Source organism: Haloarcula amylolytica (genome assembly GCF_049705545.1).
In the GTDB taxonomy this organism is placed as follows: domain Archaea; phylum Halobacteriota; class Halobacteria; order Halobacteriales; family Haloarculaceae; genus Haloarcula; species Haloarcula amylolytica_B.
In genome coordinates this window covers 2817394-2870247 of sequence record NZ_JBNAMU010000001.1, presented here as the reverse complement: position 1 = coordinate 2870247, position 52854 = coordinate 2817394, and the positions used below count along the sequence as shown (strand labels likewise).

The window sequence follows — 52854 nt, the reverse complement described above, 5'->3', positions numbered from 1 at the left end:
GCAGAACTCCTGGAGCTACCGGGACCTGCCGGTACGGTACTTCGAGGACGGGAAGGTGTACCGCAAGGAGCAGCGCGGCGAACTCTCCGGGCTCTCCCGGACGTGGGCCTTTACCATCGACGACGGCCACCTGTTCGTCCGGCCGGACCAGATAGAGGAGGAGGTGCTGGCGACGGTCGACATCATCCTCGACACGCTCGACACGTTCAACCTCGACTACACCGTCCAGTTCGCTACCCGGCCGGAGAAGTCCGTCGGCGGCGACGAAATCTGGGAGAAAGCCGAGTCCCAGCTCGAAGCCGTCCTCGACGAGCAGGACATCGACTACGTCGTCGAGGAGGGTGACGGCGCGTTCTACGGCCCGAAGATCGACTTCGCCTTCGAGGACGCGCTCGGTCGCCACTGGGACGGCCCGACTGTCCAGCTGGATTTCAACATGCCGGAGCGGTTCGACCTCTCCTACACCGGCGAGGACAACGAGGAGCACCGCCCGGTGATGATCCACCGCGCGCTGTACGGCTCCTACGAGCGGTTCTTCATGGTGCTGACCGAGCACTACAACGGGAAGTTCCCGCCGTGGCTCGCCCCCGAACAGATCCGCTTGCTGCCGGTCAGCGACGACAACATCGCCTACTGCGAGGAGATTCAGGCCGAACTCGACGACTTCCGGGTCACCATCGAAGACCGCTCCTGGACCGTCGGCAAGAAGATTCAGCAGGCCCACGACGACCGTGTCCCTTACATGTGTGTCATCGGTGACAACGAGGAGGAAGCCGGCACCATCTCGGTGCGGGACCGCAAGGAACGCGAAGAGAAGGACATCGACATCGCCGAGTTCCGCGACCATCTCGAAACCGAAATCGAGCAGCAGCGGACCGCCGTGACGTTCCTCGCCGGCCGGTAGCCGCTGCCGTCCGATTGATTCTACCTGACGACACACCGCCTACCTGGCGCTCCTCGGGCACGCGTTTTTATGCCCGGCGGACGACCCGATCTGTATGGCAACTGACAGTGGCGAGTCGGGCGACACCATGCGGGAGCGCGCCGCCGGTGACACCCGAATTCTCTGGTTCCTTCTGGATGCGGACCGCTGGCTCGTCACTGCGCTGCTCTCGGCTGTCCTGTTCTGTGGGATTCTCGCAGTCGGGTTCCTCCACCCCACACCGGCCCTGACGTTGCTGACCCGCGGCGACCCGGTCGAAACGCTGTTCCAGGCGCTGATTACGGGGACCATAACCGCCGTTACCCTGGTCCTGACACTGAGCCAACTCGTCCTGTCACAGGAACTCGGTGCGGTCGGCGACCAGCGCGAGCGGATGGAGGGGTCGATGCAGTTCCGCGCCGACGTGGCCGACGCCGTCGACACGCCGGTCAGCCCCGCGGAGCCCTCGGCGGTTCTCCGGTCGCTGATCCGTGGGACCGCCGAACGGGCCGAAAACGCTCAGAACGCAGTCGACGAGACGGCGCTCGATGATGACCTGGCGGCGTTACTTTCGAACTATCTCGACGACGTGCTAACCAACGCCGACAGTGTCACCGACCAGCTCGAAGGCGGGACCTTCGGGGAGTTCGATGTCATCAAGGCCGCCTTGAACTACAACTACTCCTGGAAGCTGTACGCCGGTCGGCGCATCCGCGAGGCCTACGCCGACGAACTGACTGACGAGATCGACGAATCGATAGCGGAACTCGTCGAGACACTCGAACTGTTCGGCCCGGCCCGGGAACACTTCAAGACGCTGTACTTCCAGTGGGAGCTGTCCGACCTCTCCCGGACATTGCTGTACGTCGCCATCCCGGCGCTTACAGTCGCAGTCACCTCGTTGCTGTTCCTCGATGTGCAGGATTTCGTCGGCGTCACGGCCGGTGTCCCCGACGTGTTGTGGCTCCTCGCGGTGACGACGACGGCATCGGTACTCCCGTTCACGGTCCTGCTGTCGTACATCCTCCGTATCGTTACGATAACCAAACGAACGCTCGCTATCGGCCCTTTCATCCTCCGCGAGACTGACCGGAGCGTCGATGTCGACTGGGAGTGACGCCGTGCCACATCACCACGGTATAAGTGCCGGTCCGGACTCGCTAGTACCATGCAGATTGGCTCGCGTCGGTGTATCCTCAACCCCGTCAGCGGCGACGGCGAGCACGCCGACTACGTTCCGCGGCTGATGGAGGCGCGCGGGTTCGAGGTGTACGAGACCAGGGCCGCGGGCGACGCGGTCGAACTCGGCCGTGAGGCGGGCCGAGCCGAAGCCTCGGAGGTCGCCGTCTGTGGCGGCGACGGGACGGTGAACGAGGTGGTCCGTGGGCTCGACGACGCCGGCCACCTCGGCTCGGTGACGCTGAGCGTCATCCCGGCCGGAACAGCGAACCTCCTGGCCGGGAACGTCGGCGTCACGGACATCGAACACGGTGTCGAAATCGCCGACACCGGAGAGACGCGGCCGGTCGACGTGGGCGTCGCCGACGACGAGCCGTTTCTCGTCTCCTGTATCGCCGGGCTCCCCGCCGACGCCAGCGTCTCGACGCCCAGCGCTCTCAAAAAGCGGTTCGGGACGCTGGCGTTTCTCCTCACCGGGGCTCAAGAGACGCTACGCTTCGACGGGCTCGACATCGACATCGAGGCCGTCGGCGAAGACGGGCCGTTCACGTGGTCCGGGACGGCGACCTGCCTGCTGGTGGGCAACGCCCGGAAGTTCGTCGCCGAGGGCGGACAGGCCGACATGGAAGACGGCCTGCTCGACGTGGCCATCGTCGAACAGATGCCCACGGGCAACCTCGTCGCAGAGGCCATCGGACAGCGACTGCTGTCGCTCGATACCGACGGGGTGACCCACGTCCGGGCGGACGAGATTACCGTCGACGGCCACGACGAGACACTCACGTTCAGCCGGGACGGCGAACTCAGCACGCACGAGACGCTATCGCTGTCGGTGCGGGAACGCGCCCTCACGCTTCGCGTCGGAGCGGGCTACGAGCCGAACCCGGAGTGACGAGCCGGTGCGACTGGAGGGCGACGACGGCCGGGGCGAGTCGCATTCCGAAACCACTCGACGGCGCCCCGGGTGTTTTTATCGCCATCGGTCGAGTGGAGTGGTATGCCCCCGCTCTCGACGGGCGCGCTCGTCGTCTTCGCGCTCGTCGCCGCCGCGGTGACGCTGTTCGTCACCGAGTGGCTACCGCCGGACATGACGGCCATCGCTGTCCTCGTCGCGCTGGTCGTGCTGGAACCGTACACCGGCGTTCCGGCGCGGACGGCCATCGAGGGGTTCGCCAGTCCGGCGGTGGTCACCATCGTCGCGATGTACGTCCTCAGCGCTGGCGTCGAGTCGGCCGGCGTCGTCGACTGGCTGGCCGGCAAACTGGCGGCGCTGACCGGCGGCGACGAGCAGCGCCTGCTGGCCGCCATCGTGGGCACGACGGGCGTCAGTGCGGGGTTCGTCAACAACACGCCGGTGGTCGCGGTCTTCATCCCGCTGGTCACCGGGCTCTCGGAGCGATACGGCATCTCGCCGTCGAACCTCCTGTTGCCACTGTCCTTCGCCGCGATGCTCGGTGGGACGCTCACACTGGTCGGCACCACGACGAACCTCCTCGCCAGCGACCTCTCGGCGCAGTTGCTCGGCCGACCGTTCTCGATGTTCACGCTGACGCCCGTCGGCGTCGTCGTCCTCGCCGTCGGCGTGGCCTACCTGCTGACGGTCGGTCGGGCGCTCGTCCCCGAACGGATCCACCCCGCCGCCGACTTCACTGAGGAGTTCGATATGGACCGACACCTCGCACAGTTGCGGGTGCGCGAGGCGTCGCCGCTGGTCGGACTGACAGTGCAGGACGCGCTCGACGGCGGCGTCCCCGACGACGTGGTCGAGGCGGTCGCGGACGCGGTCGACACGGGTGAGTCGCTGCCGACCGAGGCCACTGTCGAACAGGTCATCGCCGCGAGCGACCCGCTCGACATCGACGTGCTCCAGATCGACCGCGACGGCGAGTCGTTCTTCGCGACGGCCACCGACCGGCCGCTCGAACCCGGCGACGTGTTGACGGTCCGGGGGAATCGCCAGGCCGTCAACCAGCTCGCCCAGACGCTCGATCTTCGTGACCTCGCCCGCAAGTCCGTCACGGCGGACCTCCTGGCAGAGAGCGGCCATCCGGGCGTTCTCGCGGAGGCCGTCATCCACAGGGAGTCGCGGCTCCGCGGGCGAACGCTCGCCGACGTGCAGCTGCGCAGCCGGTTCGACGTAACGGTCCTCGCCGTCCGGCGCGGCGACGAGATCATCCACGAGAACCTCGCGGCGGTCGAACTGTCCGCCGGCGACCTGCTCCTCATCCAGACGCCCCTCGACGAGGTGGGCCACCTCCAGGACGAGGGGTATCTGATCCTGACCGAGGGGCCGACGGAGCTGTTCGACGCGCTCGACGGCGGCCCGCCGTCGCTCGACGCCTCGGCGGCGGTCCCGCTCGTGACGCTGCTCGCCGCCATCGCGCTCGCGGCGCTGGACCTGCTGCCCATCTACATCGCCGCGCTGGGCGGCGTCGTCGCCACGGTCGCGACCGGCACACTGAGCGCGTCGAGGGCCTACGACGCGGTGAGCTGGAACGTCGTGTTCCTGCTCGCCGGACTGCTCCCGCTGGGGCAGGCGATGCAGGCCACCGGTGGGGCCGCGTTCGTCGGCGCGCTCCTCGTCGACGCCGCTGGCGTCCTCCCGCCGCTCGCGTTGCTGGCGCTGGTGTACCTCCTGACGGCCGTCCTCGCCAGCGTCATCACCCCGGCCGCGACCGTCGTGTTGATGGTCCCGATCGCCGTCGCCACCGCCGCCGAAATCGGCGTCGCCGGGTTTCCCTTCCTCGCCGTCGTGACGTTCGCGGTCGCGACGGCGTTCCTGACGCCCATCGGTTACCAGACGAACCTGATGGTGTACGGCCCCGGCGGGTACCGCTTTACAGACTTCCTGCGCGTCGGCGGCCCGCTGCAGCTCCTTCTGTGCGTCGTCACGACGCTCTCGGTGTCTGTCGTCTGGCCGCTGTAAAACCAGACCCGTCGGCTACTGCTCGTCTTCTTTCAGTTCGTCCAGCTCCGACTCGACCTCGCTCTCGTCGACGTCGACCTGCGTACTCTCGTCGGCGAGTTCCTGTTCCAGTTCGGCCTCTGAAACGTCGGCGTCGCTCGACCCGCTGTCGCCGTCCTCGGCTTTCCCCATCTCGGCTTTCAGCGTGTCGAGTTCGGCGTCGACCGACCCTTTCTGCTGGACCTCTTCGAGTTCCTGTTCCAGCGAACTCTTGTCGGAGAGCTGGTTTTCGAGGACGCCGTCCTCGCGGAGTTCGTCCATCGCCTGCGAGCGGGCCTCCATGTCCTCGGTGCGCTCCTCCGCGCGTTCGATGGCCTGGTTGATGTCCTGCATCTCGTCGCCCGCGCCGGTCATTGCCTCGTTGACGCGCGCCGACGCCTTCGCGGCTTCGTGACGGGCTTTCATCGTCTCCTTCTTCGTCCGGAACTGCTCGATCTGCTTCTGGAGCTCGTCTTTCTGCTCGACCAGCTGGTCCTGCTGGCTCTGCAGGTCCTGAATCTGGCCTTCCAGCTCCTCGATCTGGCTCATCTTCTGTTTTTTCTTCTCCAGGGCCTGGCGGGCAAGGTCCTCGCGGTCCTGCTCGACGGCCTGGCGCGCCTGTTCGTTGTGTTTCTCGACGTTCTCTTCGAGGCGGCGTTTCTGTATCTCCAGTCGCTTCTTCTGGGTCGTCAGGTCCGCAATGCCCTGCTTGACGTCCTGCAGTTCGTCACGCAACTGCTCGTAGCTGTAGTCGAGGGTCTCTGTCGGGTCCTCCGCTCGGTTCAGGACGGCGTTGAGCTTCGAGCGGATGACGTACGACGCGCGCGAGAGGATTCCCATGTATGCGCATTGGTCTCTCCAACCTTAAATTTCTTACAGCGGTGTGGCGTCTGAACACGTATGACTACCGTCGGAATACCGGGCGGGCGCGGCGTCACCGCGTCGTTCGACCGGCCCGAGTCGGCGTCGGTCGTCGTCGCGTGCCCGCCGCATCCGCAGTATGGCGGTACTCGCTCGGACAGCCGGCTGGAGGCGGTCAGCGACGCGCTCGCACCCGACATCGGCTGTCTCCGCTTCGACTACGGCACGTGGGACGAGGGCCGCGGCGAGCGGGTCGACGCCGAGAACGCCCTCGCATGGGCCGGCGAACGAGCAGACGCCGTCGGCCTGTTTGGCTACAGCTTCGGCGCGGCTGTGGCGCTCTGTGCGGCCGCCGACCGCGACGCTGTGGCCGAGCCGTCGGTCCTCTCCGTCCTCGCTCCGCCGGCCGGACTGACCGACCATCTCGATGCTGTCGCCGCGCTCGACGCCATCGACTGCCCGGTACAGATAGTGGTCGGCGAGCGCGACGACACCGTTGACTGGGGGCCAGTCGCCGACCGCGCCGCCGAGCAGGGCCACGCGGTCGAGCGTCTGCCGGCCGACCACCACTTCGTCGGCCAGTGCGGTCGTATCGGCCAGACTGTCGGCCCGTTTCTCCGGGATCACCTGTTGCCGCCGGAATCCACTGTTTAGAGTCCTCGGTCGATTTTGGCCGCCACTTCAGCGCTCGGTGCAACTCTAGGGCAGATAGCCGCGCCTGCTGGACAGTATCGAAAGACAGAGGCGCTGTCAGCCCAATTACCGACCATGAACCGCCCGCTCGCGTTCGCTGCCGTTACGTTCATCGCCACGCTGGTGGCGCTGTTGGTCCTGATGCAGACGGCGCTCGTCGCGGGTGGGCCAGCGCGGGCGCTCGTCCTCGCTTCAGTCGGAAGTCTGGGGACCTATGTCGCTATCAGATCCGGCGTGCTCAAGTCCTGATTATCGGTCAAAGTTACATTTATACTATATACTGATAAATATTGTACTATGTCAACTCGAACCAGGGTGGCGGTGTCTCACTCGACACGACACGGCGTCGTCTCGCTTCTGGGTGGGTTCGTCGCCGGCTACCTGCTGTTCATCGCCATCGGGTCCAGTCCCGGTGATGCGGTGTTCTCGGCGCTGTCACTCGCCGTTCTCGTGGCCGCGTGGCGCGTCCTTACGCAGCCGTCACTGTAGTCGCGTTGACACTGCGACGGGGTGGCGAACAGTGCGTGCTCCGAAACCGTTTAGACTACGCGGGGTTCACCGTCGGTATGCCGACCGAACCCGAAACGGACTACGACCCGGAGCTGGGTCGGAAGTTCATTTTCGTCACCGGTGGCGTGATGTCTGGCCTGGGGAAAGGCATCACTGCCGCCAGCACAGGCAGATTACTCAAAAACGCCGGGTTCGACGTTACAGCGGTCAAAATTGATCCGTATCTGAACGTCGACGCCGGTACGATGAACCCCTTCCAGCACGGCGAGGTGTACGTGCTCAAAGACGGCGGGGAGGTCGACCTCGACCTGGGGAACTACGAGCGGTTCCTTGACATCGACATGACCTTCGACCATAACGTCACCACGGGGAAGACCTACCAGCACGTCATCGAGAAGGAACGCGCCGGCGACTACCTCGGTCGCACGGTCCAGATTATCCCGCATATCACCGACGACATCAAGCGGCGTATCCGCGAGGCAGCCGAGGGCAACGACGTCTGTATCATCGAAGTCGGCGGCACGGTCGGCGACATCGAGGGGATGCCGTATCTCGAAGCGCTCCGGCAGTTCGCCCACGAGGAGGACGAGGACGATATTCTCTTTACCCACGTCACGCTCGTCCCTTACTCGAAAAACGGCGAGCAGAAGACGAAGCCGACCCAACACTCCGTGAAGGAGCTACGCTCTATCGGCCTCCAGCCGGACATTCTCGTCGGCCGCTGTTCGGACAAACTCGACATCGACACGAAGGAGAAGATCGCGCTGTTCTGTGACGTGCCGACGGAAGCCGTCTTCTCGAACCCGGACGTCGACGACATCTACCACGTCCCGCTGATGGTCGAGGAGGAGGGCCTCGACGAGTACGTGATGGAGGAACTCGACATCGCCTCGGAGGCGCTGCCCGAGGACGAGCGGGAGAACCGCTGGCGCGACCTCGTCACCCAGAACACCGAGGGGGAGGTCGAGGTCGCCCTCGTCGGCAAGTACGACCTCGAAGACGCCTACATGTCCGTCCACGAGGCGCTGAAACACGCCGGGCTGGAGAAGAACGTCGACGTGAACGTCCGGTGGGTCAACTCCGAGAAGATGGGCGACCGCCACGCCGACCGGATGCGCGAGGCCGACGCCATCGTCGTGCCGGGCGGCTTCGGTGCTCGGGGCACGGAGGGCAAAATCGAGGCCATCCGCTACGCCCGCGAGAACGACGTCCCCTTCCTCGGGCTGTGTCTCGGCTTCCAGATGGCCGTCGTCGAGTACGCGCGGAACGTGCTGGACCTCGACGACGCCCACTCCGCGGAACTGGACGAGGACACGCCACATCCCGTCATCGACATCCTCCCCGAGCAGTACGAGATCGAGGACATGGGCGGAACGATGCGGCTTGGTGCCCACGAAACCGACATCGACCTGAACACGCTCGCCGCGACGCTGTACGGCGGCGACTCCTGCACGGAACGGCACCGCCACCGGTACGAGGTCAACCCCGAGTACATCGACGATCTCGAAGCCGCCGGGCTGAAGTTCTCCGGCCGCGCCGGGAACCGTATGGAGATACTCGAACTCGCGCCCGAGGACCACCCCTACTTCATCGGGACGCAGTTCCATCCGGAGTTCCGCTCCCGACCGACCCGCGCCAGCCCGCCCTTCGTCGGCCTGCTTGAGGCCGTGCTCGGCGACGACCCCCACAGTGTAACGACCGAGGAGGTGAGCCACTGATGGTGAACGTCGACGAGTTCATCGCCGACGCGAAAGCCGAAATCGTCGACGAGATCGGCGACAAGAACGCCGTCATCGCGCTGTCGGGCGGCGTGGACTCCTCGACGGCCGCCGCGCTGGCCTACGAGGCCATCGGCGACCAGCTCACCCCCGTCTACGTCGACACCGGGCTGATGCGGAAAGGCGAGACCGACCAGATCCGCGAGACGTTCAGCTACATGGACTCGCTGCGGATCGTCGACGCCCAGGATCGGTTCCTCGACGCACTCGGCGACGAGACCGATCCCGAGGAGAAGCGCCACATCATCGGCGAGCAGTTCATCCGGGAGTTCGAGACGGTCGCCAAGGACGTCGACGCCGACTACCTCGTTCAGGGGACCATCTACCCCGACCGCATCGAGAGCGAGGGGACCATCAAGTCCCACCACAACGTCGGCGGCCTGCCGGAGGTCGTCGATTTCGATGGCATCGTCGAGCCGATGCGGGATCTCTACAAGGACGAGGTCCGCGAGGTCGCCCGCGCGCTCGACCTCGAAGAGATCATCTCCGAGCGCATGCCGTTCCCCGGCCCCGGCCTCGCCGTCCGCATCATCGGCGAAGTCACCGAGGAGAAACTGGAGGTGGCCCGCGAGGCCAACCACGTCGTCGAAGAGGAGCTAGAGGAGTACGAGCCGTGGCAGGCCCTGGCCGCCGTCATCGGCAAGGCCACCGGCGTCAAGGGCGACAACCGCGTGCACGGCTGGGTCGTCGCCGTCCGCTCCGTCGAGAGTCGAGACGGGATGACCGCCCGCGCACAGGAACTCGACTGGGACACGCTCCAGCGCATCCAGTCGCGCATCACCGGGGCGCACGAGAACGTCGCCCGCGTCGTCTACGACGTGACCCACAAACCGCCGGCGACTATCGAGTACGAATGAACGTGGTTCTCGTCGGCTCGGACCCGAACGGACTCACCGACGCTCTCGAAAGCGAGGGCCACACAGTGACGGTCGCCGACGTGGGCAACCGACCCGGGCTGGAGGAGGCCGGCATCCACGAGGCCGACGTCTACCTGCTGACCGAGATGTCCCAGGCCACCTCCATCGCTGTGGCGAAGGATCTCAACCCCGATCTCCGGGTCGTCGTCTACGCGGAGGGCTCGCTGCCGGACTTCGCCAGCCGACAGACCGACCTCGTCGTTGATCCGGACCTGCTGGACGCCGACGCGGTCGCCGAGGAACTGTAGCGTCGTCCGCCGGTTTTGACGCTCCTCTCGCTCACAGCGTCGCCGCCAGCTCGGCGAGTTTCGCCGAGCCGTTTTTCTGGAACGGAACTCCGTGGCCCGGGACAGCGATTTCAAACCTCGGTGAGCACTCAACGAAGTCACTGATGCTCCGGGCGACGGCGTCGGTGTCGTAGCTCACCAGCCACGGCGAGGGCTCGAAGCGACCGCTGTCCTCCCGGACGAGGTCGCCCAGCAGCCCCAGCGACAGCTCCTCACTGACGTAGCAGACGTGACCCGGCGTGTGTCCGGGCGTGTGATAGGCAGTGAAACTGCCGACGGTGTCGCCGTCGGTGAGGGGGACGACGCCGTTATCCGGCGCGTCCAGAAACGGCGAGACGAGGCGCTGGAACGCGCCCTTGTGATTGCCCAGCGGCGGGGTCCGCTCGCCGGTGACCAGCGGCGCGTCCCGCTCACCGACGTAGACGGTCACGTCGATACCATCGAAGGCCGTCAGTCCGCCGACGTGGTCGAAATCGAAGTGCGTGAGGAGGATGCGGTCCAAGTCCCGGAGTTCGTAGCCGGCATCGCTCAGGCCGGCGACGAGTTCGTTGCCGTGCCAGGGCAGGCCCGTGTCCACGAGCGTTAGCGCTCCGTCGTCGTCGACGAGCGTCGCGTTGACGCCCCTGAGATCGTACCACCAGATATCATCGGCGAGCGCCGTTACCATAGCGCGGGGTTGGAGCGGGGCTTCCTAAACCCTTGGTCACCGTTCCGTTTCGGCGAGCCGGCTCCGATTTTAGTCGAGTGCGACTGGTGCAGCCTGTCGCACGTCGTCCTGGAGCCGGTCGGCGTGTTCGAGCCGAATCTCGCGAGCGTCGCGAGACGTGACCGGTTCCGGCCTGTCGAACGTCGGCGCGACCGGGTCGTACGCGTCCACGTCGAACCCCATCCGGTCGAGATACGACCGCACGCTGTCGGTGCTGACCCCGTCCCGGATGGCGTCGTTCGCGTACGCAAGGACAGCATCGAACTCCGGGAGCACGATTTCGTCGTCGGTAACGCGGCCCGTCTCCCCCTCGATACGCACCTCGGTTCCCCTCAGGTGGTCCATGAGCGATGCCACGGCGTCGGCGAGTTGCAGGACCTGGCTCGGGAGCGCAGCGTCCGGTGACCGCCACTCGACGGTGCCGAACTCGGCCCGGAGCTGGACTGGTGTCCAGATGGAGCTTTCGGGCTCGAAGTTCGCCGCGACAGTCCGACGGTCGATACCGGCGTCGACAGCCGCGGTCACGAACTCGTCGTAGCGCCGTTCGAGCCGGCGGTCCCACTCTGCAGTGTCGTCGAGATACGACCACAGCCAGCCCTGGTGTGGCACCGAGTTGTACGCCATCCAGCGGTACAGTTTCGAGCGCGCACTGTCGGCCAGCCGCCGGCCGCGGAAATACGGCGAGGACGAGACGAGCGCCAGCGCGGGATCGATGGCGATCAGCGCGTTCAACTGGTCGATCTCCCGCCCCGGCTGCTGTTCGACGTGGATGTGCGTGCCGGCGCAGTGGCGGACGTACTCGAAATCGTCGCCGACGACACGGTTTTGGATCCGGGTCCGGTCGCACGGAATCTCCTGAATTTCCTCAGCGTTGACCGGGGTCGAAAGCGGTACGAGGCGTTTTCCGCGGTCGTCGGCCCGCCGCAACACGGCCCCGAGTCGGTCAAGGAGTTCCTCGCGCAGTTCTGTCGCTGTCTCGCACGGCGTCGTCTTGACCTCCAGCAGGGGCTTGACGAACTCCCGCTCCGCCCCTGGGGTTGCGTCGACGAGCGCGCCCGGTTCGACCAGCCGGCCCGCATCGTCGATGACCCAGTACTCCACTTCGATGCTCCGTCGTATCGGTTCGGATTGGTGTACTGACACAGTGGCCTCGCTGTGGATTCAGCGGTGTGTTCCCGCGCCGAAATCCAATGGTAACACACCACACGAAAGCTGCGGCCAGGTGGCTTATGATGGTTACGCGATTCGTAATATTTGCGGCAGTCAAAGCCACAACTATAGCTATAACTGCTGTATAGCTGACCGTACGTGCCGTAGATTGCTAACTTCTATCCACATGCAGGAGATTTGGGTCGATACGGAACGGCGCTGCCCCCGCTCAGAACGGCAACTGCGACCGGACGAACTGCACGCCGGTCTTGACCTTCGACGGATCCCGGATCCGCTCCATCTCCGCGTCGGTGAGCTCGAAGTCGAAGACGGCGAGGTTCGCTTCGAGGTGCTCGCGGCTGGACGCTTTCGGGATCGCTGCCACGCCCTCCTGCTGAACCAGCCACCGGAGCGCGACCTGTGCCGGGGATTTCCCGTACCGGTTGCCGATTTGGACGAGCGCCGGGTCGTCGAGGACGCCGCCGCGGGCGAGCGGGCTGTAGGCGGTCAGGAGCACGTCGTGGATGCGGCAGTAGTCCAGCAGTTTCCGCTGGTCCCAGTAGGGGTGGTACTGCACCTGGTCGGTGAAGATTGGGGTTGATGAGATGTCCCGCGCCTTGTCCAGCAGCGACGGCGAGAAGTTGCTGACGCCGATGTGGCGGACCAGCCCTTCCTCGACGAGGTCGTTCATCGCCCCGAGCGTCTCCGACAGCGGGACCATCCACGGCGTGTTCGGCCAGTGGATGAGTAGCAGATCCAGATAGTCCGTTCCCAGTTTGTTCAGGCTCTCCCGCGTCGACCGGCGTACGCTGCGCTCGTCGCGGTTCGAACCGTCGAGCTTCGTCGTCAAGAACACGTCCTCGCGGTCGACCGCAGCGGCGTCCATCCCCAGCCCGACCTGCCGCTCGTTGCCGTACGCCTGCGCGGTGTCGACGTGACGATACCCCATTTCCAGGGCCGTTTCGACAGTTTCCCGGCAGGTCTGGCCGGTCAACTGCCACGTTCCGAGGCCGAGTGCGGGGACCGACGTTCCCTGGACCTGAATGTCGTCCATACCGTTCGTTCGCGTCACGCGGGTAAAACGTCGGTGTCCGTCCATCTACCACACTATGGGGTTACAGTTCAGGTATATGCCGCGTCTACCGGCGGGAGCTATCGTCATCCTTCATGAACAATTTCTAGGTATTAATATCGCGTCCGTTCTATCTGGCACGTCTCACGAGGGACAGGAGTGAGCGTTCATGGACAGCCACCGTCCACACCGACTGCTGGTATCGGCGTATGAACAGTCCGCGGTCCGGGGGCGTCGCGCATGAGCGAGCTATCCGGGGTGTTCGTCTCGCTGACGACTGGGGCCGGAAAATACGCGGGGACCGACGACCACGTGTACCTCGGCATCTGTGGTACGGTCGGCGGCCGCGAGTTCGCGCTCAACGTCGAAAACTTCGACGACTGGGAGGAAGGGAGCGTCGTAACGTACTCTTTCGGACAGTACGCGAACTTCTACGGTGGGAAAGACCCTCGGACCGCGGAGGACCAACTCGACCGGATGACCATCTGCCTGCCGAACGTTACACACGTCTATCTCCGCAAACAGGGGGATCGGACGACGTCGGACGACGACTACTGGGAGCTAGACGAGTGTCACGTCAACCTCCATTCGCAGTCGTCGACCCGACAGTTTGTTTCGACCGGGACGGCACGCCTTGGGAACGAGTACGGACACAAAATCTGGCTTGCCGAGTCGTTCCACCAGGGGGCCTATCGGGACGCGCGCATCCCTGCAGACGGGGAGGCCGAGTGCCAGCGCGGCCGAGAGTAGCGGGTCTCGCCAGCTACTTTTCGATAATCGTTCCGCCCGAACCGACCGCGATGTCGGTGCCGCCGCGGACGATGGCCTTCAGGTTCTCGCCGGCGGGCGTCTCCTCCTGCGTCCAGTCGCCACCGCCCAGCGCGTACACCTTGCCGCCGCCACCGACCGTGTAGCCGGTGCTGTCGTCGTCGGTGACCTCGATGTCACGCAGGCCGGCGTCGCCCGTGTCGGTCGGCGTCCACTCGGACCCGTTCCAGTGGAAGATCATGCCCCCACCGCCGGAGATCCACACGTCGTCCGGACCGTCGGAGTCGACGCCGTAGAAATTGACGTTGGCGTCGGCGAGGCCGATCTTGTTCCACGTCGAGCCGTCGTCGGTGGCGAAGACGCTCTTGTTCCCGTCCACTATGTGGCCCGAGCGGACGCCGTGGAAGTCGACAGCGTTAATCGCCGACCCGGAGCCGGGTGTGGTGTAGTCCCACGTCTCGCTCGCGCCGTTCTCGAAGCTGTAGTACACCTTTCCGGAGTCGCCGGCGACGTAGACGTTCGCCTCGCCGGCGGTGCCGGTCACAGACACGTCGTTGAAGTTGTTGGTGACGTCCATCGGGGCGCTGTGGTCGGTGAGCACGCCCGATTCCACGTCGTACTCGCCGATAGCGCCCGAGGCACCGACGAACCAGAGGGCCTTGCCGTCGTCGGTCACGTCGGCTCCGTAGAGGCTGTTCCCGTTGCCGGTCGGACCGCCGCCGATGACCTTCTGCCAGCCCCTGCTGGTCCGTTCGAGGACGATACCGCCACCCGCCACCGCGTACGCACCGGTGGCCGTGTATTCGACGTCGTGGAGGGTGTTCCCGGTCGGGGACTCGACGGACTCCCAGGGACCGGCCGCCGCAACCGTACCGGAGACGGCCACACCGCCCAGTGCAGCTGCAGCTGTCGCGCCGATACCCTTGAGGACGCCGCGTCGTGTCGCGTTGCGATCGGACATGACACCCGAGCCTGTGGACTGTCTCCACTTCAATGGGGGCCGCGGTTAACGACCTTTCACCGCGATGTAAACGTTTAAACGGCCGATATTCGGGAGAACAGCCCGTCGGAAGTGGAAAAATTAGCGACCCGGAACGAGCCGGCAAATATCACGTTAAGCCGGCTAAACGGACACAAGACTGATAACGCGGGTCCGCCGAGTCGGCTCAGGACAGTTCAGCGACGAGGGCCGGGGCTTCCGCCGCGATGATCTCGTCGATAGCGACACGGGCCGCCGCTGGGTCCGCGGGCAGGCAGAACACCGGCGTCCCGTCGGCGATCCCGGCAGTCGCGCGGACAGCAATGACACCGGTCCCCTGTTGTTCGAACAGGAGGCTCCGGTACACTTCCTCGAATCCCGGCAGTGCCTTATCGAACAGTGGGTGGACCGCTTCGAGCGTCTGCTCCGTCGGAGCGACACCGAGGCCGCCGGCAGTGACGACTACCTCCACGTCGTCGCGCCCGATCAGCCTGTCGACGGCCCCCTGGATGCCGTCGTAGTCCCCTCGAAGCCGTTCGCGAGCCGTGACCGTTTGGCCGGTCGCTTCGAGTGCCGTCTCCACCGCCTCGCCCGTCGGGTCGCCCTCCTCTGTTGCCGTCCCGACGGTGACGACGGCGGCGGCCACCTGCTGCTCCTGGGTCGCGTCGGCCTGGGTGGCTGTCTGCGCTGGCGTCTCATCCGCTGTCGGAACCACCGCCTGTGGTGTGTCCGTCGGCTGACCGGCTGCCTGTGTCTCGGAGTGTGGTTCCTCTTCGTGTCCCTCTGTTGCCGTGTCAGTCCCCTCGGCGTCCTGTGTTTCGGCTGCTGACTCGCTGTCCGTGCTTTGCGTCGCCGCCTCGTCGATTCTCTCCGCCACGGAACTGTCGCTTTCGGCCTCCGATACGGACCCGCCACTGGCCCCCGCTGTATCGTCCGGCGCGGTAGGCGCGTCGCTGTCCTCCTCGCTCGCTACGTCGTCGTTTCCTGCCGCTTCGTTCGGTTCCGAAGTGGCGGCCTCGGCAGCAGTCTCGGCCGCTGCGGATTCCTCGTCGTCCCCCGTCTCGCCCTCCTCCGTCTCGTCGTCTTCCCCGTCAGTCGGACCCCGGCGCGTGTCACGGGACTGGAAATCCACCATACTACTCCATCGGTTGCGGTGGATAAATACCCTGACGACCGTTTGCGGGACTGCAACACATATAATATCTGAAAACGATATGCTTAAAATATAGCGATAGGAAATAAAATGTATGGCTGGGAGATACCACGTCGTCTGCCACGAGTGTGCGTTCGAGGGACTGTACGAGGACCCGTCGGTCGCGGAGGGCCAGCGGGACGCACACGCCTCCGCCAGCGGGCATCGGATGAGCCTGTGTGACATTTCGAGCCAGGAAGCCCCTGGTCTGTCGCGGTAGCGGGACCGTTAGCGTTTTGCGCTCGCTTGCCTGACTCCGACACATGCAGCCACGTTGTTTCGTCGGTATTCCTGGGGGTGGTCCCATCGTGACGCACCGTTCGAGCGGGCGCGACGGGGTGCGTGCCGATGGCTGACGACGAGTCCGGCTACGTCCACCGTCCCGACACGGAGCCACAGTCCGCAGACGCCTCCTCTGCGGACAGTGAGACGGGTATGGAATCCACCGACGGGCCCGAGTTCGGGACGAGCGGCTGGATTCTGGTCGGGATGATCGGCGTGGCGTTCCTGCTCGTCCCCGGCGCAATTTTGCTCTTGCCGGCAGCCCAGGGCGTCATCAGTAGCCTCGGGCTCACGCTCCGTGACGCCTACCTCACGCTCCCGCTCGTTCCGGCGTTCGTGCTCGGTGCCCTCGCCGTGTGGTCCGCGGTCCGCTCGCAGACGGAGTGACCGAGAATAGTTATATCTGGAACACAATTGGTACGTAACTGAATGGTCCTGTCGCCGCTCGCTGTCGTTTTGTTGTCAGGTGTCGTCGGTATGGGCGTCGCCTTTCTGGTGTGGCTCCACCGGGACCGGCCGGGTGCGGGACCGCTGGCAGTGTTCGTCGTTGCGGCGAGTCTCTGGGCCGTGACGTACGGTATCGAGCTCGCAGTACCGGGACTGGCCACCATGGAGCGACTCGTCCAGGTGCAGCTGACGCTCTCGGTAATCATCCCCGTCGCATGGCTCGTGACGGTTATCGAGTACACGGGGCATCCACACTGGCTCACCCAGCGCCGAACAGCGCTGTTGCTTATCGAACCGGCGGTGTTTGTCACGCTCGTGTGGTCGAATCACGCACACGAACTCATCTGGTCCGGTCGCGGGACGCAGTACGTCTCGGCGTCGTCGGTGACGCTCGTGCCCGCGTACGAAGTCGTGTACTGGGGCCACATGTCCTACATACTGCTGTTGATCCTCGCCGGCGGTGTCCTCCTGTTACGAATGCTGTTCCGGTCGAATCAGGTGTTCCAGGGCCAGGGGCTCGCACTGCTGCTCGCCATCGCCGTCCCGACGGTCGTCCAGACGCTGTTCGTGCTCGGTGTGGTACCGACGACGTTCAACCCGACGAGTCTCGGGTACGTCGCGTCGGGGGCCGTCCTCTCGGTCGCCATCCTCCGCGGGCACCTGCTCGACGTGGCACCGGTGACCCGAGAACTAGGCCGTGAAGCGATCTTCACCGAAATGGACGACCAGGTCGTCATCGTCGACGACGAGCGCCGCATCGTCGATGTCAACGAGGCCGCCACGGCGCTGTTCGACGGCGACCAGAACACGCTGCTGGGCCGCTCGCTCCCGCGCGCGTTACCGGCACTCGCCGAGACGGTTCCGGCTCCCGGCGAGCGAACGCAGACCGAGACGGCCCTCGAACACGACGGGGGCGTCCGGTACTACGATGTGCGCGTGATACCGCTGTACCGCGCGTACGGCGTCGTCTCGGGCCATCTCATCAGCCTCCGGGATATCACGGACCGCCGGCAGCGCGAACAGCGGCTGGACGTGCTCAACCGCTTGCTCCGGCACGACATCCGAAACGAGATGAACGTCGTCAAGGGGAACGCGGACCTGCTCCGGGATACGGCCGATGCCGACGAGCGCGAGCGACTCAGCCGTATCATCAGTACCGTCGACGACATCGTCGACCGGAGCAACAAGATCGGTCGGGTCACCGAAGCCCTAGAGACCGAACAGCACAGCCCGACACCGCTTCGCGAACTGCTGGAATCGGTCGTGAGCGATGCCCGTGACCGCAACCCCGATGCGGCGCTCACGCTCACCTGCGAGGAGACCATCTGGATACAGGGCGGCCCATCGATCCGCATCGCGCTGGAAGAACTGGTCGAGAACGCCGTCGAACATCGGGCGACAGCCGATGACCCTCTCGAGGTCGAGATAACTGCGACCCGGACCGACGGAACGCCGGGGGTCCGCGTGGCCGTTCACGACAACGGCCCCGGTATCGCCGACCACGAGCGCGAGGTCATCCGCTCGGGAACCGAAACGCCGCTCAAACACGGCTCCGGCGTCGGGCTCTGGCTCGTCAACTGGATCGTCCGGAACCTCGGCGGGCGGATGTCGTTCCCCGAGACGGACGGCCCGGGAACGACTGTGGAACTACAACTGCCGGCGGCTGAGCCCGCCCACGCGACAGACGAGCCAGCGGCGGTCCGCACCGAGAACGCCGATTGACCGCGGCCGCTACCACTCGATTTCGGCCTTGTCGCGCCAGAACCGCCCGCTCGGTGCCTCGGGTCGGAAGCGAGCGAGCCACACCGGCGTCTCGGCCCCCTCCTCGGGCGTCCGGGGGGCACTCCCCTCCGTCATGTCCGTCTGAACGTAGCCCGGGCACACCGAGTTGGCGATGAGGCCGTCGGCCGCGTACTCGCCGTCGAGGTACTTCGTCAGCCCGTTGACGCCCGTTTTCGAAATGCGGTAGGCCGGCGTGCCGCCCGACTGGCTCTCGGTGATGGCTCCCAGCCCGGAGGACATGGTGACGACGCGGCCGCCCCCGTCGGCCAGCAACAGCGGGAGGGCGTACTTCGTCATGAGGACCGCCCCCCGGAGGTTCGTGTCGAGGGTGTGGTCGATAACGTCTGTCGGCATCTCGTCGAGCGGCTCCCGTGAGTCCATCACGCCGGCGTTGTTGACCAGCACGTCAAGCCGGCCCTGCTCGCGCTCGATGCGGTCGACCGCGGCGACCATCCCCTCGTCGTCGGTCACGTCGAGTTCGATGGCATGGCGGTCCGTGGCCTCGATGTCGCCGGTATCGCGAGCGCCGGCGTACACTGTCGCGTCGAGGTCGACCAGCCCGTCGGCGATTGCCTTCCCGATGCCCCGCGTGGCTCCGGTGACGAGCACGACTTGGCCGTCAAGAGAGTCGTACAGCGGAACGTCCATACCCGGGGTTGGGCGGCCGGGCCGAAAAGAAAAGGGGTCGGGATGGCGTCACTGCGACGCTTGCTACCCGCGCCGACAGGGACTGCCGACGTTACCGTTCCTCGTCCCGGCGCATCGCGATCTCGAACCAGGGACAGAGGCGGAGTTGGCGGTAGTACTCGGGATGTTCGCGCAGTCGCTCGTAGGGGACCCACATGAGGCCGTCGACCTCTTCGGGGTTCGGTTCCAGCGAGGTGTCGTGGAGCGTGGCCTGCAGCACCGCACACACTTCCCATTCGAGGCCGGCGTTCTCGTAGTAGCGCTTGTACTCGAACCGGTCGGTCACGCGGAGGTTCTGGTACTGCGAGGGGTCGATACCAAGTTCCTCCTCGAGTCGTTCCTCGGTGGCTTCGACCTGTGTCTGGCCCTCGACGGGGTGGGAGGCGACCGTACCGTCCCAGTGCGTATCCCAGAGGCGTTTGTTCGCCGCGCGCTGGGCGAGCAGGATCCGGTCGTTCTCGTCGAACAGCAAGGCGGTGAACGCGCGGTGGCGAACACCGTCGCCGGTGTGGGCATCGAGTCGATTGACCAGCCCCTCCTCGTTGTCGTCGGCGTCCACCGCGATGACCTCCTGTCGCGCGTTTTCGTGCGTCTCGTCGACCGCGTCGGAACTCATATGTCGTATCTCTCACAGAGGCGCGTATTACGCGCTTCGACTTCCCGTCACCGCGCCGGGTGGTCCGAAACGAACTGCTTGAGAATCTGCTCCTCCGCACGGTGGAGGGTTTCACTGCAGGTCGACTTCGCGATACCGACGCGGTCCGCCAGTTCCGTCAGCGAGCACTCCCGCGGCGTGTCGTAGTAGCCCGCATCGATGGCGTCCTGGACCAGTTCGAGCTGGCTCTCTGTCAGCACCTGCTCGGTTTCGAGGTGTTGCTGGATGCGGTCGACGCTGAAGGAGATGCCGAACTCCTCCAGTTGCTCGCCGAGTTCGGAGAGTCGCTCCTGTGGCGCTGATATCTCCCAGACGGCCTCTCCGTTGGACAGCGTGAACGGCATCTCAAGTGGGACGCCCGAGCCCTGGACCGGGAAGAGCAGGAGCGGCATCGACGTCTCGAACTGAACCAGCGCGCTGTCGTCCCGGTGTGAAAGTATCTCAAGGGTCGTGACCGACTCCCGGTTCTCGATGTCACGGAGAACCGCCGGGAGGTCGTCCGACGTGATCTCCGCGAGTCCGACGCCGGAGTCCTCACCGGGGAGCGCAGACAGGATGCGAAACGTCGCGTCGTCGTACGTTCGCGAAACATCGCCGATCCAGATTTCCTCCGGAATCGTGAGCGTGAGTTCAGCGTGTGGCATTGGTGTATCCGAATATATTCGCCCGACCCCCGCGTCCGTAATCCCGAACATGTTCGCATAGTTGCGATGGGAACAAGAAACTTGGGGAGTGGAGTCACACGCTGTCAACACGAGAGAGGTCGCGCAAAACCCCAGAGCCGAACATCTCCGGGGATGGCGAACGCTTATTCCGCCGGCCACTCGCCGTCTGGTATGGAGCGCGTTTCGCTGACCCGGACGGTCCCGGCTGACCCGGAGACAGTCACTGCCCTGATAACGGACGTGGCGCCGTTCATGTGCGCGGCGGGGTTCGACGAGGTGACGCTCGACGGGGACGACCTCGGTATCACGAACCGCGTCGGACTCTTCGAAATCGAACTGGACCTCGAGATCGTCGAGACTGACGCAGTCCTGCGGTACGAGCAACGCCAGGGCATCTTCGAGTCGATGATGACAGAATACACCGTCGAGGCCGTCGACGGCGGGACCGAAGTAACGGCGACCACGGAGTACAACGCACTCGACCTCCCGGTGCTCGGCGAGATGATCGATTCGACCGTTATCTCACGACAGCGCAAAAAGGAACTGAACAAGCAGTTCGACTGGCTCGTCGAACAGGTATCGTAGCTCTCCATCGGCTGGCTGTTAGAACGCCTGGGTCTCTACCCACCTTGCTCGACATAAAAAACCCGAACATATACGGCGGAGGACCAAGGGACACGCACTCCCAATCAACGCGCATGAGCCATTCCCACGAGGACCTGCCGCCGGTAACGACCGAGGTTCACGACAACTCCTGGTCGGCGAACCTGGAGACGCCCGCGCACGCCGAGGACCCCGACGTGGTCGTCGAGCAGGCCATCGATGCCGTCGAGAAGACGACGGTAGGGAACCACGTCAATCTGGTGAGCCACGCCGACCACGGCCACCCGGAAACTTACCTGTTCGATGCGCTGGCGGAGGCGTTCGGCGAGACGATTTCGACGGAGTACGTCCAACAGTGTGGCTGTGGGGGCCACGTCACCCGCGTCCACCGGGAGGCATAGATGCGCGGGAAACTCGATCTCGACCAGCAGCCGCTGGTGCTGATCTGGGAGGTAACTCAGGCCTGTGAACTGGCGTGTAAACACTGCCGGGCCGACGCCCAGCCGCGCCGCCATCCCGACGAGCTATCGACGGCGGAGGGGAAGGCGCTGCTGGACCAGGCCCGCGAGTTCGGCGACGGCCAGCTGGTCGTCCTCTCGGGTGGCGACCCGCTCGCTCGCGAGGACCTCCCGGAACTCGTCGAGTACGGGACCGAGCAGGGCCTCCGAATGACGCTGACGCCCAGCGGGACGAACTCGATCACGCCCGACCGACTGGCTGAACTCGACGACGCCGGACTCCGGCGGCTGGCCCTGTCCATCGACGGCGGCGACAGCGAATCTCACGATACCTTCCGGGGCGAATCCGGGAGCTTCGAGGCGACGATGGAGGCGGCCGAGGCGGCCCGTGATCTCGACATCCCGCTGCAGATCAACACCACCGTCTGCGCGGAGACGGTCGAGCAACTGCCGGCGATACGGGACCTCGTTGCGGACCTCGATGCGGTGCTGTGGTCGGTGTTCTTCCTCGTCCCGGTCGGTCGCGGGCGGGTGCTGACGCCGATCCCCCCCGAGCGGGCGGAGCGCGTGCTGTCGTGGCTCCACGAGGTTAGCGAGGCGGCGCCGTTCGGCCTCAAGACGACCGAAGCGCCCCACTACCGGCGCGTCGCGATCCAGAACCAGGAGGACGGTGCCGGCGGCCTCAAACGCCGGATGGGTATTCGCGCTGGCAAGGGGTTCGCCTTCGTGAGCCACACCGGCGAGGTGTTCCCCTCCGGATTCCTGCCGAAGTCGGCGGGCAGCGTTCGAGAGGAAAGCGTCGTGGACATTTACCGGGACTCACCGCTGTTCCAGCAGCTCAGGGACGACGACGCGCTGACGGGCAAATGCGGGGCCTGTCGATACAGAACGGTCTGTGGCGGCAGTCGGTCGCGGGCGTACGCGACGACGAGGGACCCGCTGGCGGCGGACCCTCTCTGTGACTACCAGCCGGATGGGTTCGAGGGGTCGGTTCCCGACCAGCACCCGGCAGATTGAGGGGGTTTTTCACTCCGTGGGAACGCGCCTCTCCCGTTTTGTAATGTGGTGTCACAGTATCTTACATGAGCGACTCCGGCATTAGAGTGGAGCTGTCGGTTGACGCCCCTGGGGCCTGTCCGGTGGCAAGCGTCTCGGACGAGGCGGGCGCGGCCGTGACCGATGTCGCCCGAAGCAGCCCAGATGCAGACGGGCAGATCATCGAAGAGTTCACCGCGACGGGCACTGACGAAGCGGCAGTCGAGGCACGGGGCGATATGGACAAAGTATTCGCCACGGGAAACGGGGCCCGCTATCAGTTCACGCGGTCGCGAACTGAGTGCGTCTGCGAGGCGGTCGAAACCTATGACTGTCCGGTCGCGGATATCCGCGCTGAGGACGGCCAGCTCTACCTGACCTTTCACGCTCCCGACGTTGATCGGGTGCGTGCCATCGTGACGCGGCTGAAAGAACTGTACGACGGTGTCTCGCTCCGGTCGATGCGGCGAAACGGCGACGTGGACCCGGTGGATTCGATCCTGGTCGACCGAAGCCAGCTCACCGACCGACAGCAGGAAGTGCTCGAAACGGCCGTCGAGATGGGGTACTTCGAGTATCCGAAGGGGGCCAACGCCGGCGACGTGGCGACAGAACTGGATATCTCCGTTTCGACGTTCGCGGAACACCTCGCCGCCGCCCAGACGAAACTGCTCGACAGCATCATCGCGGAGTAGGCCCGCAGCGCGTCGCTACTGCTTCCATCGGCGAGCGAACGCCGCTAACAGGAGATACGTGTAGAGGAGTGCGCCGAGGGCTCCAGCCGCCGTGCCGACGGATGTCGCCCAACCGAACCGGCCGATGAGACCGATCAGCTGCATGCCGAGTCCGCCGCCGAGCAGTCCAATCGACACCAGCGCCGTCCGGTCATCCGCGTAGGGCCAGACGCCGACCGATGGCGGGTAAAACTGGAACGCTGCCCCGACCACGGTGAGTCCGAGAAAGCCCGCCAGCATCGCCCGATAGTGTGCGGTGACCAGCGCCGGACTCCGACCGGTTACGGCGAGAACCAGTCCGAGTCCGATACCGACGACCCCGGCCACGACCGCCAACAGCACCGCGTAGAACCCGACGCGGCGGCGCTCCGACCGCAGGAAGAGAACGATATACGACAGTACGAATCCAACGACTGCGACAGCTTCGATGACGCCACCGACAAGGAGGAGTTCGGGGTCGAACAGCCCGAAGGCAAGCAGCGCGGGACCGCCAGCGCCGGCAGCGATGACCACCGTAACGACTGGTCGCGGCGCTTCAGCGACCAGGAACCGGGGAAACAGCCGGAAACCGACGCCGAAGACGAACAGCGCCGCCGTCCCTGCAGCGAGCAGGTGCGAGAGTTGCTGTGGGAGAATCGACTCGAAGCCAACAGCCGTGGCGAGCGCGCCACCCGCGGCGAATGCGAGGTAGCCGAGCGCTATCGGGACCGCGACGTTGGCGGTTCGGTCGACCGGTTCCCGATGGGCGTTCGCGCCGCCGGTCCCCGTCGCCGAGCCGGTGACGTTGTCACGAATCGTCCACCCCAGCGTCCCGAGAAACACCGCGACGCCGCCTGCCCAGAGCGTGGTTCCGACCGGTCGGAGCCACGGTGGACCGAGCGGTGCGAGCGCTAGCCCTGTTGTTCCGAGGACTGATAGCGGGAACTGGACTGCCGGCCCAGATTCCCACGCGAGGTCCCGGTCGAAGTACGACGGCACGAGCGCGTAGGCCTTCCCGAACAGGACGTGCAGGACGAACCCGTACAGACCGAGCGTGACGACGATCCGGCGGGGCGCGGCGACCGCCATTGCGGCGTGGAAGCCGACGAAAAACAGCGCGCTGGCGGTGACGAACCACCGCGAGGCGCGCCCGGGACGCATCTCACTCCGACCGGATTGTGACGTGCCACTCCTCGTCGGCGACCTGTTCCGTGTCGTACTGGTACCCCTTTTTCGAGAGTACGTCGTACAGTGGCACCGGCTCGAAACTGTTCACCAACCGGAGCGCCTCGCTCTCGCTGACGGAGTCGAGGGCGTTCATGATCTGTTCGAACGGTTCCCCGTCAACGTCCCGAACGTCGAGTTCCTGTACCGACTCCTGATGATCTGTGCTCATACGTCGGTTAACGGTCCCCGCCAGTCAGGCACTTGTCCCGAACGTGTTCGACTCCATGGCGGTACAGTAGCCGTGATACGAGGCCGAACAGATCGCCAATACAACTGCGTTACTCCTGGTATCGCGCTACCGTAGCGTGGTGTAGCTCAGTCCGGCAATCGCGACGAACTGCAGCGAGCGCAGGACCAGCACGGCCTGCTGGACGTGTTGGTCGCCGGCGTAGAAGCTCTGCATCGAGAAAAAGAAGTAGACGGCGATGGCGTTCTCGGCGAGCATCGCGACGGCGAAGGCGATGAGGCCGGCGACGAGTCCCGTCCGGAACGTTGCGTAGTTACGGACCCAGACGCCAAGCAGCGGGAGCAGCAATAGGACGTTGAGCCCCGCAAGCGCTGCCGCGGCAGTGATGAGCGGTCCCATCGCCATCAGCGCCGTCCCTCCTGCCTGCCGGTCGCAGCCTGGCCGATGATTCTGCCCGTCATTCGTCCATCTTCTCCACGATCTCCTCGAAGGTATCCCGGTAGTTGTCGAACCGGTCGGTCAGGAAGTAGAGTTTGGCGTACTCCTCGTCGCCTGATTCGACCACGTCGTGGTCCTCTAGCTGTTCCATGTGATGTCTGATGGTCTTGTAGCCCACGTCGAGTTCGTCGGCGAGTTCGTTGGCGTTCATCGGTCGGTCCGAGAGAGCGTCGATGATACGCGCCCGGTTGGCGCCGCCGCGCGTCGCCGTCAGCAGGTACCAGAGCGCTTTCTCCATCCCACTGTCCTCCCGGGACCTGCGTCTGCCGGTCGTATAGTCCTGTCTCTCCCCGCCGAAAGGCGCACTGGACTCGGATGCATGTACCACGTTGGGATACGGGAGTACAGACAGCCGACGGATAAAGCGTTTCTTCGCACTCTCTTCCGAGACTGTTCCAATTTCGGGGCGACTGTCCGCGTCGGCCGCCACCGCCAGCTACTCAGCGGAGCGCCTCAGTCGCGTCGGCCATGATCCCGATGGCCTCCTTCAGCGTCTCCATGTCCGTCGCGTAGGAGATACGGGCGTAGCCCGCGCCGTGCTCGCCGAAGGCGTCGCCGGGGACGACCACGACCCCGCGGTCGATGACTTCGTCCACCCAGCCGTCGGGGACCTTCGGCATCGCGTAGAACGCGCCCTTGGGCGTCGGGCAGTCCAGCCCCATCTCTTCGAGGCCGTCGAGCAGCACGTCACGGCGCTCCTGGAAGGCGTCGCGCATCTCCGCGACGGGGTCCTGTGGGCCGGTCAGCGCCGCCTCGGCGGCGTACTGGGCCGGCGCGGACGCACAGGCCTGGGCGTACTGGTGGACCCGGAGCATCCGCTCGATGCGGTCGGTGGAGCCGGTGACCCAGCCGAGCCGCCAGCCCGTCATCGAGTAGGCCTTCGAGCAGGCGTTGACGACGACGACGTTGCCCGTGTCGCTGAACTCCGCCGGCGAGCGGTGCTCGCCCTCGAACACCTGGTGTTCGTACACCTCGTCGGAGATACACAGCACGTCGTGCTCGTCGGCGATGCGGGCGAACTCCCGCATGTCCTCGGGCGGCTGGACCGCCCCGGTCGGGTTTGCGGGCGAGTTCACGACAAAGGCCGCCGTGTCGTCGGTGATGGCCTCCTCCACCGTCTCCGGGGCCATCGTGAGGTCCTCGCGCAGCGGGACCGGTCGCGGCGTCCCCCCGGCCAGATGGGTCAGCGCGTCGTAGGAGACGAACCCCGGGTCCGGGAAGATGACCTCCTGCCCCTCGTCGACGTGGGCCTCCAGCGCGATGTGCAGCGCCTCGCTCCCGCCCGAGGTGGCGATGATGTCCCCGGGGTCGACGTCGAGGTCGTTGTCTCGCTCGTGCTTGGCGGCGATGGCTTCCCGGAGCTCTTCGGTCCCCTTGTTCGACGTGTAGGCGTCGACTTTTCCGGCCTGAATCGCCTTGATGGCTGCCTGGCGGGCGTGCTCCGGCGTCGGGAAGTCCGGCTGGCCCAGCCCGAGGTTGATGGCGTCCTCGCCCGCCGCTTCGAACACTTCGCGGATGCCCGAGATCGATACCTGCTCGACCCGTCGGGAGAATCCAGTCATACTCTCTCTGGGGTGGGCCGGCCCGATAATTCTTCCCGATTCCGTTAGCGAACCACAGACATCGCAATCGCGCCGCCACCGCCGACGCTCACTCGCCTCGCCGCTGGTGGGGCCTACCGGACTACGGACATCGCAATCGCGCCGCCACCGCCGACGCTCATCCCAACGATTCCGCGGTGATGGTCCTCCCGCTCCATCGCGTACAGCAGCGTCGTCGTGAGGATGCCGCCGCTGGCCCCGATTGGGTGGCCCAGTGCCACCGCGCCGCCCAGCGGGTTGTGCTTCTCGGCGGGAATATTGAGTTCGTCGGCGACGTACACCATCTGGGCGGCGAAGGCCTCGTTAAGTTCGAAGTGGTCCACGTCGGCGACCGCGAGGTCGTTCCGGTCGAGCAGTTTTGCGACCACGTCCCGGACGGCGATAGAGAACTCCGCCGGGTCGCGGTAGGCGACGGCGTAGTCCTCGACGTGGGCCATCGGTCCCAGTCCCTCACGCTCGACTGTCTCGGCGTCGGCGAGCACCACCGCGCCCGCGCCGTCGGAGAGCTTCGAGGCGTTCCCGGCGGTGATGGTGCCCCCCTCTTCGAAGGCCGGCGGGAGCGACGCCAGCCGATCCAGCGTCGTGTCCGGCCGCGGCCCCTCGTCCTCTGTCACGAGGCCGTCCGCCGTTTCCACCGGGACGAGTTCTTCTGTGAACTTACCTGACTGGATGGCCTCGCCGGCCCGGTGGTTGCTCCGCCGGGCGTACTCGTCCTGTGCCTCGCGGCTGATGTCGTGCTCGGCGGCGATCTCCTCCGTCAGCGCGCCCATGTGGGCGTCGTAGTGTTTGTCCCACAGCGAATCCCAGATCATCGCGTCGACGAGTTCGCTGTTCCCGTGCCGGCGGCCGCCGCGCATGTCCGGCACGAGATACGGCGCGTTCGACATCGACTCCATGCCGCCGGCGAGACACACCGACGCCCGACCGGCCTCGATGCGGTCGGCGGCGGTCGTGATCGCCCGCAGTCCCGACCCCGACGCCTCGTTCAGCGTCGTCGCGGCGACATCGTCAGGTAGCGGCGATTCGACGACGACCTGTCTGGCTGGCACCTGGCCGACGCCCGCCTGTACGGCGTTTCCGAGGCCGATCCAGTCGACGCCGTCCTCGTCGACGCTGGTCCGGTTGAGCAGTCCTTCGACGGTCGCACCGCCCAGTTCGACGGCGCTTCGCCCCGAGAGCCCGCCGAGCAGTTCACCGTGTGCGGTGCGTGCGCCGTCGACCAGAACCACATCGGTCATACGGATTACATGAACCCAATCCCACAATACTGTTCGCCCGACGTCGGACGCCGTTCTACTCCTCGGTCGCCGTCCGTAGTTCCTCGATGGCCGTTTCCAGCCGTCGGAGTGTCGCGTCAGCGTCGGTGTACCCCTGCTCGTACTCGCCGTAGGCGTCGTCGGCCTCATTCAGAAACGCTTCGACGGCGTCGTGAATCTCCTGCTCGCTCATGGCTGTACTGACGGCAGCCGACCGGAAAAGTCCCGCTACTCCGGGCTACTGTGTCACGTCGTAGTCGACGCTCGCGTCCCGGAGCGCGTCGGTCACGCGCCCGACAGTGTCCTGTGTTGCGACGACGACGGCGTCGAGCCCCCGGGACGCGGCGTCGGCGGCCACCTCGCCCGCCGCGAAGTGCGTCGTCGGCTCGATGTCGGCGTTGCGAAGCGCGACGACGGCCTCGACGCCCGCGGCGGTGACGATGGGGACATCCGCACAAGCCGCGGCGATGTCGTCGACGTTCTCGACCGGCCCCGACCGGACCGGCGGGACCTGTATCACGCTGACGTGGCCGGGGTCGAGGTCGATGACGCCCTCGAAACCGGTGACGCCGACGACTTCGCCTTCCGCGGCGCTCGTCGTCGTCACGCCCGTCGCGTCGCCGCCGCCGGGATCGGCGTGTAACAGGCCGTCCGACAGCGAGAGCGTTACCGTCTCGCCTTCCGCCAGGTCCGCCGTGGCGATGGCGGCATCCTCTTGGACACTGCCGAGCACGTCGTCGGTGACGTGGTCGGCGAACCGGCGCACGTCGGTGGCGGACTGGAACACCCAGTCGACGCCCTCCTTGGTGACGCGATAGCGCGACCGCCCTTCCTTCTCGACTAACCCGTCGTCGACGAGTTCCCGGATGTACTCGCTGACGGCCTGACTCGTCACGCCGACGGCCTCGGCGATTTCGCCCTGACTCACCGCGGGCTGGCGCTCGGCGATCTCCACGAGGACCCGAAACCGCGTCGCGGCCCGCTTGTTCTCCAGGACGTCGACCATACCAGAGTCACGGGAGTCACAGGTAAAAATACCACCGACACCGTCAGGCCTGGATATTCGCCTGTGGCCGTGGCACCCGCGATGCGAGCGTCGCCGTGACCGACAATATAACCGTCGCCAGCGCCGATCCCACGGCGATGACAGCCAGTTACGACGACCGGGCGCTGCTGCTCGACGGGACGCTCGTCGTCGCGGACCTCCACGTCGGCCGGGGTACTGGCGGGACCCTCGAACTCCCCGTCGGGTCCGGCTCGGACATGGTCCAGCGGTTCCGGTCGCTCGTCGAACGCCACAGCCCCGACGAAGTCGTCGTCGCCGGTGACCTCCTCCACTCGTTCCAGACCGTCCCCCGGTCGGTCGAGAGTACCGTTGCAGGGCTCAAAAGCGCGTGCCAGCAGACCGGTGCGCGCCTGCTCGTGACGCCGGGCAACCACGACACGATGCTCGACAGCGTGTGGGACGGCCCGACCGAGACGGAATACTGCGTCGGTGAGACGGTCGTCTGTCACGGCCACGAACCCCCGGAGGTCGATGCCGACCGCTACGTCGTCGGGCACGACCATCCCACCATTTCCATCGAGGGGCAGCGCCAACCCTGCTATCTCGTCGGGAGCGGCCAGTACCGCGGCAGCGACGTGGTGATGCTCCCGTCGTTCAACAGGCTGAACGCCGGCGTCGAGGTCAACGAGATGCGCGCCAGTGACTTCCAGTCCCCGCTTGTCACCGACGCCGACCGATTGGAGCCGGTGGTCTGGGACGAGAGCGGGCGCGAGACCCTGTCGTTCCCGCCGCTGGGTGAGTTCCGTCGCATGCTATAACGGTAAGTATTTGACCCGCGACGGTGGACGCTGGAATATGGTTCAGACAGAAATCGCGCTGGGTCTCATCGCGATTACGCTGCTCTCGCTGGTGCTGCTGTACTTCGCGACCATAAAGTATGTCTCGGAAGTCCTTGAGGGGGAGGGACACGACCACGAGGGAAACACGAATAGCGGCGGTCCGGCCGCATAGACCGTCGCAGCCCGGCCGACGCGCTCGGCTTTTTCGCTCACCGAAGCAGATCAGCGGCGACCTTGCCGCTTTCCAGCGCGCCCTGTATCGACGACCAGCGGGTGTAATCGCCGGCCAGGACGGCGTTCCCGCCCGGGGATGTCGGGTCCGGCAGCGAATCCCGATACCCCGGCGGCTGGGCGAACTGTGAGAACGGGACCCGGTCGGTCCGGAGCAGTTCCAGCGCCTCGAAGCTCGCGTTCGGATACCACGACCGAAGCGCGTCACGGACCTCCGCGGCCAGTTCCGCGTCGTCTTCCTCCGGGGTTCCGAGGAACGTGGCGCTGTACAACTCCATCCCAGCGGGCGCGTACTCGCTGGCGACGGCCGACAGCGGCGCGACGGTGTTCGGTCGGTCGTCCGCCGCGTTGAGGATGATACGCTGTCCGGTCGTCGGCGCGCGGTTTGTCGGGAGCGCGAAGTACTGGGTGACACAGCCGACGGGCTCGGTCGGGATGGCGTCGATGTCCGTCAACTCAGCCGCCGTCTGCGGGTCCGTCGCGACGACGGCGCTCTCGGCCGTCACTGTCTCGCTTCCTACCTCGGCAGTGACCTCGCCGTCGTGGGTCTCTAGGTCCGTTACGGCCGCATCGGTTTCGATGGTCGCGCCCGCCGAGCGGGCACGGTCGGCGAGCTGGCGCGGCATCGCCTGCATCCCGTCGGCGGGGACGAATATCTCGCCCTCGCTCAGCATCTTGTAGGTGTACTCGAAGATGCTGCTGTCCGTTCCCAGTGAGCGGTCGAGCGTGATGCCGCCGTAGAACGGCGCGGCGAACCGCTCGACGAACCGCTGTGAGAACCCGTAGTCGGCGAGGTACTCCCGGATGGTCCGCCCGCCACGGGAGAGCAGTTCGACGGGCTCGACGTTGGCCAGTTCGCGCTGGAGCCGGAACAGCCTGAGCTTGTCGGCCGTGCGAACGTCCGTGTTGAGCAGCGTCTGTGGTGCTGCAGAAGGGTTCCGGAGCGGGTCCGACAGCACCGAACGGTGGTTCGGGCTGGCGATAGTGGCCCCCGGCGTGAACGTCCGCGGAGCCAGCGCCTCGATGTCGAGTTCGCGCTTCGCCGCGGGGTAGGCGGTGAACATGACCTGAAACCCGCGGTCGAAGGTGTAGCCGTCCTCGCGGGTCGTCCGGACGCGGCCACCCACGTCCGAGCGCTGCTCGAAGACCGTCACATCTCGGCCCGACTCGGCCAGGTGCCGGGCGGCGACCAGTCCGGCGAGCCCGCCCCCAGCGACGACGACATCTGTCATACCTTCCGGTTCGGCCGCCCGGGACAAGAGCGTGCTGAAGCGGGACCGGACCACACTTGGTTGTCCCGTCCGCAAGGGAAGACATGGAGACGACTGCGGCGTTTCGCGGCCTCATCTGCACGGCGTGTGGCGAGGAAACCGACAGCACGACCGACCGCTGTCCCGACTGCGGCGGGATTCTCGTCGGCGACTACGACGTCCCCGATCTGACGCCCGAAGCGCTGCCCCACACGACGGGCCCCAGCCGGTACGAATCTCTTCGGCCTTTCCCGCAGGACGCGACGGTGACGCTCGGCGAAGGGGCGACGCCGCTGGTCCCGGTCCCGGACCTGGCCGGGGAACTCGGCGTCGACTCGGTGTACGTCAAAGACGAGGGGCGCAATCCGACGGCCTCACTGGGCGATCGTAAGCTCTCGCTCTCGGTCACTGCTGCCGCCCGGCGCGGGGCCGAGCGCGTCGTGACGCCATCGACCGGCAACGGCGCGCAGGCCAACGCCGCTTACGCGGCCCGCGCGAACATCGAATCGAAGGGCTTCGTCCCCTCGCGATGCCCGTTTCTCAACAAGGCGATGGTGAACGTCCACGGCGGCGACATGCGCGTCGTCGAGGGGCGGTACGACGACGCCGTCTCGGCTTTCGACGAGGAACTGGCCGAGGCGTCTGACGGCTGGGTTACGGTCGCGCCCGGCCACCCCTTCCGAATCGAGGGAGCCAAATCCGTCGCGTTCGAGGTGATCGACGACCTCGAATGGACGGCCCCAGACGCGGTTGTTCACCCCACCGGCCACGGCGAGACGCTCGTCGGTCTCGAACGCGGCTTTCGGGCAGCGACCGACAGCGGGCTCACGGACTCAGTGCCGCGAACCTACGCCGCACAGCCGGACTCGACGGCCGCCATCGCCGACGCCGCACGCGAGGGGGCGAGCGAACCGGCCACCATCGAGCACCCCGACACTATCGTCGGCCCGCTGGAGGTGCCCGACCCCGCCGCCGGCGCTGCGGCACTCGACTCGCTCGACCGCTCGGGCGGCGACGGTATCGCCGTCTCGGACAAGGACATCCTGGCCGGTGCCGTCGACGGCTGCGAGATGGGACCGGAGACCGGCGCGACCGGGGGAACGGCAATCGCCGGCGCGAGAGCGCTGGCTGACGAGGGGGCTTTCGACGATGACGACGTCGTCGTCCTCGTGAACCCCGTCGCCGGGAGCAAGGAGGCGGACCTGTTGCGCAGTCACCTCATGAGCCAGGGTATCTGAGAGACCGGTCGGCTGACTGAAGGCGAATCCGATACCGCCGTCGATCAGGCAGGTATCCCACCCTTCGGTGTTGTTTATACGATTCTGGCCCAACACTGGCGTGATGCGCGTCGCAGCGTTCAGCGAACTCACTGGCCCGGACGGCGTCTCGATCAGCAACCAACCGACCCCTGAACCCGAACGCGGCGAGGCGGTGGTCTCCGTCGAGGCGTGTGCCATCAACCGCCACGACCTCTGGATTCTCGAAGGCGATTCCGCGATGGTCGACACGGATGACCTGCCGTTCGTCAGCGGCCTCGACGTCGCCGGGACCGTCGACGCCGTGGGCGAGGGCGTTACCGCTCTCGAACCTGGTGACCGAGTGGTACTCTGTCCGAACGAGACCTGCGGGACGTGTCGCTACTGCCGTGAGGGCCCGGAGAACCTCTGTGAGAACTTCTCGCTGTACCACGGTGGCCTCGCCGAGGCGGCCCGCGTCCGGGCCGACCGCCTCGTCAGGCTCCCCGACGGCGTGGGAACGGTCGACGCGGCCGCGCTTCCGACGGCCTATATGACTGCCTTCCACATGCTCCGCCGGATCGACGCCGGACCGGGCGACCTGGTGTTCATCCCGGGCGTAACTGGCGGTGTCGGCGTTGCAGGCGTGCAACTCGCGAGTGTTCTCGGTGCTCAGAGCGTGGGGACCTCGTCCTCACAGACGAAACTGGAACGTGTCGAATCGCTCGGCCTAGACTACGCCATCGAGAGCACCGACCCGGACGAGATCCGGGCAGCAGTTACCGATATCGGGCCGGTCGACGGCGTGCTTAATCACCTCGGGGGCGAGTACACGCAGCTCGGCCTGGATGTCCTCCGACGCGGCGGCCGGATGGCGATCTGTGGACGGACCGCCGGTGGCACATCCGAGATCGATATCCCCGACCTGTTCCTCGGCCACAAACGAGTCATCGGGAGTACGATGGGGACGCAGGGCGACCTAGAGCGGATCGTGGGTCTCGTCGCAGACGGTAAACTCACCCCGGAAATCGAGGCGACGTACCCGCTCGAAGAGACTGGCGCGGCGTTTGCAGCAATGCAGGACCGCGATAGCGTCGGGAAGCTCGTCGTGACGCCGTAGTCACCCCCATGATCCGCGGAAGGTGATTCATCGGACTGATTGCGGGTGAACGCCGGGCAAATACGAGGCCGTCGATCCATCGGCTTCAGTCGCCGCCGCTCACCGAGCGACGATGACAGGAACGGGCGAGTTACGGAACACTTTCTGGGCGACGTTCCCGACGACCAGTCGATCAGCCAACGAGCCGCCGTGGGTTCCGAGTACGACCGCATCGAAGTCGTCGGCTCTATTCAAAACCGCCCGAGCTGGATGTCCCAGTTGAACCTCGGTGGTGATTTCGACATCGTACTCGGCGGCGATCTCCCGAGCGTCATCGAATACCTCCTCCGCACGCTCCTCGGCGGCCGCTTCGATGTCTTCCTCAAGGGCAAGTGACGTGGCTGCTCCTCCCCACGGTGACGGTCCGCCCACGACGTGCAAGACAGTAATCTCCGCGTCGGGATGGTTCTCGAGGGCGTACCTGAGCGCTCGCTGGGCCATCTCCGAGTCGTCCATCGGAACGAGGATCTGTGAGATCATATCGTGACTACGGTCAGGCTGTGGATAAAATGGTGGTGCGCTTGTTCTGGAATAAGCAACGTATTACTACCGGCCGCTGAACGCGCACCTTATCAACAGTCTTTTGATATACTCTGTGTAGGTTGAACGAGGCGTGCAAGATGCGGCGCACGTATGCCGCATAAGACAGCGGTTCTCAAATGCACGATGCTCCATCGTGGTGAGAATCGAACGTAGTGTTAAATCAATAGCGTATCAAACTGTGTCCATGAGCCGAACGATCAACTCGATTCTCGTGCCGACCGACGGCAGTGACGGGGCACGGATAGGCGCCCGGCGAGGAATCGATCTCGCTGCCACAATCGGTGCCGACCTCCACGTACTGTCAGCGGTTGACTCCCGTGACATCGAACCGGAACTGAATTCTGATGGACAGACCGACCGAGAGCGTCTCCTCGAAGAGGAGGCCGAGCAGGCGGTGGATTCCGTCGCGAGACTTGCTCGGACACATCTCTCTGGTCAAATCACCACCGCTGTCGAATCGGGTATCCCGTTCCAGACGATCAACGACTATGTCGATACCCACGACATCGATCTCATCGTCATGGGCACGCAGGGGCGGACAGGGTTCGAACGGGTTGTACTCGGGAGTGTTGCGGAAAAGACTCTCCGGACCGCAGATGTCCCGATTGTCACGGTAACTCCGGACGGGGACATCGTCGAAATCGGCGATCATCAGTACGAAAACATTCTCCTCCCGACCGACGGCAGCGAGGGTGCAGAACTCGCGATAGAGTGGGGGATTACCCTAGCCGAGGTGTATGACGCGACGATACACACGGTGTATTCTGTCGATACGAGTCGGTTCGGCGGCGCTGAGGGGTCAGCAGAGATTCACGACGCACTTGAGCAAACCGGCCAGGAGGCACTCGAGACGGTCCATGAGCGTGCCCGAGCGGCCGATGTCAGTGTCGCAGGCAATATCGCAAGTGGTCCGGCTGCACGCACGATCCTCTCCTACAGCGAAGAACACGATATCGACCTCATCGCGATGGGAACACACGGCCGATCCGGCCTCACGCGATATCTGACCGGCAGCGTCACCGAGACCGTGGTACGTAATGCGGCTGTACCGGTCTGTTGTGTCCCGATGCAGTGACACTATTTCGGGGCTAGCGCCCGCCGGTCAGCCATCGCCTGTCGATACCCGACGAACATCTGTTCTGCATCTAGCACAGCGTTCTCAGAGATTAGATAAGTGACTACTTCTCGTGGGGTGCGTGCCCTGTATCGACCGATCCTCGCCGAACAACGAGTTCGAGAACCGCTGTCTGACTCCTTACGACGCCCGCTGTCTCGACGCACCGGACGCGTGCTGTTTCGCAGTTGTGTACGCCTTTCGGACGCGCTTGAACTCGTCCTCGTTGCCGCCGTGGTCCGGGTGGACCTCCTTGACGCGCTCGCGGTAGGCCGATTTCACGTCGTCCAGCGACGCGCTCTGCGTGAGGCCCAGTTCGCTGAACGCCTGCACTGTCGGGTGTGGTTTCTCCTCGGGGTCCGGGCCCAGGTTGACTTCAGGCGTTTCGAAGGGGAGGCGTGCGCCGAGATAGACGCCCGGCATCTCGTGTTCGACCAGTACGGGGACGGTCGGCGACCGCTCGATGCGGTAGTACGCCCGGGCGTCGAACGTGATCGCCACGTCCCGTTTCGGCAGGTAGAACGCGACGTGTTGCCCCTCGACGAAGTGGTTCTCGGCGAACTGCTCGTCGATGGCGGTGAGGTACTCGCGGAGCTCCGCCCGGCGCCGCATCTCACCCCCGTCGGTCGCCTGTCGGTTCGGCCGCTCGGCCGGAAACACGCGATTCGCGAGGACAAACAGCCCGGCGACGACGAGGCTCCCGGCAACACCTAAGACGAGCCCGAGGACCAGCCACTCCGGTAGGACGCCCGGTTGTGTCTGCACAGCCCCATGTTAGGGTCCAGTGGTAAAGAAATTCCCGCTCTCCGGCAACACCGACCCCGAAATCGGCGAATACCGGGACACAGTTACACCAATCCGTCTCAGCCGATGTATCTGAGGTCTTCGTCGGCGGGCGACGGGGAGTTCTGCTGTTCCATCTCCTGGATTTTCCGGACGACCTCCTCCATCTCGTCGGCGCGGTCCTCCAGGGAACTGTAGTCTACCTCGAACCCGATGACTTCCTGGAGGATTTCGAGGACGGCCTGCGCGCTCTTGGGGTCGACCAGGTAGCCCGACGTTTCGCCCATGAGACAACTGGCCGGCACGTCGCGGCGTTTGCTCAGGCCGAGCAGCAGGCCGGAGACGCCGACGATGCCGCCGGCCGGTTCGTCCTCGCGGAAAGCCACGCCAGCGTCCTCCAGCGTCTCCCTGAAGCCCTCGGTCGTCGTCGCACCGAGCACGTCGTACTCCTCGATGAGTTCGCCGGTCGGGACGCCGCCGAGGGCGAACACCCGCTGAACGCCGAACTCGTCGGCGATGTCGAGGAACGTGTCGGTCAGGCCGTAGTGGCCCTCGTTGTCCTGGGCCTGGTGGTCCCCGGAGAGTACGAGCAGGTCCTGGCCCTCCTCTGGCGTGACAGCGTGGAACTCGGCGCAGGCGAGTTGTGCCTGGCCCTCATCGATGCTGACCTGCGGTGGGAAATGCGTCGAGTAGACGCGGCGGACGAGCTCGCTCTCGAGCTCCTCAAGCAGGTGCTCTGCGGCGAGTTTGCCGACGTGGCCGACGCCGGGCAAGCCCTCGACCAGTACCGGCTCGTCGAGGTCGGGGTCCGCTACGCGCTCGATGTCGAATTCGTCCATACGGCTTATTCGCGGCTGCGGCGCTTAAGAGAACGTCGATACTCGCCGTAGCTGTCCTCGGGCGAGAACGGCGCGGGTGCGCTGTTGACCGCCTCGCCCCCGCAGTCCGGACAGGTGTCACCCAGCGTGTACACCGGCCGGTCGTGTTCTGACTCCCAGGCGGCACAGACGCGGATATCCGATTTCATCGGTTGTAAATCGACCGTCAGCGGCGGCTTACTCGTCTTCTTCGCTACGCTCGCGGTGGAACTGTCCCGTTCCACCGTGTTGCTCGACGACCTTCGCGGCGCGGTCGGCGCTCTCTTCGAGCGCGTCCTCGGCGGTCTTGTAGTCGGGCGCTTGCACCTGGATGCGGTACTCGGGCGAGCCGACGTAGGTCACTTCGAGTTCGATCTCGTCGGGGACCTCGCCGTTGCCCTCCGCGGCCTGGAGCGCTTCCTTGATGACGTCGACGCCATCGCTTTCGGGACAGGACAGGTCGACGTAGCCGGTGACCTGTACGTACGGCACGGAGACGTTGTTCCGGGCGGTCTGGACGATAGCGTCGATCTCCTCCTCGGAGAGGTCGACGTCTTCGAGGGCGTCGTTGCCGTGGATCGCCGCCGACTCGAACCCGTCGTACATCGAGCCGAACTCCGCCAGTAGTTCGTTGGCGATAGCGGCGTAGGTCTCGTCGTCCAGGTCCTCGCCGAAGGCCAGTTCCATCCAGTTGTCGGCCTTCTGCTCGTTTTTCCACTCCTGGATCTTCTCCTTTCGCTGGTGGTCGTTGACGTCCTTGATCGAGAGGTCGATCTGCTGGGCGCTCTCGTCGACGTCAAGCACTTTGGCAACGACTGTCTGCCCTTCGTTGACGTGGTCGCGGACGTTCTTGATCCATCCGCTGGCGACCTCGGAGATGTGACAGAGGCCGCGTTTGCCCTCGTACTCGTCGAGGTCGACGAACACGCCGAAGTCCTCGATCTCGTCGATCTTCCCGACGACGAGTTCGCCCGGTTCGGGCCAGCCGCTGTATTTCATCCTATCGGGCCTCGACGACGGCGGTCACTTCGCCTTCGATGTCGGCCTTGCCGCCCGTCGGGCGGGCGATAGTGTGGCCACAGACGGCACACGAAACTTCGCTCGCGGCCTTCTCGAAGAGGGTCTGTTCGTTCTCGCAGTCGGGGCATTCGACGGTGATGAAGCTTCCTGCCATCGTTACTCCTGGAACTCCAGTCGGCCGGCGCGCCATCCTTCGCGGAGGTGGGCCTTCCCACACTCGCCACAGCGGTACTTGAGGTCCGTCTTCTTGGTGGGCTTGTCGCCACCCGGGACCTTCGAGAACTTACCGTCGTTCCCGATACCGGAGTTGCGCTCGCGCTGGCGGTCGATCCACTTCATGCCCGTCTGGCGGCCGCTGCGGACCTTCTCGACCTCGTGTTCCTGGTGCTCGTTACAGTGCGGACAGTACGTATTGAATCGTCGTGGCATCTGCATAGATATCGGCCTTACCGAGCGATTTGACGTGACCGCTTAAAACCCGTTTGGTTCGCACCTGCCAGCCGCCCCCACTCCCCGTGTCTGTACGCCCGACGCCAACACCCGCTGTCCTGTGGCAGGCTATTGGAACCGCGCGGAGGGACCGGTCGATTCGATTCGGACCGCGCCGAACACGTCCGCCGCGCCTGCCCCGGCCACCAGTTCGAGATTCACCGCTTCGCCGGCAGCGAGCGATCCCAGTTTCTTTGCCAGTTCGTCGTCGACGTAGTCCACGACCTCGTAGATTTCGTCGGCTTCGACGTCACGGAGCTCCATTCGTCCGTCATCGCCCATCGGGCTGACCACGACCGAGGCCCGCTCGCACGACCGCTGCTGTTGTTTCAACATACACGACTGTCATCGCTTCCAATATATAAATCTCCGCTACCAGGATGTTAACCATCTAAACACTATCCGATAGAGTATAAGGACATTCTAGTCACAGGTGAACAGCTCGTCGCCCCTGTCGGTTGGCGCGCTGTGTCGCAGTCGCCTTCGAAGTCACTAAGTACGCTGTTGGCAAAGGAACGGGCATGAAGAAGCTCATCATCCACGGTGATCCGGGGCTGCGAAAGGGCGGCCGCATCGAGTACGAGGACGAGGAGTACGAGGTGTTCTCGGTCTCGCGGCAGGGCGACTGGCACGGGCCGGACCGGCCACAGCTCTGGTGTACCATCGGCTCGGAGGACGAGGAAGAGACGTTCAAAACGCAGGAGTACATCCCGATGCACCTGGACACGGACGACATCGAGGCCGAGGCCGTCACCGTCCTCCGCGAGCGCGCGCCGCCGAACGCCGAGTCCTGAACGGCCCCACGGCCGCTGTATCGTCCCGCTTTTCCCTTCTCAGAACCGCGCCGGCCGGACCCGGTAGATGGTGACGCCGTCGGTCCGTTTCGCCACGGTAACGCCCTGTAGCTGGTCGACCGTCACGTCGTCGTAGCGGGCCCGCTCTGCGGGGCCGACGTAGACGTAGCGCACGTCGTAGGCTTCGAGGAGGCGACGCTGCTCGGCCGGCTCGCCCGTGTAAATCGTCGCCACGTCGTTGACGCGCCGGTCGTACACCGTGTCGTTGCGGTACTGAGCTTCGTGGGTCCAGCCCGCGACGGTCGGCAGTCCGGTCAGGCTCGACGGCGCGCTCGCCCCCTCGCCTTCGGCGGCGTCCCACTGGTAGCCCGCGGGCGCGGCCGTGACGATGGTCGGTCGGCCCTCCGTCGTCGCATCGAGCCACCGGATCGCCTCGGCTTCCGCAGGGTGGTCGTCGTCGAGGTACGCCAGTCCGTCCAGCGTCGGGTCGCCGGCGTACTCGACGTGGTTCGAGAGGGCGAACACGCCGTACAGCGACGCCGAACAGACCAGCAGGGCGACGAACGCTCGGACGCCGGTGTGGACCCACGCTCGTGCCCGCTCGTCGGCCGGCCGCCAGCGGGCGAGCAGCCACGCCAGCACGGGGCCGGCGGCGACCCCCCAGAGCACCCATACCTGCATGTACGTCTTGAAGACGGTGTTCATCCGGCCGATGTTTTCCCTGACGAAGACGAACTCGACCAGCAGGACCAGGCCCGCACCGGCGAGAATCAGCACGGCCTCGAAGCCGACGGGCCGGTCGCCGCCGTCGGCCAGCGCCGGAACCGCGTCGACGGTGCGGTCGAGCGTCGGCGAGCGGGCGAACAGCCACGCGCCGACCAGCAGAGGAGCGAGCAGGCCCACCGCCGCGACGTCGAGCGTCGCCGCCAGCGCCGCCGTTCCGACGGCCGCCAGACCGACGACTCGGGCCGTGTCCCGCCCGACGGCGCGGCCGGTCTGGGCGTACAGGTACAGCCAGAACGGGGCGACGAACAGGCCGTGGACGGCCAGCAGCTCCAGCAGCGAGGTCCGGTCGGGCAGGACGGCAATCTGGCGTCCGCTCGCCGGGCCGAGCCAGAACGGGAGCGACCAGAGGAGTCCCAGCACGAGGACGCCGCCGGCCACGGCCAGCCCCATCCCGACTCGGACCCCCTCTCGACCCGGCCCGTTCAGACGGAGTCGACGTCCGACGTGTTCCGGCAGGAGCGTCGTCGGGTCGGCCGGCGCGACGGTGACCGTCAGCAGGGCCAGCCCACCCATCGACGGGAACGACCACGTGTTCGTCACGGCCATGATGCCGGCGACGGCCGGGAGCGCGCCGAAAAGCAGCGCGAGCCGCCGCCGGCGTTCGGCGGCCGGCGTCTGGTAGTAGCTGAAACAGAGCGCGGCGGCGAGCAACAGGAAGCCCGTGCTCATCATGTGGGCGTGCATGTCGCCGTTGAGCCAGGAAAACAGCGGGAACTCGTCGATGACCAGCGCAGCGCCGGGCTCGTACGTCCCGAAATCGGCCGCGCTGTCCTCGATGACGCGGCTCGCGTCCCAGTAGCTGAACGAGTCCGGCCCCGCCGCGAGCCCCTCCAGTTCGTAGCCGGCCCGCTCGGCAACTGTCCGGCCCGGCCCATCGGGTAGAAGCCAGATAACGAACTTTGCAGGCGTCGACAGATTGCTCGCGATGCCGACGCAGAACGCCGTGAGGCCGGCGGCCAGCCGTCGCGGGAGGCCGCGTTCGCTCGCGACAGCGCCGGCCAGTCCGTACGCCGCCGTGACCAGCGTCGCGTAAAAGCCCGCCAGCGCGAGATTGTACGCGAACTGGCCGGCCGTTCCCGTGATCCTGGTGAGAATTGCCGCAATGAGGTGCCCGCCGTAGTAGTACGCGACCGGTTCGCCGGCGAACCACATGTCCTCTAGCGGGAGGCTGTCGGCCCGCACCAGCGACTGCAACAATCCGAAATCGAGGAACTTCTCGCCGCCGATGGGGACGATCCCGGGGTCAAGCGCTCTGATGCCGACGAGAAACAGGAACGCGACCGTGAACACGCCGGCCGTCTCGGCGTACGCTCGGGCGTCCGGTCCGCCGTCAATCCGCCGGACAGCCAGCGTACTCACGGCGAGAACGACGACACCGAACCAGACACCGACCGTCAGCGAGAGGCGACCGACGAAATAGGTGACCAGCCACAGTACCGAGACGGCGACCGGGACGCCGAAGGCGACTCCGCGGTCGGCGAAGCGGGGGAACAGCAGTCCAGCGACGGTCCCGCCAGCGTACAGTAACAGGAGGTAGAGGGCGAGCCAGGTGGCGAGGAGCCCGTATTCCATCACTGAAGGGACTGGTTCGCTGGCCTATACGCTTTTTCGTTGCTTCCGGACTTATCAACTGACTATGGACCGGTAGCTTCGAACTGTTTTTACTTCCGCCTGTCCCACTACTCGCCAATGTCGCGTTCCGTCGGGGTTGTCCTCCCAGCCTACCGTCCCGACACAGATCAGCTCGGGACCTATATCGCCGCCATCGACGATGCCCTCGCTCCGCAGACCATCGTTGTCGAACTCGATGCGCCCCGGGACGGCGTTCCCACACAACTCCGCTCGCTGCCGGTCGAAGTCCACGCCGTCCCGTACCGTCGCGGAAAGGGCGCAGCGATAACCGCCGGCTTCGAGCGGTTAGACACCGACGTGCTGGCCTTCGTCGACGCGGACGGGTCGACACCGGTCCACTCGTTCGAACGGATACTGGACCCGGTCACCGACGGCCGAACGGACCTCGCTGTGGGCTCTCGCCGCCACCCGGACGCCACGGTCGCCACCCACCAGACGTTCGCCCGCCGGTTCCTCGGCGACGGCTTCGCGTGGCTCGCCGGCCAGTTGCTCGACGCGAGGCTGTACGACTACCAGTGCGGTGCAAAAGCCATCGACGCGGCCGCCTGGGAGCGCGTCCGCGACCACCTGTACGAGCCCGGTTTCGCGTGGGACGTTGAACTAATCGCCATCACGGCGGCGCTGGGCCTGCGCATCGAAGAGGTACCGATAGAGTGGGAGGACAAGCCCGGCTCGACGGTGTCGCCGATACGAACGTCGATAGATCTGCTCGAGGCACTGCTGACGGCTCGCCACCGGTCGAAGCAATTGCGGGACGACGGGTTCCACACGGCCTTGGCAGAACATCTTGACGAACCGACCGCCCTGATCGATAAGGACCGATGATGGACATCGAACAACAGGTACGACGCGTCGTCCCGGACCGGTTCGAGTCGCTGGTCTCCGGCGTCCGGTTCGGTCAGTTCGTCTCCGTCGGCGTCGTCGGCGCGATCAGCGACAACACCGTCCTCGCCGTGCTCGGTCTGGCCTTCGGCGTCAGCGACATGTGGGCCAAAGCCGCCGGCGTCGAAACGGCAATCCTCGTGATGTTTCTGGTCAACGAACACTGGACGTTCGCGGGCCAGGGTGAGACCGGCCGCCGCTCGTTCGCCAAACGGCTCGGCAAATCGCATCTAGTCCGGTCCGGCGGCGTCGCGGTGCAATTGGCCGTGTACTGGCTGCTCACGCAGTGGCTGTCGATCCACCTCGTCGTCGCCGGGACGGACCTGTGGTTCATCGCTGCGAGCCCACTCGCGATTGGGGTCGCGATGCTGGTCAACTATGTTGCCGAGAGCCTCTTCACGTGGCAGGTCCACGCGGACGAGTGAGCATAGCGCGTTACTAACTCACGGACGGCACTCGAATCACAACCCTTAATGAGGGGACCGGACTACGAGAAGGTAGCGGGATGGGATAGCCAGGAGATTCCGGCGGGCTCATAACCCGCAGATCGGTAGTTCAAATCTACCTCCCGCTATATTCTGTCGCTCACGAATCCGTGAGCGACTGAGATCGTCCAGTAGATTTGAAGACGGTCACGAGCGACCAACGAGAGCGACGTGAACGCGGTTCAGATCTACCTCTTGCCTAGACCCGCTTTCAGTCCCTTATTGTCGGTTTTCGCCGCTGCGTAGATATCCATCTCTGGCCGCTGTGAGTGTCCGGTACAGTGTGGCGACCAGTGCGACGACGAGCAGGCCGCCGAGTATCTGTGCCGGCGTGTTCCGGGTCTCGATTGCCCACGGGAGCGACAGCGCTAGAAACCGGACCGAGACAACGAGTCCGGCGAGCGCGGTGCCCATGACCAACAGATGCCGGGCAGTGCGCTGGAATGCGCTACCGCGGTCTATCTCATCGAGTCCATGGCGCTGGATCATCGCGCCCTCCAGCGCAAGCCGGAGTGCCAGCAGCCCGGCCACACCGAAACCAAGGATTCCTATCGAGTTCGGGACCGTAAGCCCCGTTAATCCGACAACGATCCTGCCCGCGCCGACGAGCAACCCGAGCGCTAGAGGTCCGAGCAGAACAAGCGAACTGAACAGTGCGGCGAAATCTTTCGCGAGGGACCGAATGGAGGGGGACACAACAGCCAGTATCGATCCGAATTCTTGTAACTATAGTGCAATTACTGTCGGGCTGCTTTCGATTCCCTACGATACTCGTCTCAGGGGGCGTCCTAATCGTCGCCGTGCTCGTCGACGATGGTGACCTCGCCGTCGATGACTTGGACGTTGATCAGCGTCTTGGCGTCGTATCCCGCTTCGTCGAGCTTGTTCGTCCCGTCGGCTTTCTTGATGACACAGACGATGTCACGGATGTCCGCGCCGATGTCTTCGAGCGCGCCCGTGAGCCCGGCCAGCGTCCCGCCGGTCGAGAGCACGTCGTCGAGGACGAGCACCTGATCGCCCTCGTACACGTCGTTGACGTACATCTCGCTCTCGGAGTAGCCGGTCACCTGCGACAGCGATACCTCGCCGTCGAGTCCGTACTGGCGCTTGCGGACGACGACGAGCGGGATGTCGGTCATCAGCGACACGGCTGTGGAAATGTGGATACCCATCGCCGCCGGTGTGACGATCTTGTCGACGTCGTCGAGCTCAGCCTTCCGAATGATTTTGATGACGATCTCGCGCAGAAGTTCCGGTCGAAGCATCGGGACCCCGTCGCTGATGGGGTGGACGAAGTAGTGATAGCCTTCCTTCTCGATAATTGGCGCCTCGAGCAGGGACTTCTTGAGTCGGTCCATGCTGGCGGTACTACAAGCCCGTACTAAAATTCTCCGTCACCGACTCAGTAGAGCGCCAGCAACTCACCGAGCGCTCGCATCATCGGCAGGAGGTGCGCATCACCCAGCGCGTAGTATTCGATGCTCGTCAGTAGTAGGAACACAGTCGTCACGCCCGTTGCAGCACCGAGCAGCACTGCCCCGGCCTGCCCAGCTACCCCTTCGGAGCGACCACGCAACGTCCAGATACCGAGCGGGACAGCGATCCCAAGCGCAAGCAGCGCGTGCAACTGGAACGCCTCGCCGATGCCGTTCACCGTCAGCGCAACGAAAACCAGGGTCATTTGCCCGCCGAGTAACACTGTACCCGCCACTGTCCAGAGGAACACGTGCCAATGATCGGTGAGACTCCCGCGTACCGCTGGGAGCCGCATGAACAGATACACGCCGAGTGGGTAGAGCGGGAACAGATACCGGGCAGTCACCTGTGCGTGCAGGGGTAAGCGGCTGGTGTACAGCAGGACGACGCCGACGAACGCGGTTATCGCGAACGCGTCCACGACGCGGTCGGCGCTGAGCGTCCGGGCAGCCATCGACGATGGCAAACGTAGCCGTTGGACGACTGGGAGCGCACCGAGCATAGCAGCGAGAACCGGCGCGGATTCCAGCAATGAGAGGTTGACGGATTCCTCTCCGGCGTTATCGAGCGCGCCGCTCGCGCTTCCTGACCGGACGAACGCGTGATACACGTCGTCTGGTTGCTGCCGGAGTGTTTCGAGTCCCGAAACGAGTTCCCCGCCCAGCAGCAACAGTGGTCTCATTCCGCTTTCGACGACACCGAACAGGGGTGCCAGCGGCGTGAACAACCCACTGGACCCGCCGCTTCCCCCACCGGTGGCGCTGCTCGCCGCATTTCCGCCGAGGGAGCCACCACCGGAAATCAGTCTCGGGGGTTTGATCGGAGACCCGGAGATGGCGATATTAGTGATTATGAACGGCAGCAGGGAGAGAGCGAAGAAGACGCCGATACGAGCGAGCGTCCGGGGGCTGTTGTCCTGGGCTGTCGGGATATCGACCAGCGCCAGGGCGACACAGAGCAGTAGCGCCTCCGGAGCGTGTACCCAGGCGTACAGTCCCACCAATGCGTAGGCTAGCACACGGAATGTCTGCCGCTGCGAAATAACTGCCCCGTCCGTTGGCTTGCGGCTCCGATAGAGGCAGTAGGCGATGCAGACGACCACCGTTCCGGTGACGGCGTGGCGCTTCGGCACAGACGCCCAGAACGCCAGCGGCGTCCCGGCTGTGAGCACAACAGCGCTCAGGAGCCCCAGCCGACGCGTCTGCATCCGTCTGAGGAGCCGATAGAGAACCACCGGTGTGAACGCCGCAATGAGGAGATGCGTCAGTTGCAGCGCGTACAGATGGATTCGACCGGTGTCGAGTGGCTGTGCCAGCGCGACGTTCAGCCCGAACAGCCCTAAAACACCGACGCTGCCGCCGTAGAGGACCCAGTCGCTGCCAGTGAAGTGACTGCCCTGGACCGCCAGCGCCAACAGTGCGAGCGACCAGAGCGCGACCAGCGCGATGCGGAGTTCGACGACGGCGGTGAGCAGATCGAGCACAAATACGGCCGGTAACGAGAGCACGATGACGCCGTAGTTGCGCGCGTACCACTGGCCGCCGTAGCTGCTCGCCCCTGGCGTCTCCAGCCCGGGACCGTAGGCCGGTTCAGTCATCGCTAGCTGTCCGTTCGAGAGGCTGTACAACCCATTCGCCAGCGTGTAGGAATCGTTTATCAGGAACGCCGTCCGCCACAGCAGCCCGAACAGTACGACCGTCGCGAGAAACACGGTCAGGCCGATCTGGTCGCCGAACAGCACCGAATACATTGTCCCGCGAGTGTTCGACAGCGCGGTCGTCCGCTGTCGGAGACGCCCCACAAACTCTGTCGCTGTCATTCGACCACCGATATCGTGACGTTGCGCGTCGCAACCACGCCGTGGCCCGACCCGTCGCGCTTGCTCACGGTCACGGTGCCGTTGTACCGCTCGCGCTCTATCTCCGCGTCGGTGAACGTGTCCGACGCCAGCGTCAGTTCGTATGTATCACCGGTCGAGTCGTCCAGAAAATGATTCGTCGTCCGTGTGTAGCGCAGTTCCTCGATTGTGAGTTCGTAGACGAGTGTCGGCCGTCCGGTGCGATTCGAGAACTGTATGCGGACCGGCGGCGCGTTGAGGTAGTAGCTCGCCGCGCCGTAGGACCCTTTCTCAAGCGTTACTTCGTCCGGCATTTCGACTGTGGAAACCGTGACGTTGCCCGATTCGAGTGCCACTGGTTCTGGTTCCGTTGCCAGCGTGACGCCGGGGACCAGCGGGCCGGAAAGGAGTGTGACGCAGAGTATAATGGCTGTCACACTAATGATTACAGCCCGCGTTCTTTCCATCGTTACCAGTCACTAGATATCTGGCAATAAAAGTATCGTGACGGGTTCTCGTGTTTGATTCTGGGTTGGCGCTTCTGGCACAAGGAGAAGTCCTCAGAGTGAGTTGCCCGATCCCTATCGGAATGGGCGAAAAATTGGATGTTTGAGATGACGTAAGCACTGCAGCAGCGAGGAGCGCAGCGAGTCGCAGTAGCCTGGCGCCTCGAGGCTTTCTGGCCATGCAAAATCAGTAGTAAGATAACGGTGCCACCGCTCGTCAATTAAAAATTAAATACAAAATTGATGATCGAATTACGCGTCCGGACCGGTGTCTTGTGCGAGAGTTGCAGAGGTGTCGCCTTCAACGGGTTCGTAGACTACTCGAAGGTCATACGAGGAGCCGACAAACATCTTAGCAGTATTGCCGGCCGTAACTTCGGATGAAGGGTCTTTTGAACTCCAATTACCCCAAGTGGCCCCCGAAGTGGAGTGGTCAAAATCCCCACGCACGTACAGCTCCTGTGCCTCAATTGAGTCACCTCCATCGTGAGTAACGGTTAGGTTCTCACTACTTGCGGAGGCATCGTATTCCCACGAGAAGCTAGCCTGTGGCGTTGCCTGCTGTGCCTGGTCGCCGAGACCAAGCACAAAGGATGCGATTACTGCGGCCAGAATGACCGTAATTGCGACCATCAGGATGACCCCGATGACCGGCGACACAGCGTCGTCGTCGTGGATGAGTTGTTTGATATCCATGATTTGTTCGGCGCACACCGCGAGCGTGACCCGAGTAGTAACACCCTATACAGCGAAGGATGTCCTTACCAGCTCGCGGGGGTGTGCTGACTCAACCACATGTGATGTGCCCACTTATACTCATAACACGTTTTAGCCGTTCAACGCTGGATTGAAACCCTTCAAGGCTGGCTGTACTGCCGGATTTCGATATAGAGTGTTTGGATGATTCGGTAGTAAACGGAACAGACCAAAACAACGTAGCGGGTGAAAAGAGCAGGCGTTCCTCAGTCCTCGGACTCCGCTTCCTGAGCCACATACTCTGTTAGTGTCATCTCACGACCGGCGTAGGTATGATAGCCCGCGGAAACGCAGAGCACAACAGCAATCAGCGTTGTCCAGACTAGCGTCGGAATTACCGTGAATGGATAGACACCGACCCAGAGGATCGTTACGATTGCCAGACTGACAGCACCAAGCGAGAGGTAGTACTCGCGCCATGGGAACTCGCTTCCCGGCACGATTTCGAGATACACGGTGAGCTCTTCGGTATGTGCGGTTCGAGAGATCGTCCCGCTTTCGTCGTCGTAGTTGACGATACCCGTCTCGTGCATCCGCGGGAGATGGGACTGCTGTAACGTGGTGTAGACGCGCTTTCGCTGCGCGCTCGTAACTTCTGTATTCGGACAATCGTACTCCTGTGCAGCGACGTGTGACGCGAGGTCCCCGAGCTGTACCGGCCCGTCATGTTCCCGTAGATACTGGAGCGTGTACCGACGCCGCTTGTTCTGAAGAACGTCGAATATCTCGCCTTTTGAAAGGTCGTCATCCGAATCAGCGGAGTCCGACTGTTCTATCTGCTTACTCATGTAATAGCCTCCAAGTTCCCACCACCCACAGCGGGGAATATAGAGAAAATCAGGGTGTTCATCAGTTATAAAATCGCGGGTTTTGGAGCCGGAAAAAACAAGCTGTATGCGATTTTACGCGTCTGGTCCGGATGCGGTTGCGAGCGTTGCGGAGGTGTCACCATTGGCCGACTGGAAGACAACGTTTAATTTAAACGTGCCCCCGTCAACTCCGACATCCACTGAGTTGCCAGCGACAACCTTACTGTTGCTTCCAGTGGCTTCAGAATCCGGCCACACTGGATCTGATGCGTCGATATCTCCATCACCGAGATTAAGATCAGACCCTCTGAAGTAGAGATTACTTGCCTTAATCGAGTCGCCACCATCATGGGTGACCGTCACCTGTCCAGTTGATCCTGCGCTGCTATCGTAATCCGTACTGAAGCTAGCCTGCGGAGCCGTGTTGCTGACCTGATCGCCCAGGCCGAGGACGAACGTCGCGATAACGGCCGCGAGGATGACCGTGATTGCGACCATCAGGATGACCCCGATGACCGGCGACACAGCGTCGTCGTCGTTGAAGAATCGTTTGAATTCCATGGTTATGTCCGCACGCATCAACAGGTCGCCCTGTTATGCCGTGCTTACCGAATCGTGGCTATGGAGATATATAAGTCTGCACCTGTATTATCAGAGACTGTAATCACCTCATCTACTAACAACTATTTTGAGGGTGTTTGAACCCAAATCTATCCGATTGAACCCGCAATTATCACAGAAAATGTTTTTTAGAACGTCATGAAAGAGCCAGCAGTGCTACCGTAACGAAGACCGCGAGGATGAGGATGCTGAGCCCGATGCCGGCTCGCATCGGGTGTACGAGGCTGTCATCGTCACGACGCCGTGCAATCACATCGTTCGGTGCCGTTACCGTCCGCGTGACGACGGCCGTGGCCTGAACCACTGCGCGGTCTACGGCGGCGTACAGTTCGGTCACACCGACGACGAGCCCGCGGGAGCCATAGAAGATGGTAGGGTTGTACAGCGAATCGATGTCAGGGACGCGGCCGAGTTTCGAGAGGGGCTTCTTTGTCACCGCGAAGCCGACCAGTCCGGCGACGGCGAGGGCGACCCCCTCGATGATGTGGTCGGTGGTGTACGTCTTGTACACGTGGCCAACAGCGGCGTCGCTCGTCACATCGAAGGGGAGGAGCGCGAACAGCGACGCGTCCGACAGCCCATAAAAGACACACAGGGCTGCCACGGACACCATTGCGACGGTCTGGCCACGGTTCGCGTCCGGGACGCTGCCGTCGTACGTGCCGTGGAAGAACGCGTAGTAGCCGAACTTGATGAACGACATGAACGTGCCGACGCCACCGATGAGTAGCATCCACTCAAGCGTCGTTCGGTGGCGGAAGTACAGCGGTCCCTCGACGAATTCGTAATGGCTCCCGGAGATGATGATCCCCTTGCTCACGAATCCGTTGAATCCCGGGAAGCCGGCGATGGAGAGAGCGGCGACGGTGAAGGCAATCGCAGTGATCGGCATCTCGCGGGCCAGGCCGCCGAGTTTCTTCAGGCTCTCCTCGCCGGTTCGGTAGACGACGACGCCGGCGGTCATGAACAGCAGGCCCTTGTAGAGGATGTGGTTGAACACGTGTGCGAACGCGCCGGCCTGTGCGAGCGAGGTCCCGATGCCGACGCCGGCGACCATGTACCCGACCTGGGACTGGATGTGATAGGAGAGGAGCCGCCGCATATCGTTCTGGAACAGCGCGAACAGCGCGCCGAAGATAGCCATCCCGCCGCCCATGTACGCGATGGCTTCGTGGCCGTTGGGGAACGCCCGGTACATCCCGTAGACGCCGGTCTTGGTCGTGAACACGCAGAGGAAGACGCTGGCGGCGATGTGCGGGCGCGGATAGGTGTCGGGCAGCCACGCGTGCAGGCCAATGAAGCCGACGTTGACCCCGATACCGACGGCGGCTAGGGCGGCGGCTAGCCCGGACGAAATACCGGCCGTCTCCGGGCCACCCGGCACTGACGCGAACAGGAAGGTTTCCACTTCAACGTAATGGCGGAGGATAGCGGCCATCAACAGCGTGCCGCCCAGCCCGTGCAGCAGGGCGTACCGGAAGCCGGCCCGGACCGCCTTGCCGCCGTAGTGCCACACCAGCAGCGTGCTGGTGACGGCCATCAGCTCCCAGAAGAAGATGAGCGTCAGCCAGTCGCCGGCGAACACAGCCCCGAAGCTGGTCGCCACGTACGAGAGGGCATAGCCGGTCTGTGTCGTGTCGGCCTCGCTGGCGTAGGAGTAGAGGACGGCGACCGCGGCGATGAGCCCGAAGATGATGCCCATCAACCGGGAGAACGGGTCGACGTTCAGTAGCACGGCGTCGAATCCGAGGAACTGGGTCTGGAGGTGTGCGCCCTCTGGGACTACAAGTGCCCACGGCACCGCCAGTGCGGGCACGAGCGCACCGACCGCGTGTCCGGCACGCCGCGGGAGCCGGGACACGACGATTGCCAGCGCGAGCAGTATGACCACCGGTGGAACCATCGTCAGCGTCGACATCAGGCCATCACCCCCGGGAGATTACTGACGATGGTGTCGACGATTCGCAGGAAGACAGCGGTGTACGGGACCGTCCCCAGCAGGAGCGACAGCGTGGCCGCGGTGAGAATCGGTCCGAGCATGAACCACGTGCTCTCGCCGCCGCGCCAGCCGCGGTCGTCCCAGCCGCCTGCGGGTGGGCCGCCGTGGTGTTCGTGATTCTCGTGGTGTTTGCTAAGGTGGTCGACGTGCTCGGGCTTTGGAACGCCGCCCTCATCGGAGTGGTCGTCGGCATCGTCCGATTCGTGGCCGTCACCGCCGTCGGCCCGAACCTCGTCTCGCCCCCCGAGTGGCCCTTCCAAGAGGGGCTTTTCGTCGTGCCCGTCCGGTGATTCGAAGTACGCCTGGTAGACGATGGGCCAGAAGTACGCGATGTTGAGCACGCCGGAGACAAGCAGCGCGGCGGCGAATACGAGCCCGCCATCGAGACTCAGCGCGCCGATGACGAGATACCACTTGCTGACGAAGCCAGCGACCAGCGGAATCCCGGCCATTCCGGCCGCAGCGACGGCGAAGGCGGCCATCGTCAGCGGCATCCGTTTCCCGATGCCGGCCATGTCGCTGATGTCGTCAGTGTGGGTCTCGACGTGGATCGCGCCGGCACAGAAGAACAGGGTGAGCTTCATGAACGCGTGTGCGGGGATGTGGAGCAGGCCGCCGGTCAGGGCCTGTCCGTGGAGTAGGCCCAGTCCCAGCACAATATAGGACAGTTGGCTTATCGTCGAGTACGCCAGCCGCCGCTTGAGGTTGTCCTGTCTGAGCGCGATGATACTCGCGGTCAGGAGGGTGAAGGCCGCAATCGCGGCCAGCGGGAGGCCGACGCCGAGTTGCTCCATCGTTCCGGTCCCGTACACGTCAAGCACCACGCGGGCGATGCCGAACACGCCGCTCTTGACGACTGCGACGGCGTGGAGCAGGCCCGACACCGGCGTCGGCGCGACCATCGCGTCCGGGAGCCAGGAGTGCATCGGCATCAGTGCGGCCTTGACGCCGAAACCGGCCGCCAGCAGGGCGAAGGCCGCCCGCGCGAGCGTCGGGTCGGCCGTCGCGAGGCCTTCGAGGCCACCCGGTGTGAACGCAGTCGTCCCGGCGAGGACGAACACGAGGACGGTCCCGCCCAGCACGGCGACACCGCCGCCGAAGGTGTACGCGAGGTACTTCCGCCCGGCGGCGCGGGCCTCGTCTGTCTCGTCGTGGGTGACGAGCGGGTACGTCGACACCGTCAGCAGTTCGTAACAGACGAACAGCGTCAGCAGGTTCGACGCGAACGCGACGCCGACAGCCGACGCGAGGCTGGCGGCGAAGGAGGCGAAGTACCGCGTCTGGGCGTGTTCGTCCAGCCCGCGCATGTAGCCGATGCTGTAGAAGCTCGTGACGATCCACAGCAGGCTCGCAAGCAGGCCAAACAGCAACCCGAGCGGGTCGACGCGGAACGCCAGTTCGATCCCGGTGGCCAGCTGGCCGAACGAGAAGACGTACCGCGTCCCCGACAGGACGCCGGGGACCATGCTCGCGACGATAGCGAACTTCGCGACTGCCACCGTGATGGTCACCCCCTCTCGCACGTTCGGACGACGTTTGAGCGAGAGAATCACGGGGATGGCCACCGCGGAGACGAGGATTGCCAACAGCGGTCGAAGCGATGAGATGTCAGTCATTGGGTCAGAAGTTGTGGAAGCGTCTCTCGAAGCACCTGTTCGAACGCCGGTACGGCTGCGGTCAGCGCGACCGCGA

Annotated in this window: 63 protein-coding genes and 1 tRNA gene (2 of these 64 cut by a window edge); 27 read left to right on the top strand and 37 right to left on the bottom strand. The window is 64.7% G+C overall.

What is annotated here, in order from left to right; all coding sequences use genetic code 11:
- The 4 genes from thrS to ACOZ4H_RS15040 form a co-directional block, all read left to right on the top strand.
- Positions 1 to 904, top strand: the 3' portion of a protein-coding gene (gene thrS / locus ACOZ4H_RS15055) for a threonine--tRNA ligase (protein ID WP_424330041.1). Its footprint begins 1025 nt before the window's first position; only the last 904 of its 1929 coding nucleotides appear in the window; the start codon falls outside the window, past its left edge; the stop codon is at positions 902 to 904.
- 94 nt (positions 905 to 998) lie between these two features.
- The gene (locus tag ACOZ4H_RS15050; protein ID WP_424330040.1) at positions 999 to 2039 is read left to right on the top strand and encodes a hypothetical protein; all 1041 of its coding nucleotides are present in this window, start codon (positions 999 to 1001) and stop codon (positions 2037 to 2039) included.
- A 51-nt stretch (positions 2040 to 2090) separates the two neighbouring features.
- Positions 2091 to 2993 (top strand): diacylglycerol/lipid kinase family protein, encoded by a 903-nt coding sequence (locus ACOZ4H_RS15045; RefSeq protein ID WP_424330039.1) that lies wholly within the window; start codon positions 2091 to 2093, stop codon positions 2991 to 2993.
- Positions 2994 to 3098: 105 nt separating this feature from the next.
- Positions 3099 to 5027, top strand: coding sequence for an SLC13 family permease (locus ACOZ4H_RS15040; protein ID WP_424330038.1), 1929 nt, complete (start codon positions 3099 to 3101; stop codon positions 5025 to 5027).
- A 15-nt stretch (positions 5028 to 5042) separates the two neighbouring features.
- On the opposite strand, the gene ACOZ4H_RS15035 is transcribed toward ACOZ4H_RS15040, so the two are convergent.
- Positions 5043 to 5885: a PspA/IM30 family protein gene (locus ACOZ4H_RS15035; RefSeq protein WP_424330037.1), complete on the bottom strand. Its 843-nt coding sequence runs from the start codon at positions 5883 to 5885 to the stop codon at positions 5043 to 5045.
- A 60-nt stretch (positions 5886 to 5945) separates the two neighbouring features.
- Between ACOZ4H_RS15035 and ACOZ4H_RS15030 the strand changes: the two genes are divergently transcribed.
- From ACOZ4H_RS15030 to ACOZ4H_RS15005, 6 genes are all read left to right on the top strand, one after another.
- Complete coding sequence (locus ACOZ4H_RS15030; protein ID WP_424330036.1) at positions 5946 to 6560, top strand: alpha/beta hydrolase; 615 nt, start codon at positions 5946 to 5948, stop codon at positions 6558 to 6560.
- Between the two features lie 114 nt (positions 6561 to 6674).
- Positions 6675 to 6848: a hypothetical protein gene (locus ACOZ4H_RS15025; protein ID WP_424330035.1), complete on the top strand. Its 174-nt coding sequence runs from the start codon at positions 6675 to 6677 to the stop codon at positions 6846 to 6848.
- Positions 6849 to 6896: 48 nt separating this feature from the next.
- Positions 6897 to 7088: a hypothetical protein gene (locus ACOZ4H_RS15020; RefSeq protein WP_424330034.1), complete on the top strand. Its 192-nt coding sequence runs from the start codon at positions 6897 to 6899 to the stop codon at positions 7086 to 7088.
- Positions 7089 to 7165: 77 nt separating this feature from the next.
- Positions 7166 to 8827: a CTP synthase gene (locus ACOZ4H_RS15015; protein ID WP_424330033.1), complete on the top strand. Its 1662-nt coding sequence runs from the start codon at positions 7166 to 7168 to the stop codon at positions 8825 to 8827.
- Positions 8827 to 9744 carry a glutamine-hydrolyzing GMP synthase gene (guaA, locus tag ACOZ4H_RS15010; RefSeq protein WP_424330032.1) on the top strand — a complete coding sequence of 306 codons (918 nt, stop codon included), beginning with the start codon at positions 8827 to 8829 and terminating at the stop codon, positions 9742 to 9744. The genes ACOZ4H_RS15015 and guaA overlap by 1 nt, the downstream gene beginning before the upstream one ends.
- On the top strand, positions 9741 to 10052 hold the full coding sequence (locus ACOZ4H_RS15005; protein ID WP_424330031.1) for a DUF7126 family protein: 312 nt from the start codon (positions 9741 to 9743) through the stop codon (positions 10050 to 10052). The genes guaA and ACOZ4H_RS15005 overlap by 4 nt, the downstream gene beginning before the upstream one ends.
- 31 nt (positions 10053 to 10083) lie before the next feature.
- Here the strand turns inward: ACOZ4H_RS15005 and ACOZ4H_RS15000 are convergent, their stop codons facing one another.
- The 3 genes from ACOZ4H_RS15000 to ACOZ4H_RS14990 all read right to left on the bottom strand — a co-directional run bounded on the left by ACOZ4H_RS15000 (position 10084) and on the right by ACOZ4H_RS14990 (position 13000).
- Positions 10084 to 10758 (bottom strand): MBL fold metallo-hydrolase, encoded by a 675-nt coding sequence (locus ACOZ4H_RS15000; protein WP_424330030.1) that lies wholly within the window; start codon positions 10756 to 10758, stop codon positions 10084 to 10086.
- A gap of 69 nt (positions 10759 to 10827) precedes the next feature.
- Positions 10828 to 11940, bottom strand: coding sequence for a glutamate-cysteine ligase family protein (locus tag ACOZ4H_RS14995; RefSeq protein WP_424330029.1), 1113 nt, complete (start codon positions 11938 to 11940; stop codon positions 10828 to 10830).
- Positions 11941 to 12175: 235 nt separating this feature from the next.
- Positions 12176 to 13000, bottom strand: coding sequence for an aldo/keto reductase (locus tag ACOZ4H_RS14990; protein ID WP_424330028.1), 825 nt, complete (start codon positions 12998 to 13000; stop codon positions 12176 to 12178).
- 258 nt (positions 13001 to 13258) lie between these two features.
- On the opposite strand from ACOZ4H_RS14990, the gene ACOZ4H_RS14985 reads away from it, so the two are divergent.
- Positions 13259 to 13768 carry a hypothetical protein gene (locus ACOZ4H_RS14985; protein WP_424330027.1) on the top strand — a complete coding sequence of 170 codons (510 nt, stop codon included), beginning with the start codon at positions 13259 to 13261 and terminating at the stop codon, positions 13766 to 13768.
- Between the two features lie 13 nt (positions 13769 to 13781).
- Here ACOZ4H_RS14985 and ACOZ4H_RS14980 read toward each other — a convergent pair whose 3' ends face one another.
- Together ACOZ4H_RS14980 and ACOZ4H_RS14975 are read right to left on the bottom strand one after the other, a co-directional pair.
- Complete coding sequence (locus tag ACOZ4H_RS14980; protein WP_424330026.1) at positions 13782 to 14747, bottom strand: WD40/YVTN/BNR-like repeat-containing protein; 966 nt, start codon at positions 14745 to 14747, stop codon at positions 13782 to 13784.
- Between the two features lie 205 nt (positions 14748 to 14952).
- A complete protein-coding gene (locus ACOZ4H_RS14975) occupies positions 14953 to 15900 on the bottom strand; it encodes a molybdopterin-binding protein (protein ID WP_424330025.1) in 948 nt (315 codons plus the stop codon).
- A 112-nt stretch (positions 15901 to 16012) separates the two neighbouring features.
- Between ACOZ4H_RS14975 and ACOZ4H_RS14970 the strand changes: the two genes are divergently transcribed.
- From ACOZ4H_RS14970 to ACOZ4H_RS14960, 3 genes are all read left to right on the top strand, one after another.
- The gene (locus ACOZ4H_RS14970) at positions 16013 to 16177 is read left to right on the top strand and encodes a hypothetical protein (protein WP_424330024.1); all 165 of its coding nucleotides are present in this window, start codon (positions 16013 to 16015) and stop codon (positions 16175 to 16177) included.
- 128 nt (positions 16178 to 16305) lie between these two features.
- On the top strand, positions 16306 to 16626 hold the full coding sequence (locus tag ACOZ4H_RS14965) for a hypothetical protein (RefSeq protein ID WP_424330023.1): 321 nt from the start codon (positions 16306 to 16308) through the stop codon (positions 16624 to 16626).
- 42 nt (positions 16627 to 16668) lie between these two features.
- The gene (locus tag ACOZ4H_RS14960; RefSeq protein WP_424330022.1) at positions 16669 to 18408 is read left to right on the top strand and encodes a histidine kinase N-terminal 7TM domain-containing protein; all 1740 of its coding nucleotides are present in this window, start codon (positions 16669 to 16671) and stop codon (positions 18406 to 18408) included.
- A gap of 9 nt (positions 18409 to 18417) precedes the next feature.
- Here ACOZ4H_RS14960 and ACOZ4H_RS14955 read toward each other — a convergent pair whose 3' ends face one another.
- From ACOZ4H_RS14955 to ACOZ4H_RS14945, 3 genes are all read right to left on the bottom strand, one after another.
- Positions 18418 to 19116, bottom strand: coding sequence for an SDR family NAD(P)-dependent oxidoreductase (locus ACOZ4H_RS14955; RefSeq protein WP_424330021.1), 699 nt, complete (start codon positions 19114 to 19116; stop codon positions 18418 to 18420).
- 91 nt (positions 19117 to 19207) lie between these two features.
- Entirely contained in the window at positions 19208 to 19771 is a 564-nt protein-coding gene (locus tag ACOZ4H_RS14950; RefSeq protein WP_004963652.1) for an NUDIX hydrolase, read from the bottom strand.
- Positions 19772 to 19818: 47 nt separating this feature from the next.
- Positions 19819 to 20454 carry a helix-turn-helix domain-containing protein gene (locus ACOZ4H_RS14945; RefSeq protein ID WP_424330020.1) on the bottom strand — a complete coding sequence of 212 codons (636 nt, stop codon included), beginning with the start codon at positions 20452 to 20454 and terminating at the stop codon, positions 19819 to 19821.
- 192 nt (positions 20455 to 20646) lie between these two features.
- Here ACOZ4H_RS14945 and ACOZ4H_RS14940 point away from each other — a divergent pair, with 192 nt between their 5' ends.
- From ACOZ4H_RS14940 to ACOZ4H_RS14925, 4 genes are all read left to right on the top strand, one after another.
- Complete coding sequence (locus ACOZ4H_RS14940) at positions 20647 to 21060, top strand: SRPBCC family protein (RefSeq protein WP_424330019.1); 414 nt, start codon at positions 20647 to 20649, stop codon at positions 21058 to 21060.
- 113 nt (positions 21061 to 21173) lie between these two features.
- A complete protein-coding gene (locus ACOZ4H_RS14935; RefSeq protein ID WP_424330018.1) occupies positions 21174 to 21479 on the top strand; it encodes a CGCGG family rSAM-modified RiPP protein in 306 nt (101 codons plus the stop codon).
- Positions 21480 to 22553 carry a radical SAM protein gene (locus ACOZ4H_RS14930; protein WP_424330017.1) on the top strand — a complete coding sequence of 358 codons (1074 nt, stop codon included), beginning with the start codon at positions 21480 to 21482 and terminating at the stop codon, positions 22551 to 22553.
- Between the two features lie 65 nt (positions 22554 to 22618).
- Complete coding sequence (locus ACOZ4H_RS14925) at positions 22619 to 23266, top strand: helix-turn-helix domain-containing protein (RefSeq protein ID WP_424330016.1); 648 nt, start codon at positions 22619 to 22621, stop codon at positions 23264 to 23266.
- A 15-nt stretch (positions 23267 to 23281) separates the two neighbouring features.
- On the opposite strand, the gene ACOZ4H_RS14920 is transcribed toward ACOZ4H_RS14925, so the two are convergent.
- The 8 genes from ACOZ4H_RS14920 to ACOZ4H_RS14885 all read right to left on the bottom strand — a co-directional run bounded on the left by ACOZ4H_RS14920 (position 23282) and on the right by ACOZ4H_RS14885 (position 29059).
- Positions 23282 to 24445 carry a hypothetical protein gene (locus ACOZ4H_RS14920; protein ID WP_424330015.1) on the bottom strand — a complete coding sequence of 388 codons (1164 nt, stop codon included), beginning with the start codon at positions 24443 to 24445 and terminating at the stop codon, positions 23282 to 23284.
- A 1-nt stretch (position 24446) separates the two neighbouring features.
- Complete coding sequence (locus tag ACOZ4H_RS14915) at positions 24447 to 24680, bottom strand: DUF2249 domain-containing protein (RefSeq protein ID WP_424330014.1); 234 nt, start codon at positions 24678 to 24680, stop codon at positions 24447 to 24449.
- Between the two features lie 126 nt (positions 24681 to 24806).
- Positions 24807 to 25103, bottom strand: a complete 297-nt coding sequence (locus tag ACOZ4H_RS14910; RefSeq protein WP_129756083.1) for a hypothetical protein — start codon at positions 25101 to 25103, stop codon at positions 24807 to 24809.
- Positions 25104 to 25155: 52 nt separating this feature from the next.
- Complete coding sequence (locus tag ACOZ4H_RS14905) at positions 25156 to 25434, bottom strand: ArsR/SmtB family transcription factor (RefSeq protein WP_004593670.1); 279 nt, start codon at positions 25432 to 25434, stop codon at positions 25156 to 25158.
- A gap of 202 nt (positions 25435 to 25636) precedes the next feature.
- Entirely contained in the window at positions 25637 to 26758 is a 1122-nt protein-coding gene (locus ACOZ4H_RS14900) for a pyridoxal phosphate-dependent aminotransferase (protein ID WP_424330013.1), read from the bottom strand.
- A 113-nt stretch (positions 26759 to 26871) separates the two neighbouring features.
- The gene (locus ACOZ4H_RS14895; RefSeq protein ID WP_424330012.1) at positions 26872 to 28035 is read right to left on the bottom strand and encodes a thiolase family protein; all 1164 of its coding nucleotides are present in this window, start codon (positions 28033 to 28035) and stop codon (positions 26872 to 26874) included.
- 55 nt (positions 28036 to 28090) lie between these two features.
- The gene (locus ACOZ4H_RS14890) at positions 28091 to 28246 is read right to left on the bottom strand and encodes a hypothetical protein (protein WP_424330011.1); all 156 of its coding nucleotides are present in this window, start codon (positions 28244 to 28246) and stop codon (positions 28091 to 28093) included.
- Positions 28247 to 28291: 45 nt separating this feature from the next.
- Positions 28292 to 29059 (bottom strand): MarR family transcriptional regulator, encoded by a 768-nt coding sequence (locus tag ACOZ4H_RS14885; RefSeq protein ID WP_424330010.1) that lies wholly within the window; start codon positions 29057 to 29059, stop codon positions 28292 to 28294.
- Between the two features lie 137 nt (positions 29060 to 29196).
- Between ACOZ4H_RS14885 and ACOZ4H_RS14880 the strand changes: the two genes are divergently transcribed.
- Entirely contained in the window at positions 29197 to 29877 is a 681-nt protein-coding gene (locus tag ACOZ4H_RS14880) for a metallophosphoesterase (protein ID WP_424330376.1), read from the top strand.
- 37 nt (positions 29878 to 29914) lie between these two features.
- Positions 29915 to 30070 (top strand): hypothetical protein, encoded by a 156-nt coding sequence (locus ACOZ4H_RS14875; RefSeq protein ID WP_424330009.1) that lies wholly within the window; start codon positions 29915 to 29917, stop codon positions 30068 to 30070.
- A gap of 37 nt (positions 30071 to 30107) precedes the next feature.
- Here ACOZ4H_RS14875 and ACOZ4H_RS14870 read toward each other — a convergent pair whose 3' ends face one another.
- Entirely contained in the window at positions 30108 to 31361 is a 1254-nt protein-coding gene (locus ACOZ4H_RS14870) for an NAD(P)/FAD-dependent oxidoreductase (protein ID WP_424330008.1), read from the bottom strand.
- An 83-nt stretch (positions 31362 to 31444) separates the two neighbouring features.
- Between ACOZ4H_RS14870 and ACOZ4H_RS14865 the strand changes: the two genes are divergently transcribed.
- Positions 31445 to 32617, top strand: coding sequence for a threonine synthase (locus tag ACOZ4H_RS14865; protein WP_424330007.1), 1173 nt, complete (start codon positions 31445 to 31447; stop codon positions 32615 to 32617).
- Positions 32618 to 32720: 103 nt separating this feature from the next.
- On the top strand, positions 32721 to 33734 hold the full coding sequence (locus tag ACOZ4H_RS14860; protein ID WP_424330006.1) for an alcohol dehydrogenase catalytic domain-containing protein: 1014 nt from the start codon (positions 32721 to 32723) through the stop codon (positions 33732 to 33734).
- A 99-nt stretch (positions 33735 to 33833) separates the two neighbouring features.
- Here ACOZ4H_RS14860 and ACOZ4H_RS14855 read toward each other — a convergent pair whose 3' ends face one another.
- Positions 33834 to 34253: a universal stress protein gene (locus ACOZ4H_RS14855; protein ID WP_424330005.1), complete on the bottom strand. Its 420-nt coding sequence runs from the start codon at positions 34251 to 34253 to the stop codon at positions 33834 to 33836.
- Positions 34254 to 34500: 247 nt separating this feature from the next.
- On the opposite strand from ACOZ4H_RS14855, the gene ACOZ4H_RS14850 reads away from it, so the two are divergent.
- On the top strand, positions 34501 to 35391 hold the full coding sequence (locus ACOZ4H_RS14850; RefSeq protein WP_424330004.1) for a universal stress protein: 891 nt from the start codon (positions 34501 to 34503) through the stop codon (positions 35389 to 35391).
- 180 nt (positions 35392 to 35571) lie between these two features.
- Here ACOZ4H_RS14850 and ACOZ4H_RS14845 read toward each other — a convergent pair whose 3' ends face one another.
- The 7 genes from ACOZ4H_RS14845 to ACOZ4H_RS14815 all read right to left on the bottom strand — a co-directional run bounded on the left by ACOZ4H_RS14845 (position 35572) and on the right by ACOZ4H_RS14815 (position 38915).
- Positions 35572 to 36195: a J domain-containing protein gene (locus ACOZ4H_RS14845; RefSeq protein WP_424330003.1), complete on the bottom strand. Its 624-nt coding sequence runs from the start codon at positions 36193 to 36195 to the stop codon at positions 35572 to 35574.
- A gap of 98 nt (positions 36196 to 36293) precedes the next feature.
- The gene (locus ACOZ4H_RS14840) at positions 36294 to 37052 is read right to left on the bottom strand and encodes a proteasome assembly chaperone family protein (RefSeq protein WP_424330002.1); all 759 of its coding nucleotides are present in this window, start codon (positions 37050 to 37052) and stop codon (positions 36294 to 36296) included.
- A 5-nt stretch (positions 37053 to 37057) separates the two neighbouring features.
- Positions 37058 to 37240, bottom strand: a complete 183-nt coding sequence (locus ACOZ4H_RS14835; protein ID WP_151146913.1) for an RNA-protein complex protein Nop10 — start codon at positions 37238 to 37240, stop codon at positions 37058 to 37060.
- 28 nt (positions 37241 to 37268) lie between these two features.
- The gene (locus ACOZ4H_RS14830) at positions 37269 to 38069 is read right to left on the bottom strand and encodes a translation initiation factor IF-2 subunit alpha (RefSeq protein ID WP_424330001.1); all 801 of its coding nucleotides are present in this window, start codon (positions 38067 to 38069) and stop codon (positions 37269 to 37271) included.
- Position 38070: 1 nt separating this feature from the next.
- Positions 38071 to 38244, bottom strand: coding sequence for a 30S ribosomal protein S27e (locus ACOZ4H_RS14825; RefSeq protein WP_004518703.1), 174 nt, complete (start codon positions 38242 to 38244; stop codon positions 38071 to 38073).
- A 2-nt stretch (positions 38245 to 38246) separates the two neighbouring features.
- A complete protein-coding gene (locus ACOZ4H_RS14820) occupies positions 38247 to 38525 on the bottom strand; it encodes a 50S ribosomal protein L44e (RefSeq protein WP_004593654.1) in 279 nt (92 codons plus the stop codon).
- A 123-nt stretch (positions 38526 to 38648) separates the two neighbouring features.
- Positions 38649 to 38915, bottom strand: a complete 267-nt coding sequence (locus tag ACOZ4H_RS14815) for a hypothetical protein (RefSeq protein ID WP_424330000.1) — start codon at positions 38913 to 38915, stop codon at positions 38649 to 38651.
- Positions 38916 to 39100: 185 nt separating this feature from the next.
- Here ACOZ4H_RS14815 and ACOZ4H_RS14810 point away from each other — a divergent pair, with 185 nt between their 5' ends.
- Complete coding sequence (locus ACOZ4H_RS14810) at positions 39101 to 39373, top strand: HAH_0734 family protein (protein ID WP_004963583.1); 273 nt, start codon at positions 39101 to 39103, stop codon at positions 39371 to 39373.
- A gap of 39 nt (positions 39374 to 39412) precedes the next feature.
- On the opposite strand, the gene ACOZ4H_RS14805 is transcribed toward ACOZ4H_RS14810, so the two are convergent.
- On the bottom strand, positions 39413 to 41731 hold the full coding sequence (locus ACOZ4H_RS14805; protein WP_424329999.1) for a DUF2298 domain-containing protein: 2319 nt from the start codon (positions 41729 to 41731) through the stop codon (positions 39413 to 39415).
- A 117-nt stretch (positions 41732 to 41848) separates the two neighbouring features.
- On the opposite strand from ACOZ4H_RS14805, the gene ACOZ4H_RS14800 reads away from it, so the two are divergent.
- The 3 genes from ACOZ4H_RS14800 (at position 41849) to ACOZ4H_RS14790 (ending at position 43247) form a co-directional block, all read left to right on the top strand.
- On the top strand, positions 41849 to 42616 hold the full coding sequence (locus ACOZ4H_RS14800) for a glycosyltransferase (protein WP_424329998.1): 768 nt from the start codon (positions 41849 to 41851) through the stop codon (positions 42614 to 42616).
- Complete coding sequence (locus ACOZ4H_RS14795; RefSeq protein WP_424329997.1) at positions 42616 to 43098, top strand: GtrA family protein; 483 nt, start codon at positions 42616 to 42618, stop codon at positions 43096 to 43098. Before ACOZ4H_RS14800 ends, ACOZ4H_RS14795 begins: the two co-directional genes overlap by 1 nt.
- A 74-nt stretch (positions 43099 to 43172) precedes the next feature.
- Positions 43173 to 43247, top strand: a tRNA-Met gene (locus ACOZ4H_RS14790).
- Positions 43248 to 43377: 130 nt separating this feature from the next.
- On the opposite strand, the gene ACOZ4H_RS14785 is transcribed toward ACOZ4H_RS14790, so the two are convergent.
- The 10 genes from ACOZ4H_RS14785 to ACOZ4H_RS14740 all read right to left on the bottom strand — a co-directional run.
- Positions 43378 to 43854, bottom strand: a complete 477-nt coding sequence (locus ACOZ4H_RS14785) for a hypothetical protein (RefSeq protein WP_424329996.1) — start codon at positions 43852 to 43854, stop codon at positions 43378 to 43380.
- 92 nt (positions 43855 to 43946) lie between these two features.
- Entirely contained in the window at positions 43947 to 44516 is a 570-nt protein-coding gene (gene hpt, locus ACOZ4H_RS14780; protein WP_004518711.1) for a hypoxanthine/guanine phosphoribosyltransferase, read from the bottom strand.
- A gap of 44 nt (positions 44517 to 44560) precedes the next feature.
- Positions 44561 to 46453 carry a hypothetical protein gene (locus tag ACOZ4H_RS14775; protein ID WP_424329995.1) on the bottom strand — a complete coding sequence of 631 codons (1893 nt, stop codon included), beginning with the start codon at positions 46451 to 46453 and terminating at the stop codon, positions 44561 to 44563.
- Positions 46450 to 46938, bottom strand: coding sequence for a hypothetical protein (locus tag ACOZ4H_RS14770; RefSeq protein ID WP_424329994.1), 489 nt, complete (start codon positions 46936 to 46938; stop codon positions 46450 to 46452). The genes ACOZ4H_RS14775 and ACOZ4H_RS14770 overlap by 4 nt, the downstream gene beginning before the upstream one ends.
- A gap of 291 nt (positions 46939 to 47229) precedes the next feature.
- The gene (locus ACOZ4H_RS14765; RefSeq protein WP_424329993.1) at positions 47230 to 47673 is read right to left on the bottom strand and encodes a type IV pilin; all 444 of its coding nucleotides are present in this window, start codon (positions 47671 to 47673) and stop codon (positions 47230 to 47232) included.
- Between the two features lie 266 nt (positions 47674 to 47939).
- Positions 47940 to 48521 carry a DUF7344 domain-containing protein gene (locus tag ACOZ4H_RS14760; protein WP_424329992.1) on the bottom strand — a complete coding sequence of 194 codons (582 nt, stop codon included), beginning with the start codon at positions 48519 to 48521 and terminating at the stop codon, positions 47940 to 47942.
- A 114-nt stretch (positions 48522 to 48635) separates the two neighbouring features.
- Complete coding sequence (locus tag ACOZ4H_RS14755; protein WP_424330375.1) at positions 48636 to 49103, bottom strand: type IV pilin; 468 nt, start codon at positions 49101 to 49103, stop codon at positions 48636 to 48638.
- 196 nt (positions 49104 to 49299) lie between these two features.
- The gene (locus ACOZ4H_RS14750; RefSeq protein WP_424329991.1) at positions 49300 to 51081 is read right to left on the bottom strand and encodes a Na(+)/H(+) antiporter subunit D; all 1782 of its coding nucleotides are present in this window, start codon (positions 51079 to 51081) and stop codon (positions 49300 to 49302) included.
- Positions 51081 to 52778 (bottom strand): cation:proton antiporter, encoded by a 1698-nt coding sequence (locus ACOZ4H_RS14745; RefSeq protein WP_424329990.1) that lies wholly within the window; start codon positions 52776 to 52778, stop codon positions 51081 to 51083. The genes ACOZ4H_RS14750 and ACOZ4H_RS14745 overlap by 1 nt, the downstream gene beginning before the upstream one ends.
- Positions 52775 to 52854: the 3' end of a monovalent cation/H+ antiporter subunit D family protein gene (locus tag ACOZ4H_RS14740; RefSeq protein WP_424329989.1), read on the bottom strand. It continues 1423 nt past the right edge of the window; 80 of the gene's 1503 nt are visible here — the last part of the coding sequence; its start codon lies beyond the right edge, outside the window — the gene reads right to left on this strand; it ends in the stop codon at positions 52775 to 52777. Before ACOZ4H_RS14740 ends, ACOZ4H_RS14745 begins: the two co-directional genes overlap by 4 nt.

What these genes read in the sequence shown, in the direction of transcription:
- ACOZ4H_RS15035 (WP_424330037.1), bottom strand. Translation starts at nt 5,885, where the DNA reads ATGGGAATCCTCTCGCGCGCGTCGTACGTCATCCGCTCGAAGCTCAAC.
- ACOZ4H_RS14825 (WP_004518703.1), bottom strand. Translation starts at nt 38,244, where the DNA reads ATGGCAGGAAGCTTCATCACCGTCGAATGCCCCGACTGCGAGAACGAA.
- ACOZ4H_RS14815 (WP_424330000.1), bottom strand. Translation starts at nt 38,915, where the DNA reads ATGTTGAAACAACAGCAGCGGTCGTGCGAGCGGGCCTCGGTCGTGGTC.
- ACOZ4H_RS14820 (WP_004593654.1), bottom strand. Translation starts at nt 38,525, where the DNA reads ATGCAGATGCCACGACGATTCAATACGTACTGTCCGCACTGTAACGAG.
- ACOZ4H_RS14800 (WP_424329998.1), top strand. Translation starts at nt 41,849, where the DNA reads ATGTCGCGTTCCGTCGGGGTTGTCCTCCCAGCCTACCGTCCCGACACA.
- ACOZ4H_RS14925 (WP_424330016.1), top strand. Translation starts at nt 22,619, where the DNA reads ATGAGCGACTCCGGCATTAGAGTGGAGCTGTCGGTTGACGCCCCTGGG.
- ACOZ4H_RS15025 (WP_424330035.1), top strand. Translation starts at nt 6,675, where the DNA reads ATGAACCGCCCGCTCGCGTTCGCTGCCGTTACGTTCATCGCCACGCTG.
- ACOZ4H_RS14980 (WP_424330026.1), bottom strand. Translation starts at nt 14,747, where the DNA reads ATGTCCGATCGCAACGCGACACGACGCGGCGTCCTCAAGGGTATCGGC.
- ACOZ4H_RS14935 (WP_424330018.1), top strand. Translation starts at nt 21,174, where the DNA reads ATGAGCCATTCCCACGAGGACCTGCCGCCGGTAACGACCGAGGTTCAC.
- ACOZ4H_RS14915 (WP_424330014.1), bottom strand. Translation starts at nt 24,680, where the DNA reads ATGAGCACAGATCATCAGGAGTCGGTACAGGAACTCGACGTTCGGGAC.
- ACOZ4H_RS14865 (WP_424330007.1), top strand. Translation starts at nt 31,445, where the DNA reads ATGGAGACGACTGCGGCGTTTCGCGGCCTCATCTGCACGGCGTGTGGC.
- ACOZ4H_RS14985 (WP_424330027.1), top strand. Translation starts at nt 13,259, where the DNA reads ATGAGCGAGCTATCCGGGGTGTTCGTCTCGCTGACGACTGGGGCCGGA.
- ACOZ4H_RS14955 (WP_424330021.1), bottom strand. Translation starts at nt 19,116, where the DNA reads ATGGACGTTCCGCTGTACGACTCTCTTGACGGCCAAGTCGTGCTCGTC.
- ACOZ4H_RS14895 (WP_424330012.1), bottom strand. Translation starts at nt 28,035, where the DNA reads ATGACCGATGTGGTTCTGGTCGACGGCGCACGCACCGCACACGGTGAA.
- ACOZ4H_RS15040 (WP_424330038.1), top strand. Translation starts at nt 3,099, where the DNA reads ATGCCCCCGCTCTCGACGGGCGCGCTCGTCGTCTTCGCGCTCGTCGCC.
- ACOZ4H_RS14875 (WP_424330009.1), top strand. Translation starts at nt 29,915, where the DNA reads ATGGTTCAGACAGAAATCGCGCTGGGTCTCATCGCGATTACGCTGCTC.
- ACOZ4H_RS14870 (WP_424330008.1), bottom strand. Translation starts at nt 31,361, where the DNA reads ATGACAGATGTCGTCGTCGCTGGGGGCGGGCTCGCCGGACTGGTCGCC.
- ACOZ4H_RS14900 (WP_424330013.1), bottom strand. Translation starts at nt 26,758, where the DNA reads ATGACTGGATTCTCCCGACGGGTCGAGCAGGTATCGATCTCGGGCATC.
- ACOZ4H_RS14755 (WP_424330375.1), bottom strand. Translation starts at nt 49,103, where the DNA reads ATGGAATTCAAACGATTCTTCAACGACGACGACGCTGTGTCGCCGGTC.
- ACOZ4H_RS15015 (WP_424330033.1), top strand. Translation starts at nt 7,166, where the DNA reads ATGCCGACCGAACCCGAAACGGACTACGACCCGGAGCTGGGTCGGAAG.
- ACOZ4H_RS14795 (WP_424329997.1), top strand. Translation starts at nt 42,616, where the DNA reads ATGGACATCGAACAACAGGTACGACGCGTCGTCCCGGACCGGTTCGAG.
- ACOZ4H_RS14805 (WP_424329999.1), bottom strand. Translation starts at nt 41,731, where the DNA reads ATGGAATACGGGCTCCTCGCCACCTGGCTCGCCCTCTACCTCCTGTTA.
- ACOZ4H_RS14765 (WP_424329993.1), bottom strand. Translation starts at nt 47,673, where the DNA reads ATGGATATCAAACAACTCATCCACGACGACGACGCTGTGTCGCCGGTC.
- ACOZ4H_RS15020 (WP_424330034.1), top strand. Translation starts at nt 6,897, where the DNA reads ATGTCAACTCGAACCAGGGTGGCGGTGTCTCACTCGACACGACACGGC.
- ACOZ4H_RS15045 (WP_424330039.1), top strand. Translation starts at nt 2,091, where the DNA reads ATGCAGATTGGCTCGCGTCGGTGTATCCTCAACCCCGTCAGCGGCGAC.
- ACOZ4H_RS14920 (WP_424330015.1), bottom strand. Translation starts at nt 24,445, where the DNA reads ATGCGTCCCGGGCGCGCCTCGCGGTGGTTCGTCACCGCCAGCGCGCTG.
- ACOZ4H_RS15000 (WP_424330030.1), bottom strand. Translation starts at nt 10,758, where the DNA reads ATGGTAACGGCGCTCGCCGATGATATCTGGTGGTACGATCTCAGGGGC.
- hpt (WP_004518711.1), bottom strand. Translation starts at nt 44,516, where the DNA reads ATGGACCGACTCAAGAAGTCCCTGCTCGAGGCGCCAATTATCGAGAAG.
- ACOZ4H_RS14890 (WP_424330011.1), bottom strand. Translation starts at nt 28,246, where the DNA reads ATGAGCGAGCAGGAGATTCACGACGCCGTCGAAGCGTTTCTGAATGAG.
- ACOZ4H_RS14810 (WP_004963583.1), top strand. Translation starts at nt 39,101, where the DNA reads ATGAAGAAGCTCATCATCCACGGTGATCCGGGGCTGCGAAAGGGCGGC.
- ACOZ4H_RS15005 (WP_424330031.1), top strand. Translation starts at nt 9,741, where the DNA reads ATGAACGTGGTTCTCGTCGGCTCGGACCCGAACGGACTCACCGACGCT.
- guaA (WP_424330032.1), top strand. Translation starts at nt 8,827, where the DNA reads ATGGTGAACGTCGACGAGTTCATCGCCGACGCGAAAGCCGAAATCGTC.
- ACOZ4H_RS14840 (WP_424330002.1), bottom strand. Translation starts at nt 37,052, where the DNA reads ATGGACGAATTCGACATCGAGCGCGTAGCGGACCCCGACCTCGACGAG.
- ACOZ4H_RS14885 (WP_424330010.1), bottom strand. Translation starts at nt 29,059, where the DNA reads ATGGTCGACGTCCTGGAGAACAAGCGGGCCGCGACGCGGTTTCGGGTC.
- ACOZ4H_RS14910 (WP_129756083.1), bottom strand. Translation starts at nt 25,103, where the DNA reads ATGGCGATGGGACCGCTCATCACTGCCGCGGCAGCGCTTGCGGGGCTC.
- ACOZ4H_RS14975 (WP_424330025.1), bottom strand. Translation starts at nt 15,900, where the DNA reads ATGGTGGATTTCCAGTCCCGTGACACGCGCCGGGGTCCGACTGACGGG.
- ACOZ4H_RS14965 (WP_424330023.1), top strand. Translation starts at nt 16,306, where the DNA reads ATGGCTGACGACGAGTCCGGCTACGTCCACCGTCCCGACACGGAGCCA.
- ACOZ4H_RS14830 (WP_424330001.1), bottom strand. Translation starts at nt 38,069, where the DNA reads ATGAAATACAGCGGCTGGCCCGAACCGGGCGAACTCGTCGTCGGGAAG.
- ACOZ4H_RS15030 (WP_424330036.1), top strand. Translation starts at nt 5,946, where the DNA reads ATGACTACCGTCGGAATACCGGGCGGGCGCGGCGTCACCGCGTCGTTC.
- ACOZ4H_RS15050 (WP_424330040.1), top strand. Translation starts at nt 999, where the DNA reads ATGGCAACTGACAGTGGCGAGTCGGGCGACACCATGCGGGAGCGCGCC.
- ACOZ4H_RS14775 (WP_424329995.1), bottom strand. Translation starts at nt 46,453, where the DNA reads ATGACAGCGACAGAGTTTGTGGGGCGTCTCCGACAGCGGACGACCGCG.
- ACOZ4H_RS14880 (WP_424330376.1), top strand. Translation starts at nt 29,197, where the DNA reads ATGACAGCCAGTTACGACGACCGGGCGCTGCTGCTCGACGGGACGCTC.
- ACOZ4H_RS14905 (WP_004593670.1), bottom strand. Translation starts at nt 25,434, where the DNA reads ATGGAGAAAGCGCTCTGGTACCTGCTGACGGCGACGCGCGGCGGCGCC.
- ACOZ4H_RS14750 (WP_424329991.1), bottom strand. Translation starts at nt 51,081, where the DNA reads ATGTCGACGCTGACGATGGTTCCACCGGTGGTCATACTGCTCGCGCTG.
- ACOZ4H_RS14770 (WP_424329994.1), bottom strand. Translation starts at nt 46,938, where the DNA reads ATGGAAAGAACGCGGGCTGTAATCATTAGTGTGACAGCCATTATACTC.
- ACOZ4H_RS14850 (WP_424330004.1), top strand. Translation starts at nt 34,501, where the DNA reads ATGAGCCGAACGATCAACTCGATTCTCGTGCCGACCGACGGCAGTGAC.
- ACOZ4H_RS14970 (WP_424330024.1), top strand. Translation starts at nt 16,013, where the DNA reads ATGGCTGGGAGATACCACGTCGTCTGCCACGAGTGTGCGTTCGAGGGA.
- ACOZ4H_RS14950 (WP_004963652.1), bottom strand. Translation starts at nt 19,771, where the DNA reads ATGAGTTCCGACGCGGTCGACGAGACGCACGAAAACGCGCGACAGGAG.
- ACOZ4H_RS14960 (WP_424330022.1), top strand. Translation starts at nt 16,669, where the DNA reads ATGGTCCTGTCGCCGCTCGCTGTCGTTTTGTTGTCAGGTGTCGTCGGT.
- ACOZ4H_RS14860 (WP_424330006.1), top strand. Translation starts at nt 32,721, where the DNA reads ATGCGCGTCGCAGCGTTCAGCGAACTCACTGGCCCGGACGGCGTCTCG.
- ACOZ4H_RS14855 (WP_424330005.1), bottom strand. Translation starts at nt 34,253, where the DNA reads ATGATCTCACAGATCCTCGTTCCGATGGACGACTCGGAGATGGCCCAG.
- ACOZ4H_RS14835 (WP_151146913.1), bottom strand. Translation starts at nt 37,240, where the DNA reads ATGAAATCGGATATCCGCGTCTGTGCCGCCTGGGAGTCAGAACACGAC.
- ACOZ4H_RS14745 (WP_424329990.1), bottom strand. Translation starts at nt 52,778, where the DNA reads ATGACTGACATCTCATCGCTTCGACCGCTGTTGGCAATCCTCGTCTCC.
- ACOZ4H_RS14990 (WP_424330028.1), bottom strand. Translation starts at nt 13,000, where the DNA reads ATGGACGACATTCAGGTCCAGGGAACGTCGGTCCCCGCACTCGGCCTC.
- ACOZ4H_RS14760 (WP_424329992.1), bottom strand. Translation starts at nt 48,521, where the DNA reads ATGAGTAAGCAGATAGAACAGTCGGACTCCGCTGATTCGGATGACGAC.
- ACOZ4H_RS14945 (WP_424330020.1), bottom strand. Translation starts at nt 20,454, where the DNA reads ATGCCACACGCTGAACTCACGCTCACGATTCCGGAGGAAATCTGGATC.
- ACOZ4H_RS14940 (WP_424330019.1), top strand. Translation starts at nt 20,647, where the DNA reads ATGGAGCGCGTTTCGCTGACCCGGACGGTCCCGGCTGACCCGGAGACA.
- ACOZ4H_RS14930 (WP_424330017.1), top strand. Translation starts at nt 21,480, where the DNA reads ATGCGCGGGAAACTCGATCTCGACCAGCAGCCGCTGGTGCTGATCTGG.